The sequence below is a fragment of the Thioclava arctica genome (assembly GCF_040892615.1).
Classification (GTDB): domain Bacteria; phylum Pseudomonadota; class Alphaproteobacteria; order Rhodobacterales; family Rhodobacteraceae; genus Thioclava; species Thioclava arctica.
On sequence record NZ_JBFRYC010000002.1, the window covers coordinates 113,931 to 169,075 of the forward strand.

At 60.7% G+C, this 55,145-nt stretch carries 62 protein-coding genes and 1 pseudogene (2 of these 63 cut by a window edge); 29 read left to right on the forward strand and 34 right to left on the reverse strand.

Going from position 1 to position 55,145, the window contains the following annotated elements:
• Both preA and AB4874_RS03430 read right to left on the reverse strand, forming a co-directional pair.
• On the reverse strand, positions 1–635 hold the 5' portion of the coding sequence (preA, locus tag AB4874_RS03425; RefSeq protein WP_368390942.1) for an NAD-dependent dihydropyrimidine dehydrogenase subunit PreA. It extends 664 nt beyond the left edge of the window; 635 of the gene's 1,299 nt are visible here — the first part of the coding sequence; it begins with the start codon at positions 633–635; the stop codon falls past the left edge of the window.
• A 3-nt stretch (positions 636–638) separates the two neighbouring features.
• The gene (locus AB4874_RS03430; protein ID WP_368390943.1) at positions 639–1,982 is read right to left on the reverse strand and encodes an NAD(P)-dependent oxidoreductase; all 1,344 of its coding nucleotides are present in this window, start codon (positions 1,980–1,982) and stop codon (positions 639–641) included.
• A 291-nt stretch (positions 1,983–2,273) separates the two neighbouring features.
• On the opposite strand from AB4874_RS03430, the gene accB reads away from it, so the two are divergent.
• Both accB and accC read left to right on the forward strand, forming a co-directional pair.
• Positions 2,274–2,756, forward strand: a complete 483-nt coding sequence (accB, locus tag AB4874_RS03435; protein WP_368390944.1) for an acetyl-CoA carboxylase biotin carboxyl carrier protein — start codon at positions 2,274–2,276, stop codon at positions 2,754–2,756.
• A 10-nt stretch (positions 2,757–2,766) separates the two neighbouring features.
• Positions 2,767–4,110, forward strand: coding sequence for an acetyl-CoA carboxylase biotin carboxylase subunit (accC, locus tag AB4874_RS03440; RefSeq protein ID WP_295536123.1), 1,344 nt, complete (start codon positions 2,767–2,769; stop codon positions 4,108–4,110).
• A 46-nt stretch (positions 4,111–4,156) separates the two neighbouring features.
• Here the strand turns inward: accC and AB4874_RS03445 are convergent, their stop codons facing one another.
• Entirely contained in the window at positions 4,157–4,867 is a 711-nt protein-coding gene (locus AB4874_RS03445) for a methyltransferase domain-containing protein (protein WP_368390945.1), read from the reverse strand.
• 70 nt (positions 4,868–4,937) lie between these two features.
• Here AB4874_RS03445 and aat point away from each other — a divergent pair, with 70 nt between their 5' ends.
• Positions 4,938–5,576 (forward strand): leucyl/phenylalanyl-tRNA--protein transferase, encoded by a 639-nt coding sequence (aat, locus tag AB4874_RS03450; protein WP_368390946.1) that lies wholly within the window; start codon positions 4,938–4,940, stop codon positions 5,574–5,576.
• Here the strand turns inward: aat and AB4874_RS03455 are convergent.
• The 7 genes from AB4874_RS03455 to uraH all read right to left on the reverse strand — a co-directional run bounded on the left by AB4874_RS03455 (position 5,540) and on the right by uraH (position 10,940).
• Positions 5,540–5,953, reverse strand: a complete 414-nt coding sequence (locus AB4874_RS03455) for a DUF2155 domain-containing protein (protein ID WP_368390947.1) — start codon at positions 5,951–5,953, stop codon at positions 5,540–5,542. The two genes, aat and AB4874_RS03455, sit on opposite strands and share 37 nt — an antisense overlap.
• Entirely contained in the window at positions 5,950–6,408 is a 459-nt protein-coding gene (gene mlaD / locus AB4874_RS03460; protein WP_295536133.1) for an outer membrane lipid asymmetry maintenance protein MlaD, read from the reverse strand. Before mlaD ends, AB4874_RS03455 begins: the two co-directional genes overlap by 4 nt.
• Before the next feature lie 15 nt (positions 6,409–6,423).
• Positions 6,424–6,798, reverse strand: a complete 375-nt coding sequence (locus AB4874_RS03465; protein WP_295536135.1) for an NADH:ubiquinone oxidoreductase subunit NDUFA12 — start codon at positions 6,796–6,798, stop codon at positions 6,424–6,426.
• Between the two features lie 124 nt (positions 6,799–6,922).
• The gene (gene clpX, locus AB4874_RS03470; RefSeq protein ID WP_295536136.1) at positions 6,923–8,188 is read right to left on the reverse strand and encodes an ATP-dependent Clp protease ATP-binding subunit ClpX; all 1,266 of its coding nucleotides are present in this window, start codon (positions 8,186–8,188) and stop codon (positions 6,923–6,925) included.
• 116 nt (positions 8,189–8,304) lie between these two features.
• Positions 8,305–8,934 (reverse strand): ATP-dependent Clp protease proteolytic subunit, encoded by a 630-nt coding sequence (locus tag AB4874_RS03475; RefSeq protein ID WP_295536139.1) that lies wholly within the window; start codon positions 8,932–8,934, stop codon positions 8,305–8,307.
• Positions 8,935–9,185: 251 nt separating this feature from the next.
• Positions 9,186–10,478 (reverse strand): urate hydroxylase PuuD, encoded by a 1,293-nt coding sequence (locus AB4874_RS03480; RefSeq protein WP_368390948.1) that lies wholly within the window; start codon positions 10,476–10,478, stop codon positions 9,186–9,188.
• A 105-nt stretch (positions 10,479–10,583) separates the two neighbouring features.
• On the reverse strand, positions 10,584–10,940 hold the full coding sequence (uraH, locus tag AB4874_RS03485; protein WP_368390949.1) for a hydroxyisourate hydrolase: 357 nt from the start codon (positions 10,938–10,940) through the stop codon (positions 10,584–10,586).
• A gap of 371 nt (positions 10,941–11,311) precedes the next feature.
• Here uraH and AB4874_RS03490 point away from each other — a divergent pair, with 371 nt between their 5' ends.
• Genes AB4874_RS03490 through AB4874_RS03510 form a run of 5 tightly spaced genes read left to right on the forward strand, consistent with a single transcriptional unit; the run spans position 11,312 to position 16,029 of the window.
• Positions 11,312–12,133: a UDP-2,3-diacylglucosamine diphosphatase gene (locus AB4874_RS03490; protein WP_368390950.1), complete on the forward strand. Its 822-nt coding sequence runs from the start codon at positions 11,312–11,314 to the stop codon at positions 12,131–12,133.
• Entirely contained in the window at positions 12,130–13,254 is a 1,125-nt protein-coding gene (locus AB4874_RS03495; protein ID WP_368390951.1) for a ceramide glucosyltransferase, read from the forward strand. Before AB4874_RS03490 ends, AB4874_RS03495 begins: the two co-directional genes overlap by 4 nt.
• 3 nt (positions 13,255–13,257) lie before the next feature.
• Positions 13,258–13,833 (forward strand): DedA family protein, encoded by a 576-nt coding sequence (locus AB4874_RS03500; RefSeq protein WP_368390952.1) that lies wholly within the window; start codon positions 13,258–13,260, stop codon positions 13,831–13,833.
• A complete protein-coding gene (locus AB4874_RS03505) occupies positions 13,830–14,573 on the forward strand; it encodes a glycosyltransferase family 2 protein (RefSeq protein ID WP_368390953.1) in 744 nt (247 codons plus the stop codon). The genes AB4874_RS03500 and AB4874_RS03505 overlap by 4 nt, the downstream gene beginning before the upstream one ends.
• Positions 14,574–14,610: 37 nt before the next feature.
• Positions 14,611–16,029, forward strand: coding sequence for a dihydrolipoyl dehydrogenase (locus AB4874_RS03510; RefSeq protein ID WP_368390954.1), 1,419 nt, complete (start codon positions 14,611–14,613; stop codon positions 16,027–16,029).
• Here AB4874_RS03510 and AB4874_RS03515 read toward each other — a convergent pair.
• Entirely contained in the window at positions 16,026–16,337 is a 312-nt protein-coding gene (locus AB4874_RS03515; RefSeq protein WP_368390955.1) for a 3-keto-5-aminohexanoate cleavage protein, read from the reverse strand. The genes AB4874_RS03510 and AB4874_RS03515 overlap by 4 nt on opposite strands.
• Positions 16,303–16,753, reverse strand: a pseudogene (locus AB4874_RS03520) (hypothetical protein); the annotation flags it as partial. The pseudogene AB4874_RS03520 and the gene AB4874_RS03515, both read right to left, overlap by 35 nt.
• 303 nt (positions 16,754–17,056) lie before the next feature.
• Between AB4874_RS03520 and AB4874_RS03525 the strand changes: the two are divergent.
• Together AB4874_RS03525 and AB4874_RS03530 are read left to right on the forward strand one after the other, a co-directional pair.
• Positions 17,057–17,812 carry a C40 family peptidase gene (locus AB4874_RS03525; RefSeq protein WP_368390956.1) on the forward strand — a complete coding sequence of 252 codons (756 nt, stop codon included), beginning with the start codon at positions 17,057–17,059 and terminating at the stop codon, positions 17,810–17,812.
• Between the two features lie 64 nt (positions 17,813–17,876).
• Positions 17,877–18,371: a DUF1003 domain-containing protein gene (locus tag AB4874_RS03530; RefSeq protein WP_368390957.1), complete on the forward strand. Its 495-nt coding sequence runs from the start codon at positions 17,877–17,879 to the stop codon at positions 18,369–18,371.
• Between the two features lie 69 nt (positions 18,372–18,440).
• Here AB4874_RS03530 and AB4874_RS03535 read toward each other — a convergent pair whose 3' ends face one another.
• Positions 18,441–18,770, reverse strand: a complete 330-nt coding sequence (locus tag AB4874_RS03535) for a HesB/IscA family protein (protein WP_368390958.1) — start codon at positions 18,768–18,770, stop codon at positions 18,441–18,443.
• A gap of 93 nt (positions 18,771–18,863) precedes the next feature.
• Between AB4874_RS03535 and AB4874_RS03540 the strand changes: the two genes are divergently transcribed.
• From AB4874_RS03540 to AB4874_RS03565, 6 genes are all read left to right on the forward strand, one after another.
• Positions 18,864–20,075: a deoxyguanosinetriphosphate triphosphohydrolase gene (locus tag AB4874_RS03540; RefSeq protein WP_368390959.1), complete on the forward strand. Its 1,212-nt coding sequence runs from the start codon at positions 18,864–18,866 to the stop codon at positions 20,073–20,075.
• Positions 20,076–20,142: 67 nt separating this feature from the next.
• On the forward strand, positions 20,143–20,565 hold the full coding sequence (locus tag AB4874_RS03545) for an OsmC family protein (protein WP_295536193.1): 423 nt from the start codon (positions 20,143–20,145) through the stop codon (positions 20,563–20,565).
• A gap of 150 nt (positions 20,566–20,715) precedes the next feature.
• A complete protein-coding gene (gene xth / locus AB4874_RS03550; RefSeq protein ID WP_368390960.1) occupies positions 20,716–21,522 on the forward strand; it encodes an exodeoxyribonuclease III in 807 nt (268 codons plus the stop codon).
• 53 nt (positions 21,523–21,575) lie between these two features.
• Positions 21,576–22,142 (forward strand): peroxidase-related enzyme, encoded by a 567-nt coding sequence (locus tag AB4874_RS03555; protein WP_295536199.1) that lies wholly within the window; start codon positions 21,576–21,578, stop codon positions 22,140–22,142.
• A 68-nt stretch (positions 22,143–22,210) separates the two neighbouring features.
• The gene (locus AB4874_RS03560; protein ID WP_368390961.1) at positions 22,211–22,957 is read left to right on the forward strand and encodes an alpha/beta hydrolase; all 747 of its coding nucleotides are present in this window, start codon (positions 22,211–22,213) and stop codon (positions 22,955–22,957) included.
• Positions 22,958–23,054: 97 nt separating this feature from the next.
• Positions 23,055–23,765, forward strand: coding sequence for an alpha/beta fold hydrolase (locus AB4874_RS03565; protein WP_368390962.1), 711 nt, complete (start codon positions 23,055–23,057; stop codon positions 23,763–23,765).
• 1 nt (position 23,766) lies between these two features.
• Here the strand turns inward: AB4874_RS03565 and phaZ are convergent, their stop codons facing one another.
• On the reverse strand, positions 23,767–25,101 hold the full coding sequence (gene phaZ, locus AB4874_RS03570; RefSeq protein WP_368390963.1) for a polyhydroxyalkanoate depolymerase: 1,335 nt from the start codon (positions 25,099–25,101) through the stop codon (positions 23,767–23,769).
• Between the two features lie 117 nt (positions 25,102–25,218).
• On the opposite strand from phaZ, the gene phaC reads away from it, so the two are divergent.
• The 5 genes from phaC (at position 25,219) to AB4874_RS03595 (ending at position 30,848) form a co-directional block, all read left to right on the forward strand.
• The gene (gene phaC / locus AB4874_RS03575) at positions 25,219–27,012 is read left to right on the forward strand and encodes a class I poly(R)-hydroxyalkanoic acid synthase (protein WP_368390964.1); all 1,794 of its coding nucleotides are present in this window, start codon (positions 25,219–25,221) and stop codon (positions 27,010–27,012) included.
• A 144-nt stretch (positions 27,013–27,156) separates the two neighbouring features.
• Positions 27,157–27,606, forward strand: coding sequence for a phasin family protein (locus AB4874_RS03580; RefSeq protein WP_295536216.1), 450 nt, complete (start codon positions 27,157–27,159; stop codon positions 27,604–27,606).
• Between the two features lie 147 nt (positions 27,607–27,753).
• Positions 27,754–28,305, forward strand: a complete 552-nt coding sequence (gene phaR, locus AB4874_RS03585; RefSeq protein ID WP_295536218.1) for a polyhydroxyalkanoate synthesis repressor PhaR — start codon at positions 27,754–27,756, stop codon at positions 28,303–28,305.
• A gap of 159 nt (positions 28,306–28,464) precedes the next feature.
• The gene (gene thrS / locus AB4874_RS03590) at positions 28,465–30,414 is read left to right on the forward strand and encodes a threonine--tRNA ligase (RefSeq protein ID WP_368390965.1); all 1,950 of its coding nucleotides are present in this window, start codon (positions 28,465–28,467) and stop codon (positions 30,412–30,414) included.
• Positions 30,415–30,641: 227 nt separating this feature from the next.
• Positions 30,642–30,848 (forward strand): cold-shock protein, encoded by a 207-nt coding sequence (locus tag AB4874_RS03595; RefSeq protein WP_038129589.1) that lies wholly within the window; start codon positions 30,642–30,644, stop codon positions 30,846–30,848.
• Between the two features lie 58 nt (positions 30,849–30,906).
• Here the strand turns inward: AB4874_RS03595 and AB4874_RS03600 are convergent, their stop codons facing one another.
• From AB4874_RS03600 to AB4874_RS20025, 5 genes are all read right to left on the reverse strand, one after another.
• The gene (locus AB4874_RS03600; protein ID WP_368390966.1) at positions 30,907–31,230 is read right to left on the reverse strand and encodes an arsenate reductase family protein; all 324 of its coding nucleotides are present in this window, start codon (positions 31,228–31,230) and stop codon (positions 30,907–30,909) included.
• Positions 31,231–31,911, reverse strand: coding sequence for an ABC transporter ATP-binding protein (locus tag AB4874_RS03605; RefSeq protein ID WP_295534486.1), 681 nt, complete (start codon positions 31,909–31,911; stop codon positions 31,231–31,233).
• Positions 31,904–33,196: a lipoprotein-releasing ABC transporter permease subunit gene (locus AB4874_RS03610; protein WP_368390967.1), complete on the reverse strand. Its 1,293-nt coding sequence runs from the start codon at positions 33,194–33,196 to the stop codon at positions 31,904–31,906. The genes AB4874_RS03605 and AB4874_RS03610 overlap by 8 nt, the downstream gene beginning before the upstream one ends.
• Before the next feature lie 162 nt (positions 33,197–33,358).
• Positions 33,359–33,910, reverse strand: a complete 552-nt coding sequence (locus tag AB4874_RS03615; RefSeq protein ID WP_368390968.1) for a CIA30 family protein — start codon at positions 33,908–33,910, stop codon at positions 33,359–33,361.
• Positions 33,900–34,271, reverse strand: coding sequence for a hypothetical protein (locus AB4874_RS20025; protein ID WP_438273433.1), 372 nt, complete (start codon positions 34,269–34,271; stop codon positions 33,900–33,902). Before AB4874_RS20025 ends, AB4874_RS03615 begins: the two co-directional genes overlap by 11 nt.
• 155 nt (positions 34,272–34,426) lie before the next feature.
• On the opposite strand from AB4874_RS20025, the gene AB4874_RS03625 reads away from it, so the two are divergent.
• Entirely contained in the window at positions 34,427–35,152 is a 726-nt protein-coding gene (locus tag AB4874_RS03625; RefSeq protein WP_368390969.1) for a Crp/Fnr family transcriptional regulator, read from the forward strand.
• A 90-nt stretch (positions 35,153–35,242) separates the two neighbouring features.
• Here AB4874_RS03625 and AB4874_RS03630 read toward each other — a convergent pair whose 3' ends face one another.
• The 11 genes from AB4874_RS03630 to atpD all read right to left on the reverse strand — a co-directional run bounded on the left by AB4874_RS03630 (position 35,243) and on the right by atpD (position 42,754).
• Complete coding sequence (locus AB4874_RS03630; protein ID WP_368390970.1) at positions 35,243–35,590, reverse strand: hypothetical protein; 348 nt, start codon at positions 35,588–35,590, stop codon at positions 35,243–35,245.
• A gap of 55 nt (positions 35,591–35,645) precedes the next feature.
• A complete protein-coding gene (locus AB4874_RS03635; RefSeq protein ID WP_368390971.1) occupies positions 35,646–36,143 on the reverse strand; it encodes a hypothetical protein in 498 nt (165 codons plus the stop codon).
• 105 nt (positions 36,144–36,248) lie between these two features.
• Complete coding sequence (locus AB4874_RS03640; protein WP_368390972.1) at positions 36,249–37,097, reverse strand: F0F1 ATP synthase subunit gamma; 849 nt, start codon at positions 37,095–37,097, stop codon at positions 36,249–36,251.
• Positions 37,094–38,617, reverse strand: coding sequence for a F0F1 ATP synthase subunit alpha (locus AB4874_RS03645; protein ID WP_368390973.1), 1,524 nt, complete (start codon positions 38,615–38,617; stop codon positions 37,094–37,096). The genes AB4874_RS03640 and AB4874_RS03645 overlap by 4 nt, the downstream gene beginning before the upstream one ends.
• Positions 38,607–39,344 carry a F0F1 ATP synthase subunit delta gene (locus AB4874_RS03650; RefSeq protein WP_368390974.1) on the reverse strand — a complete coding sequence of 246 codons (738 nt, stop codon included), beginning with the start codon at positions 39,342–39,344 and terminating at the stop codon, positions 38,607–38,609. Before AB4874_RS03650 ends, AB4874_RS03645 begins: the two co-directional genes overlap by 11 nt.
• 4 nt (positions 39,345–39,348) lie before the next feature.
• Positions 39,349–39,594 (reverse strand): F0F1 ATP synthase subunit C, encoded by a 246-nt coding sequence (locus AB4874_RS03655; RefSeq protein WP_295534515.1) that lies wholly within the window; start codon positions 39,592–39,594, stop codon positions 39,349–39,351.
• Positions 39,594–40,301 (reverse strand): F0F1 ATP synthase subunit A, encoded by a 708-nt coding sequence (locus AB4874_RS03660; protein WP_295534517.1) that lies wholly within the window; start codon positions 40,299–40,301, stop codon positions 39,594–39,596. Before AB4874_RS03660 ends, AB4874_RS03655 begins: the two co-directional genes overlap by 1 nt.
• The gene (locus tag AB4874_RS03665; protein ID WP_368390975.1) at positions 40,298–40,588 is read right to left on the reverse strand and encodes an N-ATPase subunit AtpR; all 291 of its coding nucleotides are present in this window, start codon (positions 40,586–40,588) and stop codon (positions 40,298–40,300) included. Before AB4874_RS03665 ends, AB4874_RS03660 begins: the two co-directional genes overlap by 4 nt.
• A complete protein-coding gene (locus tag AB4874_RS03670) occupies positions 40,585–40,878 on the reverse strand; it encodes an AtpZ/AtpI family protein (protein WP_295534522.1) in 294 nt (97 codons plus the stop codon). The genes AB4874_RS03665 and AB4874_RS03670 overlap by 4 nt, the downstream gene beginning before the upstream one ends.
• A complete protein-coding gene (locus AB4874_RS03675; protein ID WP_368390976.1) occupies positions 40,875–41,285 on the reverse strand; it encodes a F0F1 ATP synthase subunit epsilon in 411 nt (136 codons plus the stop codon). The genes AB4874_RS03670 and AB4874_RS03675 overlap by 4 nt, the downstream gene beginning before the upstream one ends.
• Positions 41,282–42,754 (reverse strand): F0F1 ATP synthase subunit beta, encoded by a 1,473-nt coding sequence (gene atpD, locus AB4874_RS03680; protein WP_368390977.1) that lies wholly within the window; start codon positions 42,752–42,754, stop codon positions 41,282–41,284. Before atpD ends, AB4874_RS03675 begins: the two co-directional genes overlap by 4 nt.
• 283 nt (positions 42,755–43,037) lie before the next feature.
• Here atpD and AB4874_RS03685 point away from each other — a divergent pair, with 283 nt between their 5' ends.
• The 7 genes from AB4874_RS03685 (at position 43,038) to AB4874_RS03715 (ending at position 49,837) form a co-directional block, all read left to right on the forward strand.
• Positions 43,038–44,132, forward strand: coding sequence for an efflux RND transporter periplasmic adaptor subunit (locus tag AB4874_RS03685; protein ID WP_368390978.1), 1,095 nt, complete (start codon positions 43,038–43,040; stop codon positions 44,130–44,132).
• Positions 44,132–45,337 (forward strand): ABC transporter permease, encoded by a 1,206-nt coding sequence (locus tag AB4874_RS03690; RefSeq protein WP_368390979.1) that lies wholly within the window; start codon positions 44,132–44,134, stop codon positions 45,335–45,337. Before AB4874_RS03685 ends, AB4874_RS03690 begins: the two co-directional genes overlap by 1 nt.
• Complete coding sequence (locus tag AB4874_RS03695; protein WP_295534539.1) at positions 45,334–46,011, forward strand: ABC transporter ATP-binding protein; 678 nt, start codon at positions 45,334–45,336, stop codon at positions 46,009–46,011. The genes AB4874_RS03690 and AB4874_RS03695 overlap by 4 nt, the downstream gene beginning before the upstream one ends.
• Positions 46,012–46,138: 127 nt before the next feature.
• Positions 46,139–46,729 (forward strand): TetR/AcrR family transcriptional regulator, encoded by a 591-nt coding sequence (locus tag AB4874_RS03700; protein WP_368390980.1) that lies wholly within the window; start codon positions 46,139–46,141, stop codon positions 46,727–46,729.
• Between the two features lie 215 nt (positions 46,730–46,944).
• Positions 46,945–48,102 carry an iron-containing alcohol dehydrogenase gene (locus tag AB4874_RS03705; protein WP_368390981.1) on the forward strand — a complete coding sequence of 386 codons (1,158 nt, stop codon included), beginning with the start codon at positions 46,945–46,947 and terminating at the stop codon, positions 48,100–48,102.
• 11 nt (positions 48,103–48,113) lie between these two features.
• The gene (gene curA / locus AB4874_RS03710) at positions 48,114–49,148 is read left to right on the forward strand and encodes an NADPH-dependent curcumin/dihydrocurcumin reductase (RefSeq protein ID WP_368390982.1); all 1,035 of its coding nucleotides are present in this window, start codon (positions 48,114–48,116) and stop codon (positions 49,146–49,148) included.
• An 11-nt stretch (positions 49,149–49,159) separates the two neighbouring features.
• On the forward strand, positions 49,160–49,837 hold the full coding sequence (locus AB4874_RS03715) for a type 1 glutamine amidotransferase domain-containing protein (RefSeq protein WP_368390983.1): 678 nt from the start codon (positions 49,160–49,162) through the stop codon (positions 49,835–49,837).
• Between the two features lie 47 nt (positions 49,838–49,884).
• Here AB4874_RS03715 and AB4874_RS03720 read toward each other — a convergent pair whose 3' ends face one another.
• From AB4874_RS03720 to AB4874_RS03735, 4 genes are all read right to left on the reverse strand, one after another.
• Entirely contained in the window at positions 49,885–50,736 is an 852-nt protein-coding gene (locus AB4874_RS03720) for a hypothetical protein (RefSeq protein ID WP_368390984.1), read from the reverse strand.
• A gap of 200 nt (positions 50,737–50,936) precedes the next feature.
• A complete protein-coding gene (locus tag AB4874_RS03725) occupies positions 50,937–51,683 on the reverse strand; it encodes an RNA-binding protein (RefSeq protein ID WP_368390985.1) in 747 nt (248 codons plus the stop codon).
• A 12-nt stretch (positions 51,684–51,695) separates the two neighbouring features.
• On the reverse strand, positions 51,696–53,837 hold the full coding sequence (locus tag AB4874_RS03730) for a sulfatase-like hydrolase/transferase (protein ID WP_368390986.1): 2,142 nt from the start codon (positions 53,835–53,837) through the stop codon (positions 51,696–51,698).
• Positions 53,834–55,145, reverse strand: the 3' portion of a protein-coding gene (locus AB4874_RS03735) for a hypothetical protein (protein WP_368390987.1). 977 nt of this gene lie beyond the right edge of the window; only the last 1,312 of its 2,289 coding nucleotides appear in the window; the start codon falls outside the window, past its right edge; it ends in the stop codon at positions 53,834–53,836. The genes AB4874_RS03730 and AB4874_RS03735 overlap by 4 nt, the downstream gene beginning before the upstream one ends.

Consider the following 55,145-nt stretch of genomic DNA (forward strand, 5'->3'; position numbering starts at 1 on the left):
ACCGAGGTGATCGAGTTGATCGTGTTGATCAGGCTGACCGCATCCGCGCCCCCCGCCTTGGCCGCCCGCGCCGGGCCACGAATGTCGGAAATATTGGGCGTCAGTTTCACGATACAGGGCATGCGCGAATGCTGTTTCACCCAACGCGTGACCATCTCGATATATTCGGGCACCTGCCCGACAGCCGAGCCCATTCCGCGTTCAGCCATCCCGTGCGGGCAACCGAAATTGAGCTCAACCCCATCGGCCTCGGTCTCCTCGACGCGCGCAAGGATCGCCTTCCAGCTATCCTCATCGCAGGGCACCATCAGCGACACGATCAGCGCGCGATCAGGATAGTCGCGCTTGACAGATTTGATCTCGCGCAGGTTCACCTCAAGCGGGCGGTCGGTAATCAACTCGATATTGTTGAGCCCCAGTAGCCGCCGATCTGCGCCGTAAATCGCGCCGTAGCGCGGGCCGTTCACGTTGACCACGGGCGGCCCTTCGGAGCCGAGCGTCTTCCACACGACGCCACCCCAGCCCGCCTCAAAAGCGCGCCGGACGTTGTATTCCTTATCCGTGGGCGGGGCCGAGGCCAGCCAGAACGGGTTGGGGGATTTGATACCGATAAATTCGGAACGTAGATCGGCCATCTCTTAGCCCTCCATCAAAACGTGGTGGATGTCTTGCGCGGCGTCGCGCCCTTGCGCCACGGCCGTGACGGTCAGATCCTCGCCCGCATGGGTGCAATCGCCCCCTGCCCAGACGCGCGCAACCGAGGTGCGCCCGGCCCCGTCGACCTTGATCTTGCCACCCGCGACCTCGACATTGGCGGGCGTGTCGCCCAACGTCTGGCCAATCGCCTTAAACACCTGATCGGCGGGCAAACGGAAGGTGGCGTCCGTCATCTCAAGCCCATCCGGCCCCTTGCGGGTATAGGCAAACTCGATCTCTCGCACCGCGCCGTTGCCATGAATGGCGATCGGGGCGGCGTTCTCGATGATGGTCACGCCATGGGTCAGCGCATGTTCCTGTTCGTGCAGGCTGGCGGGCATTTCCCCGCGCGAGCGACGATACACAAGGCTGACATTCAGCGCGCCCAGCAGTTTCGATTGCACTGCCGCATCGACCGCCGTCATACCGCCGCCAATTACCACCACATCGCGCCCAATCGGCAAGCTGGCAAGATCCGAAGCCTGACGCAATTCGGCGATAAAATCCGTCGCAGGGCGGATGCCGTCTTTGTCCTCGCCCTCAAGGCGCAGCGCATTCACGCCTGACAGCCCCATGCCAAGGAAAACCGCATCGTGATCGGCCAAAAGATCGGCCAGATCGCCATCGCCCTTGCGGCCCAGCTGCCAGTTCTCGACCGCGGTGATGCCGCCAATCTGCACCAGCCATGCCACTTCGGCCTGCGCGAACCCGCCCGGAGCCTTGTAGCTGGCGATCCCGTATTCGTTCAGCCCACCGGGCTTGTCATGGGCATCATAAAGCGTGACCTCATGGCCCAGCATCGCCAAACGATGCGCGGCCGCCAGACCCGCAGGCCCCGCGCCCACCACCGCAACCGATTTGCCCGTGCGGGGCGCGCGCGAAAACGGGTGGTCTTGCTTGGCCATCAAAGTGTCGGTGGCAAAGCGCTGCAACGCGCCGATCTCCACCGGCTCGCCCTCAGAATCCATACGCACGCAGGCACCTTCGCACAGCGTCTCGGTCGGGCAAACGCGTGCGCACATCCCCCCCAGAATATTTTGTTCAAAGATCGTGCGCGCGGCGGCCTCGGGCGTGCCGGTCGAGATCTGTCGGATGAAGAGCGGCACATCAATCGAGGTCGGACAGGCCTCCATGCAGGGCGCGTCATGACAGAAATAGCACCGATCAGCCGCGATACGCGCCTCTTGCGCACCGAGCGGAGGCGCGACATCGGCGAAATTTGTACAGTAACGTTCAGGATCAAGCCGGCCTGGCACGATCCCTTCGGTGAGCTGGCTATGTGACACTTGCGGGCTCCCTTGTCATTTTCCCTGTACCTACGCTGCCACAGCCAAGAATTTTATCAAGTGGTAAAATATGCCGCGCCGCGGCAGCGGGTGGTTTTGACCGCTGAGCCCGGAAATTGGGCAGGATATATTTGCCCTGCCCATTTTCCGGGCATTCAAGTTTTCGCGACTGCTTCCCCCCGCGCAACCCGTTGCGGCTTTTCACCGCGCCACACCTCGCGTATAACCGCCTACGACAAGCTAAGGCCCCGACAGAACGGGCCATTCGTGAAAGCACCCCTTGAGGATCGCATGACCAAAGACACCCGAGATAATGACGTCGCCTTCATTCAGGCCCTGGCCGAACTTTTGAACGCAAACAAACTGACTGAATTGTCGGTGACACGCGATTACGGCCCCGATGACAGCCTTAAGGTGCGCGTGGCCAAGCAGGTGAATGTGGTTCAGCAAGCGCCCGCCCAAATGGCCGCCCCCGCCGCTGTGCCCGCAGCCCCCGCGCCAAGCGACGCGGCCCCGGTGACCAACGATCCCGCCGATCATCCCGGTGCAGTGGCCTCGCCGATGGTTGGCACGGCCTATATGTCGCCCGAACCCGGCACCGCCGCCTTCGTCAAACCCGGCGATCAGGTCAAAGAGGGTCAGACCCTGATGATCGTCGAGGCGATGAAAACGATGAACCATATTCCGGCCCCGAGATCGGGCACGGTGAAACGCATCCTCGTGGATGATGGCCAACCGGTGGAATTCGGCACGACCCTGATGATCATCGAGTGAGGGCGCGGATATGTTCGACAAGATCCTGATCGCCAATCGCGGCGAGATCGCGCTGCGCGTCATCCGCGCCTGCCGCGAAATGGGGATCGCCTCTGTCGCGGTCCATTCCACAGCCGATTCGGACGCGATGCATGTGCGCATGGCCGATGAATCCGTATGCATCGGCCCGCCGCCCTCGGCGCAAAGCTATCTTTCGGTGCCCGCAATCGTTGCCGCCTGTGAAATCACCGGCGCGCAAGCGATTCATCCGGGCTACGGGTTCTTGTCGGAAAATGCCGCCTTCGTGCAGGTTCTGGAAGATCACGGCATTACCTTCATCGGCCCCTCCGCCGCCCATATCCGCATCATGGGCGACAAGATCACCGCCAAAGAGACCGCCAAAGCCCTTGGCATTCCAGTGGTTCCGGGCTCTGCTGGCGGCGTTCCCGATGTCGAGTCGGCGAAGAAAGAAGCCGCCGCGATGGGCTATCCGGTGATCATCAAGGCAACGGCTGGCGGTGGCGGGCGCGGCATGAAGGTCGCCCAGGACGAAGCCGCATTGGAAAGCGCGTTTCGCACCGCGCGCGCCGAGGCGAAATCGGCCTTTGGCAATGACGAAGTCTATATGGAGAAATATCTCCAACGTCCGCGCCATATCGAGGTGCAGGTGTTTGGCGATGGCAAGGATCGCGGCGTCCATCTGGGTGAGCGCGATTGCTCGCTGCAACGGCGCCACCAGAAAGTGTTCGAAGAGGCCCCCGGCCCCTCCATCACCCCCGAAGAGCGCGCCCGAATCGGTGGCATTTGTGCCGATGCGATTGGCAAAATGGGCTATTCCGGTGCAGGCACGATCGAGTTTCTGTATGAAGACGGCGAGTTCTATTTCATCGAAATGAACACGCGCTTGCAGGTCGAACACCCTGTCACCGAGGCAATCTTTGGCGTCGATCTGGTGCGCCAGCAGATCAAGGTTGCTGCCGGTGAACCAATGGAATTCGAGCAAGACAAGCTCTCGATTCGCGGCCACGCCATTGAGGTGCGCATCAACGCCGAAAAGCTGCCGAATTTCTCGCCCTGCCCCGGCAAGATCACCCATTATCATGCACCCGGTGGCCTTGGCGTACGGATGGATAGCGCGCTCTATGACGGCTACACGATCCCGCCCTATTACGACAGCCTGATCGGCAAATTGATCGTGCATGGGCGCGACCGCCACGAGGCGCTTCAACGTCTCAACCGCGCGCTGGGAGAGTTGATCGTGGATGGTGTGGACACGACCGTGCCGCTGTTCAACGCGCTGCTGGCCGAGCCCGATATCCAAGCCGGGAATTACTCGATCCACTGGCTCGAAAAATGGCTTGAGAAGAACCTCTGAGCTTCGCTAGTTAACTTGAAAGCGCCCCCGATCCGGGGGCGTTTTTCTATTTCGGAATCAACAAGCAAGTGCCGCGTCGTTTGGCCTGATCGGCAGCGCGATAATAGTCGCCGATAAATTTGCGCTTGCCCGGCCCGATCTCGTTCCAGTCAATCCAGTGGCAATCGTAATCCAGCACATCCGCCATCGCCTCCATCGCCGGAAAGGACGGAATGCCGATGAGCGCCTTTTCCTGCCCTTCGATCTGGGGGATGGAGTTCAACTCGTTATCCGTGCGCTCGCGCACCAGCATGATCACCTGACCGGGGCGCTGCGCAAATTCGCTATCCACGATCACCAGTTCCGGGCCCAGTTTGCGCACCAGTTGGAACAGTCGAAAATGATCCATGACGTGATAGAGGATGCCCAAAACCCCAACGACATCAAAGCGTTCCCCAGCGTCGATCAGCTTTTGCATACCGTCGTAAATATCATCGCAAATCAGCCGCACCTTCTCGCGCAGATGCGCACGGGGGAATTCCTCAAAACGGTCGATCAGTTCCTGACGCCCCTCGATTCCCACCACCTCACGCGCACCAGCCGCCGCAAACGCATAGGCCCAACGCCCGTCATGCGCCGCTAGATCCAGCACCCGTTTGCCCGCAATTTGATCCTCCAGCGGCTTGATGATCATCTTGTGGCGCAGGTTCATCCGGTCCACCGTGCCCGGATCATCCGCATACCGCCCGATCTCGGGCAGGAAATCATAGAAACCCATATTTGCGCTCGGCCTCGCTCTGGTTCATCTTGGGGGGACCCTAGGCGTAACGGGAAAACCGGGCAAGAAAATGACGGACAGATTGAGCGCGCAAATTTTGCTGTCAGGCTACGCGCAGGGCATCTTTCCAATGGCCGAAAGCCGCGACTCCACGCAGCTTCATTGGTTCGATCCCGCGCTGAGAGGAATCATTCCCTTGGAGAATTTCCACATTTCGCACTCGCTAGCGAAAGAAATTCGGCGCGCAGATTTCACTATTTCAACAAACCACGCGTTTCGGGCCGTGGTCGAGGGCTGTGCGGATCGCAGCGAGACGTGGATCAATGGGCCGCTTTTCGCGCTCTATGACGAGCTGCATGCGGCAGGCTTTGCCCATTCGCTTGAGGTCTGGAGTGGCGCCACTCTGGTCGGTGGTATTTTCGGTATCACGCTTGGCGGGGCATTTTTTGGCGAAAGCATGTTTTCGGCGCGTCGTAGCGGGTCGAAAATCGCAATCGCCTTTCTGGTGGATCGGCTGCGCGAGGCGGGGTTCTCGCTATTTGACACGCAATATATAACACCGCATCTGGCCAGCCTGGGCGGCATCGAGGTGCCCCGCGAGGACTATCGCACGCGACTTGCCAAGGCACTATATCAAAGCGCCGATTTCAACGCGCCGGAAACGCCGACGCCTCAGTTGCTTGTGCAGCGCACCACCCAGACGTCATAGCGCGGATGATCCAGTGCCGAGAGCGCCGGGCTTGAGGCGATCATCCAGCCCGAAAAGTCTGGTTTGGGCTTGGCCGGTTCGGTGATCGTCAAAAACGCATAGGCATCCGAGGACGGGTCATCAATCGGATAGCGGCATTCCCGCAAGGTAATGGAAATAAACCCGAATTTTACCGTCTGCCCGGTCTTCATCTCGATATTCGATGTGGTGCCCGCCACTTTATCAAGCCCGCGCAGCATCGCGCCGGTGCCATCGCCCAAGCCACGCGCCGGTTCAGCCTGCGGAATCTGGTCATCGGGAGTCGCGTTAGGCAGCAATTCTTGCGCCCTCGCCAGGCTGGGCAGCAACATCAATGCTATGATCATCGCGCGCATCATTGCGCCCCCTCCGGCGCAGTGCCGCCCGCGAATTTCAGCATCAGATTGAGCACCGAGACGGCACTTTGCGTATCCAAAATCTCATCACCCGGCTTGAGGTCATCCATCGCGCCGCCGGGGATCAACTCGATGTAATTGCTCCCCATCAGCCCGTCTTGCGTCACCGCAATCACCGTATCCTCGGGCAGTTTTACAGTGTCTTTCAGTGCAATCGTGGTGTCGGCGAAAAAGGTCTTGGGGTTCAGCGCCACATTGGTCACCGTGCCCACTTTGACCCCCGCGAGCCGCACATCGGTGCCCGCAATCACGCCCCCGATCGAGCGGAAAGAGGCATGCAGCGGATAGCTACCGCCCTCGGGGCCAAGCCCGATTCCTCGGCCGGCCCAGACCAGAAAGCCCAGCGCCACGACCAGCACAGCGGCCCCGGTCACGATCTCGGTGCGGTTCTCAGCCATTGCTGCCCCTTGCGATTATTTGGGTTGCCACGCCTCGTAGTCGCGCCGCTCCACCGGTTGCGCCAACCGGATCGAGCCGGGGGGTACATAGGCGGCAGAGGTTCCCGTGTGGTTTTCCTGATGCGGCTTTTCCCACGGCTTATGGGCAAAAGGCTGCACGGTTGGCGGTTCATCATAGGTGAAATGCATCCAGCCATGCCAATCCGGCGGGATACGGCTCGCCTCGATCACACCGTTATAAATCACCCAGCGTTTCTTATCATCGCGCGAGTGATAATAGATGTTGCCCTGCTCATCCTCGCCGACCTTCACGCCTTTGCGCGCCGTGAACAACTGCGTGCCAAACGTCTGACCGTTCCACCAGGTGAGAAGTCGAAGCAGGAAATTCATAGGACACCCTCCGTGATCCGTCCTGACCGTTATATCCTTTGGCGCGCCAAGGTCCAGTAGCGCCGGGCGCAAAAACCAAAGGCGAGCCGAAGCCCGCCCTTGCAAATTCTATCCTTTGACGGTGTCAGCTGGCTGACTTACCCTCTTTTTTGCTTTCAGCGTAGATCAGCAACGGCTTGGCATCGGCTTGGGTGACCGCCTCTTCGTTGACCACCACCTCTTCGACATCATCGAGGCCGGGCAGTTCGAACATCGTATCAAGCAAGATATCTTCCATGATCGAACGCAGACCACGCGCCCCGGTTTTCCGCTCGATCGCGCGTTTGGAAATCGCGACCAACGAATCATCGGTGAAGGTCAGCTTCACACCTTCAATGTCGAACAGGCGTTGATATTGCTTGACCAAAGCGTTCTTCGGCTCGGTCAAAATCGTCACCAGCGCCTCGGCATCCAGATCGGTCAGCGTTGCAATCACAGGCAAACGGCCAACGAATTCCGGGATCAGGCCGAATTTCAGCAGATCTTCGGGTTCGAGATCCATAAAGATCTCGCCCACACCGCGGCTGTCTTTTTCCTTCACATCCGCGCCAAAGCCCATTGCCGAGCCCTTGCCGCGCTGTGCGATGATCCGGTCGAGACCGGCAAACGCGCCACCGCAGATGAACAGGATATTGGTCGTGTCCACTTGCAGGAATTCCTGCTGGGGATGCTTGCGCCCGCCTTGCGGAGGCACCGAGGCGACCGTGCCTTCCATGATCTTGAGCAAGGCCTGCTGCACCCCTTCGCCCGAAACGTCGCGGGTGATGGAGGGGTTGTCGGACTTGCGCGTGATCTTGTCGACCTCGTCGATATAGACGATGCCGCGCTGCGCCCGCTCGACGTTATATTCGCTCGATTGCAGCAGCTTGAGGATGATGTTTTCCACATCTTCCCCGACATAGCCCGCCTCTGTCAGCGTCGTCGCATCGGCCATCGTGAAGGGCACATCCAGAATGCGCGCCAGCGTTTGGGCCAACAGCGTCTTACCGCACCCTGTCGGGCCGATCAGCAAGATGTTGGATTTCGCCAGCTCAATATCGGTTTTTGTGCCGTGATTGAGTCGTTTGTAATGGTTATGCACCGCAACCGAGAGCACGCGCTTGGCGTGCATCTGCCCGATCACATAATCATCCAGAACCTTGCAGATATCGCGCGGCGTGGGTACGCCATCGGTGGATTTCAGCCCCGCCGATTTCGTTTCCTCGCGTATGATATCCATGCACAGCTCGACGCATTCATCGCAGATGAACACCGTCGGGCCCGCGATCAGCTTGCGGACCTCATGCTGGCTCTTGCCACAAAACGAGCAATAGAGCGTGTTCTTGCTGTCTGATCCGTTCGAGTTCGCCATCTATAACCTCTACGCTGCCCGGCCGATCCGGGCTGTTTCGGGGGGCTGTCCTACCAGACTAGGACAGCCCACCCGCCACCTCAATGTCAAATTCGCGGATCAGTTAAGCCCCGCAATCACTTTTCACCTTCGCTCGTGACGCGATTTTCCAGAATCTGGTCAATCAGACCCCAGGATTTGGCGTCTTCGGCCGACATGAAATTATCCCGTTCCAACGCGGCTTCGACAGTTTCGTAATCATTGCCCGTATGTTTGACATAGATTTCGTTCAACCGCCGCTTGAGCTTTTCGGTCTCTCGCGCGTGAATCATGATGTCGGTCGCCTGACCCTGATACCCGCCCGAGGGCTGGTGGACCATCACGCGGCTGTTGGGCAGCGAGAACCGCATGCCCTTTTCGCCCGCCGTCAGCAGAAGCGAACCCATCGAGGCCGCCTGCCCGATCACCAGCGTCGAAATCTTGGGTTTGATATATTGCATCGTGTCATAGATCGACAGGCCCGAGGTGACGACGCCACCGGGGCTGTTGATATACATAGCAATTTCCTTGTTCGGGTTTTCCGCCTCAAGGAACAGAAGCTGGGCGCAGATCAGCGTCGACATGCCGTCATGCACCGGGCCCGAAAGAAAAATGATGCGCTCTTTGAGGAGGCGCGAGAAGATGTCATAGGCACGTTCACCGCGCGACGTCTGCTCGACCACCATAGGCACCAGCGTATTCATGTAGAAATCTTGGGGGTCTTTCATCGAGATGCCCTTCCTGCGTGTCTTTGGAAAATCCATAGCGTCAGTTCTTTACAGAAGTCTTAGTGACGCGGACAAAGCGCTGCAAGGGCGCGCAAAGATTCCTTTTTTGTCCAGCGCAGTTAATCTGAAGCAAAGACCTGCCCCGCAAACACATCCTTACCGTCAAATTCTTGGCTTACATCATCGCGCGCAACGCGTCCGCGCAGGCCTTTGGGCAATCGCGCCCGCGCCAAAACGCGCCGCAGCCGCCATTACGAATCGCTTGGGGTGGATTTTGGCGCAGTCCCGCCATCCGCCTGCGCCGCCTGCACATACCCTTCGCCGGCGCGATACCATTTGCGGATCGCGGCGCGTTCCTGGGGTTCCATGAAACTCAGATTGCCAGGGGGCATCGCATCGCTTAGCCCGGCTTGCAGGTAGATCTCACGCGCGGCGGCGGCCACTTCGCGCGGGGTCTCAAGATGAATGCCTTTGGGCGCGCGCCCGATGCCGTCGAAACCCGGATCGGTAGCGTGACACATCGAACAGCGCCCCATCACGATATCGCTGACATCTTCAAAGCCGGGTGCGGCGGCAAAGCGCGCCTCGGCCGGGGTTAGCATCGCCATGCCATCATCGTCACTGCCCGCATCCGGCTTGGGGATCGAGGACAGCCAGATGATCAGCCCAAAGATCACCGCCGTCACGCCCCACGTCCACCACGGACTGCCCTTATGGGCGTGATGCGTGTTGAAGAAATGACGGATCGTCACCCCCATCAAAAAGATCAGAGAAGCGATCAACCAGTTGTATTGGCTCGCAAATGCCAGTGGGTAGTGGTTCGACAGCATCAGGAAAATTACCGGCAAGGTGAGGTAGTTGTTATGGGTCGAGCGCTGCTTGGCGATCTTGCCATATTTCGGGTCGGGTGCCCGCCCCGCCTTAAGATCGGCCACCACGATGCGTTGGTTCGGCATAATGATCAAAAACACATTTGCAGTCATGATCGTGGCGGTGAACGCGCCGAGATGCAGCAAGGCCGCGCGGCCCGAAAACACCTGCGTATAGCCCCAAGCCATCGCCACCAAAATCACATACAGCCCCAGCATCAGGCGGGTGTTATCCTCGCCAAAGCGCGACTTGCAGATCAGGTCATAAGCGATCCAGCCAAACAGCAACGAGCCCGCCGAAATCGCCACCGCCTGCCAAACGCTCAGGTCCATCACGCGCGGGTCAATCAGGAAAAACTGCGCCTGCATCCAATACAGCAGGATCAACATCGCAAATCCCGACAACCACGTGCCGTAGCTCTCCCATTTGAACCATGTCAGGCGGCTTGGCATCTGTTCCGGTGCGACCATGTATTTCTGGATGTGGTAAAACCCGCCGCCATGCACCTGCCATGCGGCCCCGGTCACGCCTTTGGGCGCACCGGGTTCCGGCGTCAGCCCAAGATCAAGCGCGATGAAATAAAACGACGAGCCGATCCACGCGATCGCGGTGATCACATGCAGCCAGCGCACCGCAAATTGCACCCATTCCATCCAAAACGTGTAATCCATCATGCGTCCCTCATTTGCGCCAGAGTTTCCCCAAGCCCGCCCAAAGCGCAAGCCAACCCGCCGCGTCAACGCGCGAAAATTGCGCCTTTGCCCACAAACAGGGCGCGTTTAGCTGCCGCGATAGGTCGAATAGCCATAGGGCGACAGCAGCAGGGGCACATGGTAATGCGCCTGCGGATCGGCCATGCCAAAGCGGATCGGCACCTGATCGAGAAACAGCGGCTCTGCGCCCGCCTGCCCGCTTGCGCGCAGATAGTCCCCGGCGTGAAAGACCAACTCATAGCTGCCGGGCTCAAAGTCTTCAGCGGGAAAGATCGGACTGTCGGTGCGGCCATCGGCATTGGTGGTCATCTCGGTGATCTGGGCGCGCGCATCGCCAGAAAGGCGAAACAGAACAATGCGCAACCCCACGGCCGGACAGCCACGCGCCGTATCAAGAACATGTGTCGTCAGATATCCCGCCATGATCACCTGCAATCCTTTTTCAAAGCCACATTCACTATGTCCCGCACGCCCCGCCAATGACAAGTTACAGAATGCTCACCGGAAGTTGCGCCCTTGCGAACACGCTTTTGCTTGATCGCAGGGGCGTGAACCCCACCTGTCATAACAGTTGAATAAATCTGTCATCCCGCCGTTACGCTTTGCCGTCATCCGGGGTGTGTCAATGTAATTGCGAGTGCCATGCCCAGTTCGACCGCCATTTTTGCGCCCCCATGCCTGCCCCACCCCGGCAGGGTGAACACGGGTCTCAGATCACGGATATGCGCCTTCGTCATCTCGGCGGGCGAACGGGTCAGTTTTTCAAGCCCCTGTTGCCAACTCGGAGCCGCAAGATGACCGTCCCCAGCGTCCCAGCCAAACCCAGTCGCCACCTTACACAGTATCGCACGCTGTTCTTGTCGGATTTCCACCTTGGCTCACGGGGCTGTCGACCTGGTCCGATCCTTGACTTCCTGCGCGCAACCGACGCCGAGACGATCTATCTGGTGGGGGACATTCTTGATCTGTGGCACGGCGGTACAGTGCAATGGACAGGGGCGCAGACCGAAATCATGCACGAGCTGGAACTGCGCGCGGCACGCGGCACGCGGGTGGTGTATCTGCCGGGCAATCACGACGCCTCGATGCGCGGCCCCGGCATGAGTTTTCTCAATTTCGAACTGGCCGAACGGATCGTGCATCACGGCGCAGACGGGCAGCGCTATTTGGTCATTCATGGCGATCAATGCGATGTACGGTTCCTGCGCTGGCATGCGATGACGCGCTTTGGCAGTCGCATGGATGCGCTGTTTCGCGGGCTTGATGCGTGGTTGCGCCGCCGGATGGGACGTTCGGAGACAGAGCATAGCGTAATCGAACTGGCGATTGCGGGCGTCAACCGCCTGTTGAGGCGCGGCGAGCGCTACGAGCGCCGCCTCACCACGCTTGCCCAGCGCGCCGATACCCATGGCATCATTTGCGGCCATTCGCATAAACCCGCGCTGCGCGATCTGGGCGGGCTGACCTATGCCAATTGCGGCGATTGGGTCGACAGCCTGACCGCGTTGTGCGAAGATCACTCCGGCGCGCTGCAACTGCTGGAATGGCGCGCCGAACGCCATGCCCAGCCCATTCTGAACGCCGAGAAACCGGCCTTGGCGAAGGTACGTGTATGAGTATTCTTGGCCTCATCCTAATCGGTTTTGTGGCGCTTACCGTCGCGATCCATCTCATCACCTCTGCGATGGCAGCTTTGCGCAGCCTGCGTCCGGCCCGCCCGACCCCGACCCAACTGCCCAAGATCGCGCTGCTGCGCCCGGTTTGCGGTGTCGATCCCTTTGATCGCGAAACGCTGGGCTCGTCCTTCAATCTCGATTACCCCGATTACGAGGTGATCTTCTGTGCCCCCTCCAAAGCCGATCCGGCCTGCGATCTGGTGGCCGAGTTGATAGCGCAAAACCCCCATGTCAAAGCGCAGCTTCTGACGGGTCTTGATGCGGTATCGGGCAATCCCAAGCTGAACAACCTGCACAAAGGCTTGGCCGCGACCGATGCGCAATGGCTGGCGATGACCGATAGCAACCTATTGCTTCCGCAAGATTATCTGCAACGCCTACTGGCAGAGTGGCGCCCGGGCACCGGGCTGGTATCCGCGCCCCCCGTGGGCATTCGCGCCAGCAATCTTTGGGGCGCCATCGAGGCTGCATTTCTCAACACCAATCAAGCGCGCTGGCAATTGGCTGCCGATATGCTGGGCTTTGGCTTTGCGCAGGGCAAGACCTTGTTCTGGAACCGCGACATCTTGATGAAAGGTGGCGGGTTTGGCGCTTTGGGGCGCAACATGGCCGAGGATGTCGCCGCAACCAAACTGGTGCGCGATCAAGGACTGCAGGTGCGCCTGGCCCGCCATCTGTTTGCGCAACCGATCGGGACGCGCGCCCCCCGCGCGGTGTGGGAGCGTCAACTGCGTTGGTCGAAAGTGCGCCGCGACGGGTTCGTCTTCATCTTCGCAGCCGAAATCGCGCAAGGTCCGGTTCTGCCCTTTGCTGCCGTCATCGCGCTGGTTGCAACCGGGACATGGCCCGCGCTGACATTGCCCGGCCTGTTTTTCCTGTGGTATGGCGTGGAATGGGCGCTGTCGCGGGCTGCCGGCTGGTCGGCAAGCTGGCGCGATCTGGCGGCGTGGATGATCCGCGATGCGATGTTGCCCGCGCTCTGGCTCGCCACCTGGAAAGACCGCCGCTTCACGTGGCGGGGCAATGAGATGTCACATCACGAAACCTCCACGGGCGCATAAATCATGATCGGACTGGAGACGCTGACCGTTTTGATGGCCAAGCACGGGCTGGCGGTGATCGCCCCGGTTGCGGTGCTCGAAGGGCCGATCGTGACGGTGATCGCAGCTTGGCTGGCCAGTCAGCATTTGTTCTCGGTCTGGAGTGTGTCGGCCGTCGTCATTCTGGCCGATCTGGTGGGCGATATGGGGCTGTATGCACTGGGGCGATGGGGCCTGCACCGCCTGCCCGCCCGCTGGCGCGACAAACTGGGGCTCAATTCCGAGCGGCTGGAACGCAACGGGCAGCACTTTCGCGACAAAGGCGTGCGCACCTTGCTGTTTGGCAAATGGACCCACTCTGCGGGCGGGCCGGTGCTGGTGGCCGCAGGCGTCGGGCGGATGAATATCTGGGTTTTCGCGGCCACGAACCTGATCGCGACAATCCCGAAATCGCTGTTATTCGTGGCTTTGGGATACCAACTTGGTGCCTATTACGGCAGCATCGACAGCTGGATCACGCGCGCATCCCTGATCGCGCTCGGGGCGATCCTTCTTGGTGTAACCATCTGGTATTTCAGGAGAAAGAAGCCCCACACATGATCCAGATCAGCTGTATCATCCCTGCCTATAACGAGGCCCCCCGGATCGGTGCCGTTCTAAAGACCGTGCTGGGGCATCCCCAGATCGCGCAGGTGATCGTGGTGGATGATGGGTCAAGCGATGACACCGCGCGCATCGCACAAGACCACCAAGGCGCGCATCCTCATTTGCAGGTGATCCGCCAGCCGCAAAACGGCGGTAAGACGGCAGCCGTGGCCGCCGGGATCGCAGCCAGTTCGGGCAGCCATTTACTATTGCTTGACAGCGACCTGTTGGGGCTATCGCCTGCCGATCTGGGGGCGCTGATCGCCCCTGTGGCGCGTGGGGAGGCGGACGTCTCGATCAGCCTGCGCCGCAATGCACCGCGCATCTGGCGGCTGATCGGGCTCGATTACATCTCGGGCGAGCGGGTGCTGGAGCGCGCCGCTTTGGCCAGTCAACTTGATCAACTGAATGCGCTGCCGCGGTTCGGGCTGGAAGTGTTCATGAACCGGCTTTGGATCGCGCGATCTACGCGCATCGCCGTGGTCGCCTGGCCCGGCGTCGACAGTCCGATGAAACACACGAAACTGGGCAATTGGCGCCAAGGTCTTACGGCGGATGCCAAGATGATGCGCGACATTTTCCGCACCATCCCACCCCAACATGCCCTGCGCCAGATCCTTGCCATGCGGCGGTTGCGCGTCGCCGATCCGCCCCAACCCGAACCACAGCCGCAGACGGAACGAAACCCGCGCTAGGGGGTTAGGTCTGGCAATCACCCAATCCGGAGGCATCATGGCCCAGCACAACCGCGTCATCATTATCGGCTCAGGTTCGGCGGGGCTGTCGGCTCTGCGCGAGGTGCGCCGCGAGACCGACGATTTCCTGATCGTCAACGCGGGCGACTGGGGCACGACCTGCGCGGCGCGCGGCTGCATGCCCTCCAAGGCGCTGATCGAGGCCGCCAACGCATTTCATCGGCGCAACGATTTCTCCGAATTCGGCATCAGCGGAGCAGAAGCGCTGCGCGCCGACATTCCCACGATTCTAGCCCGGGTGCGCAGACTGCGCGATGACTTTGTCGCCTCGCCCCGGTCCGTGCCCAAAGATTTGGGAGAACGGGCAATCTCTGCCCGGGCGGAAATCATGGCCCCAAACCGCGTCATGATCGAGGGCTTGGGCGAACGCACCGCAGACGCGATCATCCTTGCCACTGGCTCCTCGCCCGTTTTGCCCAAACCTTGGGAGACATTTGGCAACCGCATTCTGACCACCGACACGTTGTTCGAACTGCCCGATCTGCCCCGGCGCATCGCGGTAATCGGCATGGGCGCGATCGGGGTCGAACTGGCGCAGGCCATGGCGCGGTTGGGCGTCGAGGTGGCAGGCTTTGATGCGCTTGAAACGCTCGCTGGCGTCAGCGACCCCGAGGTCGCCGCTGCCCTGCACGCTCAGGTTTCACGCGATCTGCACCTGTATCTGGGCGCGCCCGCCGACATCGAAGACCAAGGCGCCACGCTGCGCGTCACTGGCGCAGGCGGCACATTTGAGGCCGATGCAATCCTCGCTGCGATGGGACGCAAACCCAATATCGCCGGGCTCGGCCTTGAGAGCTTGGGCGTCGCGCTGAACGATCGCGGGATGCCGCAGGTCGATGCCAACACGCTGCAAATCGGCGATCTGCCGGTGTTTCTGGCGGGCGATGCCAATGGCGCGCGGGCGCTGCTGCACGAGGCCGCTGATGAGGGCTTTATCGCGGGGCGCAATGCCTTGGCCGCGACTCCGCATGCCTATTGCCGTCGCGTGCCGCTTGCGGTGACGTTTTCCAGCCCCAATGCCGCGCGCATCGGGAAGGGCTTTGGCGATTTGACGCCCGGCGCGTATCTTATTGGCGCGCAGGATTTCCGCCGGCACCCCCGCGCCCGGATGGCCGAAAAGGCGCATGGGATGATCCGCGTCTATGCCGCCAAGGACAGCGGCAAGCTGTTGGGGGCAGAACTGGCCCTGCCCGAGGGCGAACATATCGCCCATTTACTGGCGCTGGCGCTGCATAAGGAGATGGATGTGCACGACCTGTTGGGCATGCCGTTCTATCATCCGGTGTTCGAAGAGGGGCTGCGCAGTGCGTTGCGCCAGATCATGCGCGATCTGCCCGATCAAGGGCGCTCTGATCTGGCCGATTGTCCGGCTTGCGGGCATGCAGCGCTGGATTAAAGCGCCGCGATCTGGGCCACGCGGGCGCTATTGTCGGGGGCAAGGCTGCCATCCGCCATCAGCAGCGAATTTTCGAACCCCACGCGCGCCTTGCCACCCGCTTGCAATGACACTTGCAAACAGGCCGTTTCGCCCGCCCCAAAAGCACAGAGCGCCCAGTCGGGCCTAAACCGCACGCTCGCCATCCATTCTCGAAAAGGCAGCAGCGTGTCAGGCTGCGAGACCTGCCCCTCGACATAGCGGCCCAGCACGAAGATCAACTGCAGATCAGGGTTATGCAGCAGCCGCTCTGGCAGGAGCTGCGCCATGGCCGCACCATCCTCGCGGCTGTAAAAATATCTTGCACCGCATCATCGCCCGGATCGCCACGCTCAGCTTGTCGATCAACTCGCCAATCTGGTCCGCACTGAGGCTAACGGGCGGGGCGAACAGGACGTGATCGCCTTGCTGGCCATCAATCGTGCCCCCATCGGCTAGCAGATTAGCCCCGCCTCGAACGCCGCCTTGATCTGCTTATGCACGCCGCGCGCCGGGTCAAAGGGCGCTTTGGTGGTGCAATCAGCGACGATCTCAAGCCCGCGACTATCGCCGACATGAGGGTGGTGCAAAGTGTCCCCAATCGGCTGACAGCCCGCCCCCAGCCCATGACGATGGTCACTGTATCGGGCGCGATCCCGTCTTGCTCATAGGCAAACAGCGTGCCGGTGCGCCCTCTTCCAGCCATTCCTCGGGCAGCACTTCGGGCCGCTCCATGAACAGCGGAAAACAGCGCGTTGATCATCGCAGTGACGCGGAAAGACATGGGGGCATGGCAGCCCCTCCGGGACATGCTGGCGGAATACGCACTCAGCCTGATCCACAAACGGGCGTGCTTGCGAATATGCGATGCGGGGCGCGCGCGATCACCCCTGCGAGAGTTCCCCCCTGCCCGCACGCATCAACTTTTCCGGCGCAGAGCCGCGCGGCGCTGGTGCAACGCCCACCACAGCCTACCTCATTATAAGACGCGGCGTAGGAGGACGCCAAAATGAACACTCTCAACGACATCATAGGGCGCAAAATCGCCCGGTTTTTGCAGGGGCGCACGCGGTTTTATCAAACCTTCGCCGCCGTGCCCACGCCCACGTTGCGCGAAAGCCTGCGTCCCTGCGATGTGCTGCTGGTTGAAGGCGACCGGCGGATTTCAGCGGCGATCAAATATCTTACCCATTCGACCTGGTCACATGCCGCGTTTTACACTGGCGGCCCTGCGGGCGGAGAGCTGATCGAGGCCGATCTGGAACATGGCGTGCAAATCACGGGCCTGTCCGAATACGCCCATCTCAACACCCGGATTTGTCGCCCCGTCGGGCTGCCCCATGACCAGATGGAAGCGGTGATCGATTACATGCAGCGCGCGGTGGGGCGGCGCTATGACCTCAAAAACGTGGTGGATCTGGCGCGTTACCTGATGCCCCACCCGCCTGTGCCGCATCGGTTTCGCCGCCGCTTGCTTGCGCTGGGATCGGGCGATCCGACCCGTGCGATTTGCTCGACCCTGATCGCAGAGGCCTTTCATTCAGTGCATTATCCAATCCTGCCCGATATCGAAATGGTGGGCGATGCGACGGCCGTGCGCGAGATTCTACATATCCGGCATTATTCGCTGTTCACCCCACGCGAATTCGACCTGTCTCCCTATTTCCGGGTGGTCAAACCGACACTCGAGCAGGGGTTTGATTACCGCAGCTTGACTTGGGATGAAACCGCGCGCCCCGCTAACGCGCGCTCAGAACAGACTTGACCGCCAAGGCTGTGCAAGGCTTTTGATGACGTAGCAGCGCGCAAGCATGCGGCTGGGGGGAAGAATGAAAAGACACAGCAACCTACTGTCGCGCGCGTTGCTCGGGCGCAAATATTCCGAACTGCAACCCGCCGAACAGCGCGTCATCGAGCAGATTTCGCTGACGCGCATGACCATGCCAAGCGGGCAAGGCGCAGGGGATGCAACCTTCGGCCAAAGGCTGGCGGATCGGGTCGCGCAGTTTGGCGGGTCCTGGACCTTTATCCTGATCTTCGGGGCGGTTCTGGGGGTCTGGGTCTTGCTCAACGGGTTTTTGTTGATGCGGCCCGTGCGCTTTGACCCCTATCCGTTCGTGTTTCTCAATCTCATCTTGTCGATGCTGGCCGCAATTCAGGCCCCCATCATCATGATGTCGCAAAACCGCCAATCCGAAAAAGACCGTATCGCCGCGATCAGCGATTATCAGGTCAACCTCAAGGCCGAGATTGAAATTCTCGAATTACATCAGAAGATAGATCGCCTGACCGAGATGCTGAGTCACCCCGCCAAACCCCGCTGAGCGGGCAAGATAGGCCAGACGCCTCCGGCGGGAGTATTTAGGGCTAGATGAAAGGGCGCGGCGCGCGGCTCACATCGAGAAGGATATTCCGCAGCCGCAGGAACTGCTGGCATTGGGATTTTCCACCACGAAACGCGCGCCGATCAGTTCTTCGGTGAAATCAATCACGGCGTTTTCCAGAAACGGCAGCGAAACCGGGTCGATCAGCACCTTTTGTCCCGCCCCTTCCAGCACGATATCATCGGCGGCCGCAGCGGGTTCAAGCTTGATGTCATACTGAAATCCCGAGCATCCGCCGCCCTCGACCGCCACGCGCAGGGCTTGGGGCGCCGCGTGGCTTGCATTGATTTCGGCCAGCCGGGCAAAGGCGCGCGGGGTGACTTTGGGGGGCAGTTGCATCGGATAACCTCCGCTTGGCCCGCGAGGGGCCTGTATTTTGCTGTCATTCAAGATATAGGAGGACAAACGCCACGCGACAAGACGAGGATCGCTGTGCTTAAACCCTATGCCTGCCAGCCCGAGGATTCCCGTGGGCGACTGCACGATGAACGTATCTCGACTTTTCGCTCGCCATTTCAGCGCGACCGCGACCGGATCATCCATTCCTCGGCCTTTCGCCGCCTCAAGCACAAGACACAGGTCTTTGTCGAACATGAGGGCGATTACTACCGCACCCGTCTGACCCACACGATCGAGGTGGCGCAGGTGGCGCGCACCATTGCCGGGGTACTGGGGCTTAACACCGATCTGGCCGAGGCCGTGGCGCTGGCGCATGATCTGGGTCATCCGCCGTTCGGCCATACGGGCGAGGATGCGCTGGCAGAATTGATGGCCCCCTATGGCGGGTTTGACCATAACGCGCAGGCATTGCGCATCGTGACCAAGCTGGAAAAACATTACGCCGATTTCGACGGGCTGAACCTGACATGGGAGACGCTTGAGGGCATCGCCAAGCATAACGGTCCGGCGATCTCGGATAAGGGCAGCTCGCATTCTTACCCCTCGCGCGCCGATCTGCCCTATGCTTTGGCCGAGGTGGATGCGCAATGGGATCTGGAGCTGGAAACCAATGCCAGCGCAGAGGCGCAGGTGGCGGCCGTGGCCGATGACGTGGCCTATAATCATCACGATTTGCATGACGGGCTGCGCGCCGGACTATTTGACGAAGATGATCTGTGCACCTTGCCCGTGATTGGCGAGTGTTTTGCGCAGGTCGACGCGCTTTACCCTGATCTTGATCGCACGCGTCGCCAGCACGAGGCGCTGCGCCGGGTCTTTGGCGTGATGGTCGAGGACGTAATCGCGGTGGCGCAAAACCGGCTGACCTCGCTGGGGCCGGAAAGTGCCGATGACATCCGCCACATGGACGGGCCGATCATTCGCTTTTCCAAGCCGCTTTATCAAAATCTTAAGGCGATCAAGGGCTTCTTGTTCGAGCGCATGTATCGCGCGCCCACCGTGGTGGTCGAACGCAGGCGCGTCACTGCGATGATAAACGCGCTGTTTCCGCTGTTCATGGAGCAGCCCGAATTGCTACCCGAGGAATGGCTGGAAGAGGTCGCGCTGGCACGCCAAGAGGGCGGAGATCGCACCCGTCCCGAGGCGAAACAGGCGTTGGCGCGGGTGGTGCTCGACTATGTGGCGGGCATGACCGACCGCTTTGCGATTCAGGAATATGAGCGGTTGATCGGGCGCGCGCTCTGATTAAAGGGAACCTCTTGGCCCCCGATCCGTTGAGCCGGGAATACGGACCAAACCAGGAGGGAACATCATGATCCGCAAACACGCATCCGCCCATTGGGAAGGCCCGATCAAAGAGGGCAAGGGCACGATTTCGACTCAGAGCGGCGCGCTTGACGCCCAGCCCTACGGATTTAATACCCGGTTTGAGGACAAGCCCGGCTCCAACCCCGAAGAGCTGATCGGCGCCGCCCATGCGGCATGCTTTTCGATGGCGCTCTCGCTGGGGCTGGAACAAGCAGGCGTCACTGATGTGGTGATCGACACCAAGGCGGTCGTCTCGATGGACAAGGAAGGCGACGGGTTTGCCATCAAATCCTCGGCGCTGAGTACCACGATCAAGGGCAAGGGCGATGAGGCTGCGATCCGCAAGGCCGCCGCTGACGCCAAGGCCGGTTGCCCGATCTCGAAGGTGCTGAACTGCGAGATCACGCTGGACGTGACGGTCAACTAAGCGACGTTCATGCCATATGCCAAGGCGTCCCTGCAGGGGCGCCTTTTTTGTTGCGGATCGGGGCCGCTCACCCAGACGTGCGCCACGGCGGCGCTTGTGCCGCCCCCCCGCCTAGCGCTACACCTGCGCCCGAGCAGTCCGGAGGCCCCCATGAAAATCGCCACCTTCAACATCAACGGCATCAAGGCGCGACATCCCGCGCTGATCGACTGGCTGCGCGAGGCGCAACCCGATGTGGCCTTGCTGCAAGAGATCAAATCGGTCGATGAGGCCTTTCCGCGCGAGCTGTTCGAGGATTTGGGCTATCAAGTCGAAACCCATGGTCAGAAAAGCTTCAACGGAGTCGCGATCTTGTCCAAGCTGCCGCTTGAGGACGTCACGCGCGGCCTGCCCGGCGACGACGCGGACGAACAGGCGCGCTGGATCGAGGCAACCGTGGTGGGCAGCCGGGCGGTGCGACTGTGTGGGCTCTATCTGCCCAATGGCAATCCGGTGGAATTTGACGACACTGGCGCGCCGATCCGAGAGGGCAAGTACGGCTACAAGCTGGACTGGATGGAACGGATGCAGACCCGTGCGGCCGAGTTGCTCGCGCTGGAAGAACCGTTCCTGATGGCGGGCGATTACAATATCATCCCGCAAGATGAGGATGCCGCCAAGCCCGAAACTTGGCAGAAAGACGCGCTGGCGCTGCCCCAAAGCCGCGCCGCGTTTCGCAGGCTTTTGAACATGGGCTTCACCGAGGCGTTTCGCGCCCGCGACGCCGAACCCGGCCAATATTCGTTCTGGGACTATCAGGCGGGCGCTTGGCCGCGCAATAATGGCATCCGCATCGACCATTTGCTGCTGTCGCCCCAAGCCGCCGATCTGATGCGCGCGGTGGGCATCGACAAAGAAATCCGTGGCCGCGACAAGCCCTCTGATCACGTGCCGGTCTGGGTCGAACTGGCGGCCTGATCGCTTGCACATCCCCGGTTTCGCCTGCACGATCCCGCGCAAGGAGGACCACCATGCAACATCAGATCAGCCGCCACCCGATCCCTGCGCTTTCAGAGATGCCCGACGACATCCGTACCCGCCTTGAGGCGGTGCAGGAAAAAGCCGGGTTCATCCCCAATATCTTCCTTGCGCTGGCCCATCGCCCCGACGAATTCCGCGCCTTTTTCGCCTATCACGACGCGCTGATGGAGCGCCCCGGCAACCTGACCATCGCCGAGCGCGAGATGATCGTGGTGGCGACTTCGGCGACCAACGAATGCCAATATTGCGTGATTGCCCATGGCGCAATTTTGCGGATTCGCGCCAAAGATCCGCTGATTGCCGATCAGGTCGCGGTGAATTATCGCAAGGCCCCGATCACGCCACGCCAGCGCGCGATGCTCGATTTCGCGATGAAAGTGTCGCAGCGCGCGCAAGAGGTCGAAGGCGATGATTACGCCGCGCTGCACGCCCACGGGTTCACTGATGACGACATCTGGGATATCGGCGCGATTGCCAGTTTCTTCGCGCTGTCCAATCGGCTTGTGAACATGGCAGCGATTCCACCCAACCGGGAATTCTACGCGATGGCGCGCTAAGTGCTGCTGCTTGGTTGAGCCCTGTGCGCCGCGCGGTTAGGCTTGGCGCGAAGCTGAAAGGACGCTCCATGACTGACTATCTCGATACCCCAGAAGCCCGCCGCATCGCCTACAACTTCACGCCCGGCACAGGCCCCGGCCTGGTGTTTCTGGGCGGGTTCAAATCGGACATGGAGGGCACCAAAGCACTGGCGCTAGAGGCTTGGGCGCGCGCGCAGGGCCGGGCCTTTTTGCGCTTTGACTATTCCGGCCATGGCGTGTCGGGCGGTGCGTTTGACGAGGGCGCGATTGGCGACTGGTATGAGGATGCGCGCGATGCAATCCTGGCGCTGACCGAGGGGCCGCAGGTTCTTGTCGGCTCTTCGATGGGCGGCTGGATTTCGCTTTTGATGGCGCGCGAGCATCCCGAGAAAGTCGCGGGCCTCGTGACCATCGCCGCCGCGCCTGATTTCACCGAAGACGGCTATTGGGCGAGTTTTGACAAGGAAACCCGCCACAAGCTGGAATCTGAGGGCTCCGTCGAAGTGCCCTCAGAGTATGGCGATCCCTATGTCATCACCCGCCGCCTGATCAATGAGGGGCGCACCCGGTTGGTGCTGCGCAGCCCGCTTGCGCTGCCCTTCCCCACGCGGTTCCTGCAAGGCACGGCAGATACCAGCGTTACCAGCGAAACGGCGCTGCGCCTGCTGGATCACGCACAGGGCGAGGATATGCGCCTGACGCTGCTCAAGGGGGCCGATCACCGCTTTTCCACGCCCGAATGTCTGGGCCTGATCGAGGCCGCGTTGACCGAGGTGCTCGGCGCGCTGCAATAGGAAAGATCACGCCCTTTCGGTTTGCCACGCCCCGCAGCTTGCGGCACACTGAATTTTGTAAGAGCGCGATCAAGCGCCGACACATGAGGTTTGAGCGATGCAAGACGATCCGTTGATCTTCCTGCCTGGATTTATGTGCGATGCGCGGCTGTTCTGGCACCCGGTGCAAGAGCTGTCGGCAGATCGCAGCGTCACTGTGGCGCGCCTGCGGGGGACGACGATCGAAGAGATGGCCGCGCGGGTCTTGGCCGAAGCGCCGCCGCGCTTTGCGCTGGTCGGGCATTGGCTGGGCGGGGTCGTGGCGATGGACGTGCTGCGGCGCGCCCCCGAACGGGTCAGCCAGATCGCCCTGATCGATATCTCATCGCTGCCCGAAACGCCGCAAATGGCGGGCAAGCGCGAGCCGCGCATTGTGCGTGCGCGCACCGGACGCCTTGACGAGGTGATGCTGGAAGAAATCCCCGCCGAGGCGCTGGCTCCGGGGGAAACCCGCCCGCATGTGCAGGCTTTGTTGCTGGAAATGGCTGCGGCCCTTGGACCCGACACATTTATCGAGCAATCGCGCGCCCTGATGCGACGTCCCGATTTTCAGCGCACGTTGCGCTCGACCCGGACGCGGGCGATGCTGATGTGTGGCGAATATGACCAGATTTGCCCGCCGCGTCGGCATGAGTTTCTGGCCGAATTGATGCCCCATGCCACATATCGGCTGATTTTGGGCGCAGGGCATCTAAGCCCGCTGGAGCAACCTGAAAAGATTACGCAGGGGCTGCGCGATTGGCTCGACGCGCCCCTGCTTTTGGCGTGATTTAAACCTGCGGCGCAGCCTTGGCTGCACCGGGTGCAACGCGCGGTTTCTTGCGGATCGGCGTGACGGTTGCGGCTTTCGGCTTGGGGCTCGTTTGCTCCGCGCCATCGGCATATTCGTCGATAAAATCCAACACCAGAGGGCGGATATTATTGCGCCAATGCGAGCCCGCGAAGATGCCGTAATGGCCCGCGTCCGGTTCAAGGTGGTTGTTTTTCATTGAACCCGGCACCCCGGTGCACAGATCAAGCGCGGCAACACATTGACCGGGTGCCGAGATATCGTCTTTCTCGCCCTCCACGGTCTTGATCGCAACCGAGGTGATCTTGCCGATATCCACAAGCTTGCCGTTGATCTCAAAGCGGTTTTGCGCGATCTCGAGCCCTTTGAAGATACGGTCCACGGTCGAGAGATAGAACTCTGCCGTCATATCCATCACCGCAAGATATTCGTCATAGAACCGGTAATGCTTGTCCAGCACCGTGGCTTCGCCCGAGGCCTCAGACCAGATTTTTTCCTGAAACGCCTGCGTGTGCTTGTCCATGTTCATCGAGATGAACGAGGCAAGCTGCATCAACCCCGGATAGACCAGACGCCCCGCGCCTTTGAATTTAAACCCAACGCGCTGAATCACCATTTGCTCAAGCTGACCCATCGTGACACGACGACCGAAATCAGTGACCTCGGTGGCGGCGGCATCCGGGTCAATCGGGCCACCGATCAGCGTCAGGGTGCGCGGCTGTGCGGCGGGGTCTTGCTCGGCCAGATAGGCGGTGGCGACCAAGGCCAGCGGCGCGGGCTGACAGACGGCGATCACGTTGGTATCGGGGCCGAGTTCTTTCATGAAATCGACAAGATAGAGCGTGTAATCTTCGATATCGAACTTGCCTGCACTGACGGGAATGTCGCGCGCATTGTGCCAATCGGTGATCCAGACATCGGCATCGGGCAGCAGCGAGGTCACAGTCGAGCGCAACAGCGTTGCGTAATGGCCCGACATCGGCGCAACCAACAGAACGCGGCGTGCCATCGGCTCACGGCCCTGCACGTTGAAATGGATCAACGAGCCAAACGGCTTGTCCATCACCGTCTCGACTTCGACGAGGTGATCGCGCCCATCATCAGCGGCAATCGACACGATGCCCCAATCGGGTTTGATTACCATCCGGGCGAACGAGCGTTCCGTCACGCGCCCCCAGGCCGACATGATCTTGAACATAGGATGCGGCGTAAGCCCCCAGACGGGATAGGATGCCATGGCGCGGGCCGAAGCCCCCATCCATTCATTGGTATTCCTGACGGTTTCCATCAGGTCATAGCTCATGATCGACTTCATGTTGGCTCCTTGGCCGGGGCATGCAGGTATCAACTGCACGTTGAGACTCAAACGCCGCTTTACCCCAAGACTACGGCAAGATTATGCTATCCTATAGGATAGGGAGGAATTGGCGCTATGACAACTGAGGACGAGCACAAAAATGCTGCATCGCAGAAAATGCAGGAAAATATCGCCCGGATCGAGGCGCTGACAGAGCGGATGGTCGGCGCTTTGGCGCACAAGAGAGCCCCAAATGTCGCACTTGAGGGCCCCGGCCCCGATTTACATCTCTCCGCGACGACAGCGTTGATGAAAGAGTGGATGGAGAAGCCCTCGAAGATCTTTGAGGCGCAGGCAAATTACTGGTCGCAAGCGATGAAGCAATATGTCGAGGCAAACGAGTCGCTAGCCCAAGGCACGTTCAGCCCGCCCGAAAATCCCGGCCCTACCGATCCGCGCTTCAAGAACCCGCTTTGGGACAGCCACCCCTATTTCAACTTCATCAAACAACAATATTTGATTGCCTCCAAAGGGATTCAGGATGCGGTTGATCAACTGGAAGACATTGACGAGGTCGACCGCAAACGACTGACCTATTTCTCACGCCAGATCGTTGATCTGATGGCGCCGACCAATTTTCTAGCCACCAACCCGGACGCGCTGGAAAAGGCGGTGCAGACCGAAGGCGAGAGCCTTGTGAAAGGGCTCGAAAACCTTGTGCGCGACCTTGAGGCAAACAATGGCAATCTGCTGGTCACGCTGGCCGACAAGGACGCGTTCGTGGTGGGCGAAAATATCGGCACCGCCGAGGGCTCGGTTGTGTATCGCAACCGCCTGTTTGAGCTGATCCAATACAAACCGACCACCGAGCAGGTCCATAAAACGCCGCTGATCATCTTTCCGCCCTGGATCAACCGCTTTTACATCATGGACCTGAAGCCGCAGAATTCCTTGATCCGCTGGATCGTCGATCAAGGTTTCACGCTGTTCATCGTCAGTTGGAAAAATCCCGATAAATCCTATGCCGATGTCGGCCTGGATGACTATGTCCAAGAGGGCTATCTGGAGGCGATCAATCAGGTCAAAACGATCACCAACGAGCCCAAGGTCAATGCCGTTGGCTATTGCATCGCGGGCACGACGCTTAGCCTTACACTGGGGCTGCTCGACAAGCGCAAGGACCGCTCGATCAACTCCGCCACCTTCTTTACAACGCTCACGGATTTCTCCGATCAGGGGGAATTCACGGTGTTCTTGCAAGACGATTTCGTGGACGGTCTCGAAAAGCAATGTCAGACCGATGGCGTGCTGTCATCCTACTTCATGTCGCGCACGTTTTCCTTCTTGCGGTCACGCGATCTGATCTATCAGCCCGCAATTCGTAGCTACATGATGGGCGAAGCCCCGCCCGCCTTTGACTTGCTGTTCTGGAACGGGGATTCCACCAACCTGCCCGGCAAGATGGCAATCGAGTATCTGCGCGGGCTGTGCCAGCAAGACCGTTTTGCGGGCAAAGGCTTTGAGGTGTTGGGCGAAACCGTCAGCGTGCGCGATGTGAAAGTGCCGCTGATGTCGGTCGCATGCGAAAGCGATCATATCGCGCCTTGGGTTGCCGCCTTTGCCGGGGTCGCCCAGATGGGGTCGAAGGACAAACAGTTCATCTTGTCAGAATCGGGCCATATCGCGGGCATCGTAAACCCGCCCAGCAAAAAGAAATATGGCCATTACACCTCGGCGGAGCCCATCGCGAATGCCAATGAATGGAAGGCGAAGGCCGAATTCCACGAGGGGTCATGGTGGCCGCATTGGGGCGAATGGCTGGCGAAAAAATCGGGCAAGATGGTGCCCGCGCGCGAACCCGGTGGACCCGATCACAAGATTCTCTGCGCCGCTCCGGGCACTTACGTCAAAGAGATCGTGAAAGTGTAACAGCTCGCTCTCTGATTGTGAATTTTCTGCGACGCAGCATTTTTCTCTTGAAATGCTGCGTTGCAGCATGTATATCGGATGCAGAACGAAAATGGGTCTAGCTGATATAGATATCCCCCGGACCCCAACTCATGGAGACATCTTATGAACAAGACCCAAGACTACACCAAAGTGATGCAAGACATGATGGCGTCCTTCCCGGTTGATACCTCGAAATTCCAAGGCGCATTCAAGTCGCAAGCCGCTCTGGGCGAGAAAATGTCGAAAGTGGCACTGGAAGCCGCTGAGAAATCGGCTGAGCTGTCGACCAAGTGGACCAAAGACACCATCGCAAAAGTTGGCGATCTGACCACGACCAAAGAAGAGCCCGCTGATTACGCAAAAGCTGTCAGCGATTTCGCTTCGGCTGCTGCTGAAATGGCCTCCGAGAACATGGCTGCTTTCGCTGAAATCGCGAAAAAAGTGCAGATGGAAACTGTTGAGCTGATGATGGCTGCGGGCAAAGACATGTCCGAAGAAGCCTCGGCTACGGTGAAAAAAGCAACCGCTGACATCGGCGCTGCTGCCAAAAAAGCGACCGCTGCTGCGAAGTAAGTTATTCCGACGACCCGGCCTCCTCCTCCCTGCCGGGTCACGGACGTAAAGGCGAGCCTTCGGGCTCGCCTTTTTTCTTTGGTTGCTTTTGCGCCTGCAGCGTCACACTATCGCTGCAACGCAATAAGTTTTCTACCGGAGGACTACATGGCCGACGATGCCAAGCCCCTGCTGATCAAGCGCTATGCAAGCCGCCGTCTCTATAACACCGAGACGAGTGATTACGTGACGCTCGAAGACATCGCGAAATTCATTCGCGAAGGGCGCGAAGTGCAAATCATCGACCTGAAATCGGGTGACGATTTGACCCGGCAATACCTGCTGCAAATCGTGGCCGAACATGAGAGCCGCGGCGAGTCCGTGCTGCCCGTCGATGTTCTGACCGATCTGGTGCGCTCTTATACCGGGGCGGCGCAGTCGGTGGTGCCGCAATTCCTGGCCGCCAGCTTTGAAATGCTGCGCGACGGGCACTCCCAACTGCTGGAAAACATGACCAAGATCCCAAGCCCGATGACTTCGATGCCCGGGTTCGAGGCACTGCAAGCCCAGCAACAAGCGTTTTTGAAAAACATGATGGCGGGCTGGGGCACGGCCGGGTCTTCGGGCCCCGCATTTGAGGATGCTGGCGATGAACGCGGCGAATTGGACGCGATCAAAAAGCAACTGGCCGAATTGCAAAGCAAACTCAGCAAGATGTAGCCCGCCACACGATTGGTCGAATTGACGCAGCGCGCCCGTTTCGGGCGCGTTTTGCATATGCGGCGCTTGACACCCCTGCCCCGGGCGCGCAAAACAGCCGCGAAATATAGTCCCGCAACCGGGCGCTCCGTGGGCGCCAAACCGACGAGGAGGACAGATATGTCCCAAATCTCCCTCACCTTTCCCGATGGCTCGCAACGTTCCTATGACAGCGGTGTCACGCCTGCTGAAGTGGCAGCATCCATCGCGCCTTCGCTGGCCAAAAAGGCAATCTCGGCGCAGGTGAATGGCGCGCATTGGGATCTGCAATGGCCTATCGCCGAAGACGCGAAAATCGCGATCAACACGCTGGCCGATGACGGCCCCGCGCTGGAACTGATCCGTCACGACCTCGCCCATATCATGGCGCGCGCTGTGCAAGAGCTATATCCCGGCGTAAAAGTCACGATTGGCCCGGTGCGCGATTACGGCTGGTTTTATGACTTCGACCGAGACGAGCCCTTCACCCCCGAAGACCTTGGCGCGATCGAAAAAAAGATGCGCGATATCATCAATTCCCGCGAACCGGTCAAGACCGAGACCTGGAGCCGCAAGCACGCGATTGACCATTATCTCGCCACCGACGAACCCTATAAGGTCGAGCTGATCAACCGCATCCCTGCGGGCGAAGACATTCGGATGTATTGGCATGGCCATTGGCAAGATCTGTGCCGTGGCCCGCACCTGCAACATACCGGCCAAGTGCCCGCGGATGCGTTCAAGCTGACCCATGTGGCAGGTGCCTATTGGCTGGGCGACAACACCCGCCCGATGCTGCAACGCATCTACGGCGTGGCGTTCAAATCCAAGAAAGACCTCGCCGCGCATATGACCATGCTGGAAGAGGCCGCCAAGCGCGACCACCGCAAGCTGGGCCGCGAGATGAACCTGTTCCACATGCAGGAAGAGGCACCGGGGCAGATCTTCTGGCACCCCAATGGCTGGTCGATCTACACCAGCCTGCAGGACTACATGCGCCGCAAACAGCGCGCCGATGGCTATGTCGAGGTGAACACGCCCCAAGTGGTAAACCGCAAGCTCTGGGAAGCCTCGGGGCATTGGGAAAACTATCAGGAAAACATGTTCATCGTCGAAGTGGACGAGGAACACGCGCGCGAAAAAACCGTCAACGCGCTGAAACCGATGAACTGCCCCTGCCATGTGCAGATCTTCAACGTCGGCACCAAAAGCTACCGCGATCTGCCACTGCGCATGGCCGAGTTCGGCTCGTGTAACCGCTACGAACCCTCGGGCGCGCTGCATGGCATCATGCGGGTGCGCGGCTTTACGCAAGATGATGCGCATATCTTCTGCACCGCAGAGCAGATCGAACCCGAAACCAAGAAATTCATTGAGTTTCTCGCCGGGATCTATGCCGATCTGGGCTTTGACAACTGGAAGGTCAAACTCTCGACCCGCCCCGAAAAGCGCATCGGGTCCGAGGAAAGCTGGGACTACGCCGAGGAAAGCCTTGGCAATGCTTGCCGCAAAGCGGGCTATGAGTTCGAAATTCAGGAAGGCGAAGGCGCGTTCTACGGGCCCAAGCTGGAATTCGTCCTCACCGATGCTATCGGTCGCGACTGGCAATGCGGCACGCTTCAGGTCGATCCGAACCTGCCCGAGCGGCTTGATGCCGATTATGTCGGCTCGGATGGCGAGCGTCACCGCCCGATCATGCTGCACCGCGCTGTTTTGGGCTCTTTCGAGCGCTTCATCGGCATCTTGATCGAATCCCATGCCGGCAAGCTGCCGCTGTGGCTTGCGCCGCGTCAGGTCGTGGTGGCCGCGATTGTCTCGGATGCGGATGACTATGTGCGCGAAGTGACCGAGAAACTCATCGCCGCCGGCATTCGCGCCGAGGCCGATACCCGCAACGAGAAAATCAACTATAAGGTGCGCGAACACAGCCTCGGCAAGGTGCCCTATATCTTCGCCATCGGCATGAAAGAGGTCGAGGAGCGCACGGTTTCGGTGCGTCAACTTGGCGACACGCGCACCCGCATGGCCGCATTGGACGACATCGTGGCCGAGTTGAAATCCGAATCGACACCGCCCGACCTGCGCGGATAATTGCCGTAAAATCAGTCGCTAGCGGGATTTTCACAGACCTGTGAGGGGGTTAGCCCCCTCACGAATTGTCATTGCATTTTCGCATATCTGATCCAAAATTAGCCCTGCGTGTTTCGCAGACTTTCTACCGCTCTCTTCTCGATAAGGCAGCTGGAGACCCGAAAGACACTGGCTGCACGGTCCCGATGCAATTCCGCATCCGGGAAAGATTGAAGGAGAGTACGGTAATGGCCACTGGCACCGTGAAATGGTTTAATTCCACCAAAGGCTACGGCTTCATCGCGCCCGATAACGGCGGCAAAGATGTGTTCGTGCATATCTCGGCGGTCGAACGTGCGGGGCTTCAGGGCCTCGACGACAACCAAAAAGTCGAGTTCGAACTGCAGTCGGGTCGTGATGGCCGCGACTCGGCCTCCGATCTGAAACTGCTCTGAACATCAGAGCGTTCTGATCAACGGCCCGTGCTTGATGCGCGGGCCGTTTTCATTTGCGCTACAGCCACTGCGCCTGCACTGCGGGCGTCCAGCCCAGCGTCAGCTTCTCTCCCTCGCGGATCACCGGACGCTTCATCAGCGCGGGATGCGCGCCCAGAAGATCGGTCACCGGGGCGGCACGTTCAGCCTCGGACAGCCCACGCCAAGTGGTCGAGGCACGGTTGACGATCTTGTCGCCGAAGGCCGCCTCAAACTCTGCGATTTCCGAGGCGTTCAAAGGCGCTGCACGCACTTCGCGAAACTCGGGCGCATGGCCTGCCGCCTCCAACGCTTTGCGAGCTTTGCGCACCGTGTCGCAGGTCGAAATTCCGTAAATAATCATCTACCCCTCCGTCAGTGCGCCGCCATCCAGCCGCAAAACCCGGTCCATTTTCGCCGCCAGCGCCATGTTATGCGTCGCGATCAGTGCCGATAGCCCAGTCTCGCGCACCAGATCCATCAACACATCAAACACCGTGTCCGAGGTCGCCGGATCGAGATTGCCTGTGGGCTCATCGGCCAGCAACAGGCTTGGCCCATTGGCGAGCGCGCGACAAAACGCAACCCGCTGCTGCTCGCCGCCCGACAGTTCAGAGGGGCGGTGATCGGCGCGCGAGGTCAGGCCAACCCGTCCGAGTAAATCAGCCGCGCGTGCTTGCGCCTCCGCACGCGCAACGCCATTGGCGAGCTGCGGCAGAACGATGTTTTCCGTCGCCGAGAATTCCGGCAGCAGATGGTGGAACTGATAAACAAAGCCCAGTTTCTCGCGCCGCGCCGCCGTGCGTTTGGCGTCGCGCGCTTGGCTGAGATCCTCGCCCTCCAGCACAACGCGCCCGCTATCAGGCGTATCGAGCAACCCGGCAATGTGCAGAAGCGTCGATTTCCCCGCCCCCGAGGGCGCGACCAGCGCCGTCACTTGACCCTTGGGGATTGCCAAATTGACACCTTTGAGCACCGTAATCTCGTTCGGCTTGCCCCGATTATAGCACTTTTCCAACTTTTCCAGAACCAGCACATCACTCATAGCGTAGCGCCTCCACCGGGTTCATGCGCGCGGCCCTGCGCGCGGGGAAAATCGTCACGACGAAGGATAGCGACAGCGACAGCGCCACCGCCTTGACCACATCCCAAGGCTGCAATTTCGCGGGCAGATGATAGATCCCGCGGATCGAAGGGTCCCAAGCATCGCCGCCATTGAGCCAGTTCACGAAGCTCATCACATGGTCAATATTATCCGCAAACAGCACCCCGATGGTCAGCCCTGCCAGCGTGCCAATCACCCCAATAAACGCGCCGCAGATAAAGAACACCCGCAGGATCGAACCCTGCGACAGCCCCATCGTGCGCAGGATGCCAATGTCACGGCCCTTGTTCTTGACCAGCATGATCAGCCCCGACGTGATGTTCATTGAGGCAATCAGCACGAGGATCGACAGGATGATGAACATCACGTTGTCCTCGATGCCCAACGCGCGCAGGAAGCTGCCCGAAGCATCTTTCCACGTCCACAGCAATGTGCCCCGCCCGCTGGCATCACTGATCGCGGTGGCCCATTCATCGACGCGCTCGGGATCGGTGACATCGACGTCGATCTCATCGGCCCCGCCTTCGCGATTGAAAAAGCTCTGCGCCTCGGCAAAGGGCATATAAAGCCGTGTCTGATCAATGTCATAGCGCCCGGCTGAGAAGATATATTCGATCTTATAGGCATTCACCCGCGGGCTGGTACCAAAGGGCGTTTTTGCGCCGTTGGGCGAGATCAGCTTGACCGTATCGCCCACCGTCACGCCCAGATCGCGGGCCATGCCGATGCCCATCGCGATGCCCTGCTCGAAATCGTCGATATTGCCCTGCGCCTCATCGGAATGGGCGATACGCGGGATGTTCTTGAGATCCGACAGCGCCAGCCCATAGACATCGGCCACGTTCGAGCGATCGGCAAAGCTCACCATCGCCTGACCGCGCACTGCCGGGGCGGCAGTGACCACGCCGGGGATCGCCTTGATGCGCGTCGTGCGCTCGGCGTAATCGCGGATCAGCTTGGAATACACGCCCGATCCCTCAACCACTTCCATCGGCGCGGAATAGACGGTGATTTGCGGGTTTGATCCGACAATCGTGCTGACGAATTCGGCGCGAAATCCGGCGCGCACGGCGAGCGTGGCGATCAGGGCCGCAACCCCCAAGGTGATGCCGATCAGGCTGATCCATGTCATTACCGACACGCCGCCCTCGGCGCGCCGCGCGCGCAAGTAGCGCCACGCGATCATGAATTCGAAACGGGAAAACGGTGCAGTGCGTGCGGCCATAGGCTCCATCCACTCAAATTCGGCGCAAGCTGGCCTGAGAGGGGGCAAAGGTCAAGGGTAGCCCAAACCTTACCCCGTTGCGCGCGATCAATTCTTGCCGGGTTGACTGTGCGCAAGACGGACAGCGTCCAAAACCAGCCGCTCCCGAAACGCCCGCAGCTTTCAGTAAAACCCAACCTCTTTCACATCGATCGCCGCCTCATAATCGCGCCCAAAGGCGACGATCGCGACCGATTTCAGGTATTGGGGGCGTGGCGTCGTGCGCAGTATTTTCCCCGATGCTTTGAACTGCGTGAAAGGCAGGCGAATTTCGCGCCACTCCGCAGTGACATGAAACGGCCCTTGGTAATATTGCCAAGGCAGCACCGTGCCGCGGGTGCGCAGATGCACGAAATAATCCTGATCATTGCCGCGCACGATCAGACGCACGCCCACGGCATCGCTCGGGACCGCTTCGTCCAACTGATGGCGAATCTGAATGAAACCGCCGTTGTTTTGGGTGCTGACCGTGCCGCTGAGATGCGCATAGGCCTGCCCGCCGTCGGTTTTGAACACGACCTGCCCGCTTGAAACACCCCCCATCACGGTATCGGCAAAGAAGCGCCAGCGTGTCTGGGGCTGATTATCAAAGGTTTCCAACATGCTGTCGCCTGCTTGTGCCGCTACAGGCGCGCCAATCAAAGCAAGTATCAGCGCCACGATCTTATACGACACAGGCAATCTCCAAGTGATTTCCTCCTTTGATATGGGGAGGCGACGCTGGAAAGAAAGCGCCAAACCTTGCGCCCAAAATGCGTGCCACCCCACCGGTTACAGCGATGCAGCCGGAGGGCGCAGAGCGCCGCGACGCATAGAATTGCCCCCCCGAAATGATGCGATTGATCAACAGCGCTGCCGCGATGTGCATATCGCGGTCGCACTCGGGGCCAAAGGCATTCTCATGGGTTTGCGCCGCATCGCTCAGAATGCCGATGATTTCAGTTTCGGGCAGGATTTTCGCGTCGTTGAGCGCAAGCAACAACGCCTCGCAAATCGAAAGTGCCGCTTGTCCGGCATAGATATCTTGGTCTTGCATCGCGCGGGGCCTTTCCTGGCTATCGCGTCGGCACAGGGCTTTGCGCGGCGCATGGCGCAGAGTCTCAACAAACCTGCTACACTGTGCTGATTGAGATCAGTCATCGGCAAAATTGCCGTGCTAGACGTTCGGCTGACTCTGAGAGGGATGCCCCATTGACCGACTCACCTCTGAGCCGAAAACTTGCTACATTTGTTGCGCTATCGGACACCGAGCTGGCGGTCTTGGACAGTTTGCACAAACGCCGCCGCATCTTTGTCGCTGGGCGCGATCTGGTGCTGCAGGGGCAGACCGAACAGGCGGCCTATATCCTGTGCTCGGGCTGGGCCTGCTCGAATAAGCTGCTTCAGGATGGGCAAAGACAGATCGTCGATTTCCAGATTCCGGGCGATTTTCTGGGCCTGCGCAGCGTGCTGCTGCACATCTCTGACCACAGCATTGAACCCGTCACCGACATCGAGGTGACCGAAATTCTGGCCTCTGATCTGCTGGATGCGTTTGCGCACACGCCGCGTCTGGCCACGGCCGTGTTATGGGCCGCCTCGCGCGATGAGGCGATGGTGGTCGAGCATCTGGTGGATGTCGGGCGGCGCAACGCAGCCGAACGCATGGCACATTTCTTGCTGGAACTCGGGGCCCGGCTGTCGCTTGTGGGGATGGGCGAAAAGGCCTCGTTCGCCTGTCCATTGACGCAATATCATCTGGCCGATGCGCTGGGGCTGAGTGCGGTGCATATCAACCGCGTGCTGCGACAATTGCGCGAAGCAGGCATGGTTACGTTTCGCGACGGGCGTGTCACCTTCGACAATTACGAAAAGGCCTGCGCCTTTACCCAGTTTGACCCGACCTATCTTGATCAACACGGACCGCTGCTCAAATAGTGTAGCAAGGTCAAGCGGTTGCAATCGCCCATTCAGGAAGGGTTCGAAAGCACGCGTCGTTACTGCGCCGCCAGCCTCAGCCCGCCAGACTCAACTGGCTGGGGTTTGCTGATGGCTCAAGCGCAGCCACGACCCGTCATCGCGCAGATAGGTCGAACTGCACAGCGCCTCATAGATCGGCTCATCGCGGCGTTCGCCAGACACCCGATAGGCAAGCACGGCAATGTCATCTTTGCTGGAAAAGACCCGCTCGCTCATCTCGATGCTGCGCCAACGCTGCGCCACCTCACCCTCACGCCAAAGCGCATCGCCTTGCAGGATTCCCGCAGGATAGGGAAAGACAAAAATGGCGTTCTTAGCGGTCATCTGACGCGCACCATCTGCGCCTTGAGTCCAAAACCGCTCTTCCATCTCCCAAAGGGTATCTTCGTCGCTCATCGCTTCGTCCTTACTATAAATGATGCCATGCCGGGCGGAATGGGCTGGCCCAATATCACGCCCCGAAGGCGCGGAATGCAACATAGCAAAGCACCATGAGTGCAGCGAATATCCAATAGGATTGTTGGCGCCCAATAACGGGTAGCGAGCGCCCCGCAGGCATCGCGACCGATGCAATCCCAGCCGCCCCTTTGGGCAACAACGACACAAGCCGCGCGACCGTATCGCCGCGCTCCGCCGCAGGAGAGGGCACGTCGGTAAAGCGCGACACAAGGGTGCCAAGACGCTGTCGCGCCGCAGCATTTGCCATCGCGCTAAGTTGTGAGGCTTCAAGCCAAGGATCGAGATCAAGGCGCGACAGCATCGACAAGACGGTCACCGCTTTGCCCTTGGCATCTGTGCCAATTGTAGCCCCCAGAAACGTATCAAAAGCGGGGTCTTGGCCAAGAGAAACATGGGACTGTGCCATCGTGAAATCCTCGCTGCGCTTGCCGAGCGCGTTCAAATAGCCGCAAAAGCGCGCGTCTTGGGCCGCGACAGATGCGCGTTCCAAGTTTCGGTCACGACCAGTTTAACGCCAAATCATCGCGGCCATGCTGACACAGATCAGCACCGCTCGGCCGCTATCCGGACTCTGGCCGGTCTCTGGCCGGGCCAATCAATCCGCCTCGCGCGAGATCGTGGCACCGGTGCCAAGTTCGATGATCTCGGCGGTGATCGCCTCTTGGCGGACCCGGCGCAACGTCGCCTGAAACGTCTCGAGTTCGCGTGCGATCTGGCTGGCTGCTGAGGTCATCGCCTCCATCCGCGCCTCGTTTTCGGCGGCAAATGCGTGCAGTGCTGCCTTGCAGACCTGCGCATGCACATAATCCGCGCCGAAACTGGCCAGCAGCGCCTCGGGCGGCAATTGCGTCAGGGGGCGGGGGCCGGCGGGGGCGTGCAGGTCTGACAGATCAATCGGAAACAAGCTGCGCCGGGCGATCTCGGTGCGCCCCGCCTTCCAACGCGCGTGGATCACGTCAAGATGCTCAAAATGCGCCCCGTCAAGCGCACGATAGATCGCCTGCGTAATCGCATCGGCCAGCTTTGGGATACCGGGCGAATGCGAGGGCATCGGCGCGCTCCAATAGGGATCAAGATCGCGCGACGCGGCAATCGAGAGACCGCGCGTTCCCACGACAAGCAACACAGAGCTCCCCAATTCGGCACTTATGCTATCAAGCACGCGCTCGCTGAACGCCCCGGCAAAGCCCTGTTCGGCCAAAAACACCAACAGCCCGGTGCGGCTGGTATCGGTTGGCGCGCGTGAAACCGGAGCGCCCCCATCAGCCGGCACAAGACGCGCCATCGCGGCGGAAATCGTGGCCGCGTAGCTATCCACCGCCCCGAGTTGCGCACGCGCGCTGCGGGCCCGCGCTGCGGCAATGCCCTTCATCGCGTTCACCACCGCCCCGAGTTGACGCACCCCGTCAATGCGCGCGCTGACATCGGCGAGGCGTTCGGTCATGGCGTGGGCTCATCTGCGCTGAGCTTGTCAATCAGGCGGGTCATCGCGCCCAGCAAAGCGGCCTTGGTGCTATCATCCAGACTGCCTTGACCGGCAATCGCATCCACCGCCGATGCGGCGTCGCGATCGAGCGCAGCGGGCAGGCCTGCACGAAACCCCGCCACGAGGGGCTCATCCAGATCATCAAGCAACCCCGTCTGCACCGCCAGCATCAAGGCGACCTCATCGACAAGGCGGATGGGCTGGTGCTGCGGTTGGCGCAGCGCCTCGCGGATGCGCGCCCCACGCGTGAGTTGCTGGCGCACCCGACCATCGGGCATACCGCCAAAGCGGGTAAAGACTTCGAGTTCCAGAAACTGCGCGTAATCAAGGCGCAGCGTGCCTGCCGCAGCGCGCAGCACGGGCGCTTGCGTCTTGCCGCCAACCCGGCTGACGCTAAGGCCGACATCCACGGCGGGTTTCTGACCCTGATGGAACAGCGTCTGATCCAGCACGATCTGGCCGTCGGTGATCGAGATCAGGTTGGTCGGGATATAGGCCGACAGATTGCCCTGATCGGTTTCCGCAATCGGCAGCGCCGTCAGCGATCCGCCGCCCCGTTCCGGCGAGAGTTTCGCGGCGCGTTCCAGCAGTCGCGCGTGGATGTAGAACACATCGCCCGGATAGGCCTCGCGCCCCGGAGATTGGCGCGTCAGCAGCGCGATCTCGCGATGGGTGGCGGCATGTTTGGACAGATCGTCGATCACGATGATCGCATGCTGGCCCTTATCGCGGAAATATTCCGCCATCGTCATGCCCGCATAGGGAGCGATCCATTGCAGTCCCGGCGCACTTGCCGAGCCCGCCACCAGCACGATACAGCGCTCGAAATTTCCCTGCGCCTGCAACGCATCAATGGCGCGGCGCACGCTAGAGGTTTTCTGCCCCACGGCAACGTAGATGCAGATCATATCGCTGTCGCGCTGCGCAATCAGCGCATCCACCGCCAGCGTGGTTTTACCCGTCGAATGATCACCCACGATCAACTCGCGCTGGCCGCGCCCCAGCGCAAACAGCGTATCCACCACCACGATTCCCGTCTGCACCGGTTCGGTGACCAGATCGCGCTCGATGATCGAAGGCGCGGGGCGCTCAATCGGCCAACGGGCCTCTGGCGCAATCGCGCCCTTGCCATCGAGCGGGCGGCCCAGCGGATCAATGACGCGCCCAAGCAACGCCTCGCCCACGGGCACGTTGACCACCTCACCCGTGCCAAAAACCACATCCCCCGCCTCGACATCGGTTGTGCTATCAAGCATCACGCAGCCGATCCGGTCGGGGTCCAACACCCGCGCGAACCCGACCTGTCCGCCTGCAAAATGCAACACCTCGTCAAGGCGCACATCGCTGAGCCCCGAGATCAGCGCCACGCCATCGCCGATTTCCTCGACCCGGCCGCGGTGTTCGACGCGTGGGCCAAGCGTGGCGCGATCCAGCGTCTCGCGCGCGGCGCTCAGCCAATCGGGCCCATCAGGCGACATGCTGCAACTCCTTGAGAATCGCGGCCAAATCCGCCTGCCAGCTGTTGCGCAAAACGAAATGGGCGCTGCGCAATTCAAACCCGGCGATCAGGTCGGGGTCGGTGACGAAATTCAGCTCGGGCGCGGCCCCCAAAGCCTGCTGCACGGCTTTGGTAATCTTGGCCTTGGCGCTGGCGCTCAGATCAGCGGGGCTGAGCAGATCAAGTCCACCTTTGGTTTTGGCAAGTGCTGCGCGATCGGACGCAGGCAAGGCCGCAATCGCCTCAACAAGTAGATCAAGAAAGCGCACCTGAATGGCCTCATCCGGCAGACGGCCCAGCAGCTTTTGCGCGATCTCGACGGCCAGCGCGCCCGATTGCGCCACACGTTTTGCACGCACCGCATCGGTTTCATGCGCGATGGTGGCGCGCGCGCTGGTCATCAGGGCCGCTGCCTGCGTTTTCGCCTCGGCCAAGGCGGCGGCCTTGGCGGCCTCGGCGCTTGCCGTGGCTTGCGCCAGAACGCGCATCCGTTCACTCGCGATCCCGTCGCGGGCCTCGCTCAGCTCTGCCAGCGCGGCCTCCGCCTTGGTCTTGGTGGCGGCCGCATCCCCCAAGATGGCCTGCGCCGCCTCATGACGCTTGGCGATCGCTGCCGCAACCGGGCGCCAGAACACCCGCGTGAGCAGCCAGACCAGGATGACGACATTGATCGCCTGCAGCCCAAGTCCCCAGAAGTCAATTGTCATACGATCACGCCAGCAACGGGTTGGCAAAGAGCAGCAGCAACGAGATCACAAGACAGTAAATCGCTGTCGTTTCAATCATCGCAAGCCCGACAAAAAGCGTGCGCGAGATCGTGTTGGCCGCCTCGGGCTGACGCGCAATCGCATCCATCGCGGCTGCCACGGCGCGGCCCTCGGCCAATGCCGGACCAATGGCGCCAAACGACACGGCAAACGCGGCGCAGACGATACTGGTAATAGAAATATAATCCATCAGCTATCCTTTTTCTTAGCGGAGGTTTCCAGGTCGGCGGGGGTGTGCGCGCCATCCTCGACCGTGGAGCTGATGAAAACCATCGCCAGCACGGCAAAGATATAGGCCTGCACCAGCCCGGTCAGCAGATCGAGCGCCATCAGCGGGATCGGCACCAACAGCCCCGCCAGCGAGGCGACGATGGCGATCACGAACACCCCGCTCATGACGTTGCCAAACAGGCGCACGAACATCGAAAACACCCGCGTCACGCTTGCCAGCATATTGAGCGGGATCATCACCGGATTGGGTGCGGCAAAGGATTTCAGATAGCCCCCCACCCCATTGCCGCGCACGCCAAACCAGATCACCGAGATAAAAACGAGCACCGCCAGCGCGGCATCGGTTTCCAGCTTTGCCGTGGGCGGCTCGACCCCCGGTATCAACGAACTCCAGTTCGCTGCGAGGATGAACACAAACAGCGTGCCGATAAAGCCGCGATAGGGCGCGGGCTGCGCCCCGCTCGTTTCGCGAATTTGCGTATCAAGCGTGTCTACCAACAACTCCAGCGCGACCTGTCGCTTGCTTGGGCGCAGCGAAAGCCGCCGTGTCAGCAGATACGCCCCAACGACCAGCACCGCCATTATCACCCAAGTCGTCACTATCGCTTGGGTGATTGGAACGGGGCCAATCTGAAACAGGGCAGCGGATTCAAGCGGCGAGTTCATGGCGCGGCCCTCCGAGCTTGGCGCACCATCAGGGTCTTGGCCACCAGCACGCCGCCCAGCGCCGCCAGCAAGGCCAGACCACCCGCGAGAACCGCCAGATAAAACCCCGCCCCCAGCAACGCCAAACGCCCTACCGTCAGCGCCAGCGCCAGCCACGCACTGGCACCGCGCACGATCATATCCGCCGTGACGCGCAACGCGCGGAAATAGCCATAGCCCAACGCCAAACCGGCGAGGAAACTCAGGCTTAGCAGGATCGGCATGGGCAGGGCTGACAACTCATTCATTTCGCATTCATCCATTTCCAAGCGGTCCAGAACCCGATGCAGAGCCCGACCACCATGCAAGGCGCGCTCCAGAAAATGCCCGTTCCAAAATGCGCATCCAGCCAGCGCCCAAGAAACAGCCCCGCCAATGTCGGCACCACGAATATCCATCCCAGCACCCCGATCTGTGCAAGACGTCGCCCCACCGACAGATCGCCCTCGCGCAGCCAGCGGTCGCGGCGGTCACGACGGCGACGGCTCTCGATGACGAGCGGGTCGTCTTCGGGGTCTTTCTGATCGGGCGGGGTCATCGGAATTCTCCGCCATCGGGGCGCGGCTGCAAGCGGCTGATCATGTGGCGCAGCGCGTTGAGTTGCAGCCGCATCCCTTCGACATGTTCGGTACGCTCAACGTCGATATCGGCGCGAAAGCGGGCCAGAACCTCGCGGTCCAGCGTGGCCAGATCGGTGCCGATAACCGCCTCGCGGGTGGCGATGGCGATGCTGTCCCCGCCCGAGACGGTCAGCACCCCGCCGCGCAAGGCACAGAACCCCTCGGTCTCGCCCTTGCGCCAACTGACAATCGAGATCGCCAGTGCGCTCAGGAACGGCGCATGGCCGGGAAGAATGCCGAAGCTGCCGCTGGCATCCTCAGCGCGCAGGCTGTCGATGTCCTGATCGACGACGACTGAAAGCGGGGTGACGATGCGCACCCTCATGGCGTCGCCTCGGCTTGCGCGGGCCTTGCGGGTTGCGTCGCCTGTGCCCCGGCCTCTTTGCGCCGCGCATCCTCAATCGTGCCCACCATGTATAGCGAGCCTTCCGACCAATCGTCGGTTTCCCCGTCCAGAATGGCGCGGCAACCCGCCAGCGTGTCAGCCAGCGCGACGCTCGCGCCCGGCGTGCCGGTGAAGGCCTCGGTCACCATGAAGGGCTGGGTTAGGAAACGCTGCAAGCGGCGCGCGCGCTTCACGATCTGGCGGTCAGCGGCACCCAGTTCCTCGACGCCCAGAAGCGAGATGATATCGCTCAACTCGCGAAACCGCGCCAAGGTCCGGCGCACGGCCTCGGCGATCTCGTAATGCGCCTGCCCCACCACCAACGGATCCAGCAACATCGAGGACGACCCAAGCGGGTCAATCGCCGGATAGAACCCCTCGGCGGCCTGCGCACGCGACAGCACGATCACGCAATCCATATGACTGGAAATCGTCGTCACGGCCGGGTCAGTGAAGTCGTCCGCAGGTACATAAACTGCTTGAATCGCCGTCACAGCCGAGCCCGCCACCGAGGCGATGCGTTCTTGCAGCCCCGCCACCTCGCTGGCCAAAGTCGGCTGATAGCCCACCCGCGACGGCAGACGGCCCAGCAGGCTGGACACTTCCGCACCCGCCTGCACAAAGCGAAACACATTATCCATCAAAAGCAACACGTTGCGATGCTTGTGGTCGCGGAAATATTCCGACACGGCCAGCGCGGTCAAAGGCGCCCGCCAGCGCGCCCCGGGGGGTTCGTTCATCTGGCCATAGACCAGCACCGTGCGCTCCAAGACGCCCGAGTCACGCATCTCGGTCAGCAATTCATGGCCCTCGCGCGAACGCTCACCGATGCCCGCAAAAACCGAGATCCCCTCGTATTTCTCGACCATGGCGCGGATCAGCTCCATCACCAGAACGGTCTTGCCAACCCCTGCCCCGCCAAACATCGCAGCCTTGCCGCCCTGCGCCATCGGCGTCAGCAGGTCGATCACCTTGATACCGGTCTCAAACACATCGGTGCTGCCGGTCTGGGATTTCAACAGCGGCGGGCGCGCATGAATGGACCGACGCGGCGTGTCCGCAGGCAAAGCGGGGCCGTTATCCTGCGGCTGGCCCACCACATCAATAAGCCGCCCAAGGATCGCCTGCCCCACGGGCACCTTAACAGGCCCGCCCGTCGCGCGCACAGCCACACCGCGCGCAAGCCCGGCAGTGGATTGAAACGCCACCGCGCGCAGGCTGTGCAGATCAAGATGACTGTGAACTTCTAGAATCAGCGGCGTGTCGCGATCCCACTCGACTATCAGCGCCGCGTTGATCGCGGGCAGTTCGTCCGTGTCAAAGACCACATCCACGACAGCACCGCGCACCGCATGAACACGCCCCTCGGGCAAGGTGTTTGCGTTGGGATGGTCGCATTTTTCAACCATGCCTGCGACGCCTTTCTGGAACGATTCGTGTCTGCGCTCGCCCGAGACTACTCCAGCAATCCAAGCGCGCACTTGATTTGCATCAGTATGATAGCGCCCATCCTGATCCACATCAACGCGCCGAATGTGGCATGATCTATTCTGGTATCGGACGGTGTGGGCCCTTTGCCCTGCCTGTTACGATGTTTCGCAGATCAGGAGTGCCGCCAAAGTGGTCGAAAATGCAGATCGCTCTCGCTTAAAAGCAGACACCGCCCCGCATGGTGCCCCCCCGGATGCGGCCGTGCCAGCCTTGCGCCCTCTCAGCGTGCGCCCCAACCCCAGACGCAGTCGGCGCTGGCTTTGGGCGGGGCTCGCGCTTGTCAGCCTCGTGATCGCTGGGGCGGCCTATCTGCAGCCTTGGGGCGCCCGCGTGCCCGTCGTCAGTGTAGAGCCAATCACGCGCGCGCCGGTGACGCGTGTGCTGGCCGTCAATGGCCGTATCGCCCCGGTGCATTCTGTCGATATCCGCCCGATCGTGGGCGGCACGCTGGAAACGCTGCTGGTGCAAGAGGGCGATAGCGTCACCGCCGGGCAGGTCTTGGCGCGCATTGACAGCAAGACCCAAAACGCCGTGATCCGCCAAGCGATGGCGGGGCTCGATGCTGCCCTTGTCGCGCAAGAGCAGGCGCGCGTGTCCTATGAACGCTCGCAGGCCCTTGGCGCCAATGTCGCGCGCAGCGTGCTGGAAAACGAGGCCCGCGCCCTGCAATCCGCCGAGCAGGAGGTTGCGCGCATGACCGCACTGCTCGATCAGGCCCAGATCGTCTTGCAAAACCACACGATCCGCGCGCCAATCGCGGGCAGCGTTGTGACTTTGAATGTCGATCCAGGCCAAATCGTTGATCCGACAACCCTTTTGCTCAGTCTTGCGGATCTGCGTGATCTTGTCGTTGAGACCGATATCGACGAGGCCTATGCCCGCCAAATCACGCGCGACCAGCCTGCCGTGCTGCAACTGGTCGGCGAGACCGCAACCCGAACGGGCCATGTCAGCTACGTCTCGACGCGGGTGAATGTCGCCACGGGGGGCTTGGGCGTCAAGATCGCCTTTGACACGCCCGTCACCGCACCGGTCGGTCTGACCGTTGCCACCAATATCATCGTGGATCAGCGCGACGCCGCCCTCACCGTGCCGCGCAGCGCCCTTGTCACGAACGGGGCGGAGACTTCGGTATTTGTGGTCGTCGATGGCAGCGCGCATCTGCGCCCGATCCAGATCGTGGACTGGCCCGCCGCCCGCTTGATCGTGACGCAGGGGCTGTCTGAGGGCGATTTGATCATCACCGACGCGCAGGGCGTGACGGATGGCCAAGTCGTGAAAACAGAGCAACCCTGATGCTATATGCCCTCAAAATCGCGGCGCGCTACCTGACGGCGAACTTGGCGCAAACGGCATTGCTGGTCACAGGCGTTGCGGTGGGCGTGTTCATCTTCATCTTTATGTCGGCGTTGATCGGCGGGCTCGCCGAATTCATCTTGGCGCGCACCGTGGGCGACATGGCCCATATTACGATCGAGGCCGAAACCGCCGATCCCGCCCTGCTGATCTCTCCAAAAGGACAGGTACTATTTGTCGCCGAACCGGGACGCATTCGCACCGCCACGCTGGCCGAGGCAGCCACTTGGCTGCCCCTGATCGCTGCCGTGCCCGGCGTCAAGGCGGTCTCGCCCCAGATCACTGGCGCGGGCTTTCTGACGCGGGGCGCACAGGTCAGCCAAGTCAGTATCACCGGGGTCGAGCCGGGGCGTGAATCCGCGATCCTCGATCTGGATGGGTATATGGTCGAGGGCTCGGCGCGGCTAGGGTCCGGGCTGATCGTGCTGGGGCGCGAGCTGGCGGATGATCTGGCGCTGTCATTGGGCCAAAGCGTGCGAGTGCAAAGCACCACCGGAAGCACAATGGTGCTAACGCTGAGCGGCATTTATCAGACCGGAAGTCGCGGCATGGATCAGGCGCGCGCATTCGTCAGCCTCTCTAGCGCGCGCACCCTGTTTGCGATGCCCCAAGGCGTGACGCGGATCGAGATCAAACTTGATGATCTCAACGCGGCCGATGCCACCGCGCTGCGAATCCGGGCGCTGACCGGGCTGGATGCCGTGTCTTGGACCGAGGGGGCCGCGCAATTGATGGAGGCGCTGAACGCGCAAGCCCAGACCGGATATTTCCTCAAGGGCTTTGCGCTGCTGACCATCGTGATCGGGGTGGCCTCGGCGCTGCTGCTGTCAACCTATCGCCGCCGCCCCGAGATCGGGATCATGCGTGCGATGGGCGCCGGGCGTGGCTTTGTCGTCTTTGTTTTCGTCACCCAAGGCGCGCTCGTGGGACTGTTGGGCGGGGTCACGGGGGCGGTCCTTGGTTATCTCGCGCTGCTCCCCTTCCCTTCTCGCGAGGCGTTTCGCCCGGGCACCTTGCCGCTTGATATCACGCAGGGCTCTTATGGGCTGGCGATTACGCTGACCGTGATCGGCGCGATCCTCGCCTCGATCTTGCCCGCACGCTCGGCCGCACGGGTCGATCCAGTTACGGCGATCGGGCAATGAGCGCGCTTCTTGAAACCAGCGAGCTGGTCAAGACATTTGGGGCGGGCGACACCGCAACGCGGGTGCTGCGCGGCCTGAATCTGAGGCTGAGCACCGGAGAAATGGCGGCGCTGCTTGGCCCCTCAGGGTCTGGCAAAAGCACCTTGCTCACGATCCTTGGCACTTTGATGAAGCCGACATCGGGGCGCTATCAGATGCTGGGCCATGACCTGATCGCCGCAGATGACCGTGAACTGACGGTCTTTCGCAACCGCCATATCGGCTTTGTGTTTCAGTTCCACAATCTGCTGCCCGATTTCACGGCGCTGGAAAATGTCATTTTCCCCACCGCCGTGCGCGAGGGGCGCGAAACAGCGACTGCACGCGCACGCGGGCGCGACCTGCTGGTGCGCATGGGGCTGGCTGATCGCATTGATTTCCCGACCGCCAACCTGTCGGGCGGACAGAAACAGCGCGTGGCGGTGGCGCGTGCGCTGATGAACAGCCCTGAACTGGTGTTGGCGGATGAGCCCACGGGAAATCTGGATCGTGCCTCGGCGTTGCAGGTGATGGAGTTGATTGGACAGATCAACCGCGACGAAGGCACGACCTTTCTGATCTCGACCCATGACGAAAAGATCGCCGCCGCCTGTCAGCGCCAGATTGTGGTCGCGGATGGGCTGGTCACGGGCTAGCGGATGGCCCTGCCCGGTGGGCTGGCGACAGACGCTATTCAGCGTGATCGAGGACCATCATTGCGACGCTTTGAAAAAATATCGACCCCACCCTAGACGACTGGTCTATTCAGACTATCTCGGATGTATGAGAGAGAATAGACAAGATACACGCAGCCACATCCTTAGCGTTGGCCGGGGTCTCACCGCACGGTGGGGCTATAGCGGCGTCGGGCTGTCAGAGCTGCTCAAGGAAGCGGGCGTCCCCAAAGGCTCGTTTTATCACTATTTCCCCTCGAAAGAGGCCTATGGCTGCGCCCTGCTGACCGAGTTCGTCACAGAGTATCGCGACAAACTGAGTGCGACTTTGGCGCATCCGACCTTGGATGCCCGCAGCCGGTTCCTTGCCTATTTTGCCGAATGGCATCGCAAACAAATCAGCGCCGTGCCTGAAGATCGCTGCCTTGTTGTAAGGCTTTCCGCAGAGGTTGCGGACCTTTCGGCCGATATGAGCACGATCTTGCAAAGCGGCGTAAATGAGATCATCGCCGCCTTGGCGGATACCCTGCGCCAAGGCATAGCCGAAGGGTCGATCGCCGCGCTGGACAACCCCGAGGCGATGGCGGAGTTGATCTATCACCAATGGCTCGGCGCCAGCCTTGTGGCGAGCATCTCGCATGAAGATGCGCCGTTCAAAGCCGCGATGCGCGCCACGCAGGCGCTGATCCCACCGCCTTGAAACGCAAGCGCTGACCCGCGCCACTCACCCCGAAGCCATTGACTAGCCGACCGGTCTATTCACGAAAGGGTTATCTGTGGACCTTTGCCGGTCTTGCGGTGTTGTCCCTCGCAACTGAGCCCGCTCAAAGCGCAGGAAGAGACCCGCTGTCATCCCGTATTTCAGGCAAATACCCCGATTTGCCTATGCCCATCAAACTTGAAGGAAACTGCGACATGAACAACTTTGATTTCCACAACCCGACCCATATCCTGTTTGGCAAAGGCCGGATTGCCGATCTGGCCAATCAAGTCCCGAGCGGCGCGAAAGTCATGATTTTATATGGCGGCGGCAGCGCCGAACGCACCGGGGTCTTGGGCCAAGTGCGTAATGCGCTGTCAGGTCACGAACTGGTAGAATTTGGCGGGATCGAACCCAATCCGCGGTTCGCAACCGCAATCAAGGCTGTCGAACTGATCGAAAAGAATGACGTAACCTTCTTGCTGGCAGTCGGCGGTGGCTCGGTCATTGATGCCACGAAATTCATTGCGGCGGCTGCAAAATATGACGGCGACGCTTGGGATATCCTGACCTCTGGTGGCGCGGTCATCAAAGCCGCTTTGCCCTTTGGCACCGTGCTGACGCTGCCCGCGACGGCCTCCGAGATGAACTCTGGCTCGGTGATTACCCATGCCGAAAAGGGCGCGAAATTGCCGTTCCGCAGCCCCCATTGCTACCCGGTCTTCTCAATCCTTGACCCCGAGCTCACCTACACGCTTCCCTCGCGCCAGATCGCCAACGGCGTCGCGGATGCCTACGTGCACATCATCGAGCAATATCTGACCTATCCGGCCGACGCGTGCGTACAGGACGGGTTTGCCGAAACCCTGCTGCGCACGCTGATTGACCTCGGCCCCAAGGCCCTGAAAACGCCCGAGGATTACGACATTCGCGCCAATCTGATGTGGACCGCGACGCTGGCGCTGAACGGTTTGATCGGCGCGGGAGTGCCCCAAGACTGGTCGAGCCACATGATCGGCCACGAAATCACCGCGCTCAACGATACCGACCACGCGCGCACGCTGGCCGTGGTTCTGCCCGCGCTGATGCATGACCAGCGCGGCCCGAAACGCGAGAAACTGCTGCAATACGGCGCCAATGTCTGGGACATCCGCGAGGGCGATGAGGATGCGCGGATCGACGCGGCCATCAAGGCGACGCGCGACTTCTTTGAGTCGATGGGCATCAAAACCCGGCTCGGCGATTACAACCTCGCCAGCCCCGAAATCGATCACATCGTCGCGGCGCTCAAGGATCACGGCATGACCGCGCTTGGCGAACACAGCGCCATCACCCCCGAGGATGCCCGCCGCATCCTGCAAGCCGCTGCATGAAGGAAACTGAGATGACACAAAGCAATAAAATCAACCGCCAGCATGTTCTGGCCGAGCGCCCCAAAGGCGAACCCACCGCAGACACGCTGCACCTTGTTGAGGGGGAGATCCCCACCCCCGGCAAGGGCCAGATGCTGCTGCGCACCGAATATCTCTCGCTCGACCCCTATATGCGGGGCCGGATGAGCGATGCGCCCTCTTACGCCGCCCCGGTTGAGATTGGTGGCGTCATGGTGGGCGGCACGGTGGCGCAGGTCGTGTCCTCGGATGTCAAAGGCTTTGAGGCCGGGGATTTCGTGCTCAGCTTCAATGGCTGGCAGGATTACGCGCTCTCGGATGGCAATGGCGTGACCAACTTGGGCAAATCGCCCGCCCATCCCTCTTGGGCGCTTGGCATTATGGGCATGCCCGGCTTTACCGCCTGGGCGGGGCTGACCCGGATCGGCGAACCCAAAGCGGGCGAGACGATTGCCGTGGCCGCCGCAACAGGCCCGGTCGGGGCAACGGTGGGCCAGATCGGCAAGATCCTTGGTTGTCGCGTGGTCGGCATCGCGGGGGGCGCAGAAAAATGTGCCTATGCGGTCAATGAACTGGGCTTTGACGCCTGCATCGATCACAAGGCCGCCGATTTTGCAGACCAGCTTGCCAAGGCCAGCCCCGATGGCATCGATGTTTATTTCGAGAATGTCGGCGGCAAGGTTCTGGATGCGGTGATCCCGCTGCTGAACCCCAATGCGCGCATGCCGGTTTGCGGCCTTGTCTCGCAATATAACGCGACCGCGCTGCCCGAGGGCCCGGATCGGATGAACTGGCTGATGGGGCAAATCCTGCGCAAGAAGATCAAGGTGCAAGGCTTTATCATCTTTGACGATTTCGGACATCTCTACCCGGAATTCGCCGCCGAGATGGGCGCTTGGGTCGAAGCCGGCAAGATCAAATATCGCGAAGAGATCATCGACGGTCTCGAGAACGCGCCCAAGGCCTTTATCGGCCTGCTCAAGGGCGAAAACTTTGGCAAGCGCGTGATCCGCGTCGGCCAGAACTGAAAGGACACACTATGAAAATCCTGATGGTACTCACATCACACGACCAGTTGGGCGACACCGGCAAGAAAACCGGGTTCTGGCTGGAAGAATTCGCAGCCCCCTATTACGTTTTCAAGGATGCCGGGGCCGAGATCACGCTGGCCTCGCCCAAGGGTGGGCAGCCGCCGCTTGATCCGTCAAGCGATGCGGAGGACGCACAGACAGACGACACGCGCCGCTTCAAGGCCGATCCCGAGGCGCAAAAACATCTCGCCAACACGCTCAAGCTGGCGGATGTGACGGCAGAAGGGTTCGACGCGATCTTCTATCCCGGCGGACATGGCCCGTTGTGGGATCTGTCCGAGAACGGCGACAGCAAGCGCCTGATCGAGGCCTTCGCCGCCGCAGATCAGCCCATCGGTGCCGTCTGCCACGCGCCTGCGGTGTTCCACCATACGCTTGGGCACGATGGCAAGCCACTGGTTTCGGGCAAGCGCGTCACGGGCTTTACCAATACCGAAGAAGAAGCCGTGGGCCTGACGAAGATTGTGCCGTTCCTCGTGGAAGACATGCTCAAATCCAATGGCGGCACCTACGAAAAGGGCGCGGATTGGACAAGTTTCGTTCTGCGCGATGGCAAGTTGGTGACGGGGCAAAACCCGGCCTCCTCCGCTGCCGCCGCCAAGCAAATTCTTGAATTGCTCGGCTGATATCGACAGGTCGGGCTGGGGCTCAACCCTCAGCCCGGCCACTTCTCTCAGGGGGCGGTGTCTGCGGGTTTGTGTTTGGGCGGGATCGGCGCCTCAGCCGGGTCAATCCCGTGCTTGATCAAGGCCTTGTGCATATAGCTGCCCCGGCGCGGACGGTTATTCTCGGCCTCTTGCAGACGCGGCTTCATCCGGCGCGCCCACATATGCACCGCATAGGTGTCGTCGGTCAGAAAATCTGCCTCAACATCAAAGCGCGACATGATCATCTTGTTGCGGTCTTTGAACGAGATCGGATAAAACGCCTGTTGCGGCAATGCCTGCGACCATTCCCCGGTTTCCTTCAGGAAATAGGTCAGCGCCGCCGGTCCGGTCAGCCCCCATTCCTGCTCGGAAAAATGCACCGGCTCGCCGCGATCGCGCGCGGCGCGCAACTCGTCTTGTTGCTCGGATTTCAGCCACGGACCAATCGCGTAAGGATCGGCCACGAAATCCAGTAACCCCTTAAGCGTCTCTGACTCGGTGGGCAGACGCATCACCGCATTGCACACCAGATGCGGCTTTTCGAGACCAAACACCGAGGGCTGCGCGAAATCGAAGGCGCGCACACATAAAACATCCGCATCCACCCAGATGAAATCTGTCTTTTGCATCAAATGCATGCGCCACAGATCGGCATGAATGGCCGGGCTGCCGGTGCGCTTGTGGCGGATGATGTCATCGCCGGGGAAGATGTCGCGCGCATCGCGCAGCGTCACGCCCGCAGGCGCATTCGGGATCAGATTATAGCAATACAGCAGCGTCTCATGCCCGGCATCGACAAAGGATTTAAGACTAAGCTGTTCAAGCCAAGACAGGCGATCCCCGATCCACAAGCTGGCGATAGTGGGCAATTTGGACATGGGTGCCTCAATGATTTTGGGTCTTGATTATGGTTCAATTTCTGCGCGGCGCAGGGCTGAAAAAGGTCAACCCCGCGCGCGCCGCCCCGAGCATAGCCGGAATGTCAGACCAGTCCAGCACTGCCGCGCGGAACACTGTAAGCGTGCTTCTTTTTCAACATCTTCGCAACCGCCCCCTAACGCGCGTCAGCCGCAAAGACTCAGGCCGCATCATCGAGCGCATAGCGATATCCAATCAGGCGCTCATTCTCCATATTGAGCCGATCCAGCACGAATTGGCGGTCCTCTGGCATAAGCTCGGCATAGCCGCGCAGCCGCCCCTTGCCCTCGACATCGCCGGGCAGTGAGAAATTCGACACATCTTTGTCGACGGGGCGGAACATACGCGCTTTTCTGCGCCGAAAATGCTTGGCGATCTGATCGACGATGGCCTCGGGATTGGCGCGCGCCTCCTCAAAGCGTACGAACATCCAGTTGCGATACAGGTTGCGCACCTTCAACTGGCTGGCCAGCTTCAGATTGCGCAGCTCGACCACATTCTCGATCGGGGCCCCGGTTACGGGATGACGCTCATACATCAGCTCTTGAAAGCGCACTGGCAGATTTTGCTGGTTGGGGAGCAATGCGCCATTGATAACGCCCGACCATTGATGGCGCAAAAAACCCGAGAAATCGACATCGCGATACCAATAGCCAACCTGGTGGGGGCTGCGATGCAGGCTTTTGAGCCAGTCAAACACATCGCGCACCACGACCACCGCCAAGGTGCCATCCAGCGCGTAGGGCGGGTTCACAAAGTTATGCTTTTCCCAATTATAGCGCCGCCCCCGCCTGAATTTCGGAAAATTCGAGGTGATCAGGGTCTCAACAAAATTAGTACCAGAACAGCGCTCACCATAAATCTTAAAGGTGGTCAGCGGTGCGTCTGGCGGATCCGAGAACAGCATCCTTTCCTCCTTTCACAGCGCTTGGCCAAGCGCGTGTCGCAACACAGCCTCATCCGTCTGAACAAAGCGCACGCGCTCGGTTCCACACATGATCAACGCGTCTTCGCCTTGCGTGATCAGGCGGGTTTCGCCCAAAACCAGCCAATCCGAAATATCGACCGCCCCGCCGGTGAAACCGATCACCTCTTGGGGCAAACCGGTGCGCAAAAGCCGCAGCGACACCGTGCCATCGGAGTCAATCTCGATGCGGTTGCAGCCGCCGTTGACGATGATCTCGGCTGTGCCTTTGCCGCCGAAAATCTGGTTGGTGCCATCGCCCGTGTGCACCGTGTCGCGCCCCGTGCCACAGCGGATCAGCGCATCGCCCGTGCCGCCATAAACGTCGTTTTCGGCGCGCTGACAGTCGATGATATCATAGCCCGAACCACCATAGATCGTGGTGTCGCTAAAGCCTGCATCAATGACGTTATCGCCCGCCTGAAGAAAGACCGTCATGGTTTCCTGCGCGGTCTCGATACGGTCATCGCCGCGCCCGCCATAAACGGTCAGGTGGAACCGCTTATGCCCGCCCATAAAGTCCAGATGCGTGCCCAGATCGTTGCAATGCACGTGCAGGCTGTCGGCCCCGTCACCGATATCGCCTGCATAAAACAGCTCACGATAGGCATTGGGCATCTTGACCGTCATGTTCTGACGCGGCCGCAGGAAATAGCGCCGATAGCCGGGAAAATCGGGCATGTCGGGATCGGGCGGCTCAAAGGCGATCTGACCCAAAGTCGGCGGCGAGGCAGGCTGCGCGCCCCCTTCGGTGATCGACACATACAGCGAGGGGCCGGGGCGGCAGTTCTCACCGTCACACAGGCTCATGCCATATTCCGCCGCACTCGCGGCAAGGGCGCGGCGCAGATTGGCGCGCTCGGGGTGATTGGGCGCGACATCGCGCAACTGCCACGGGTCGGATTTCAAATCGAAAAGCTGCTCGCTGCCATCTTGATAGGCGATGTAGCGATAATCGCCCTGTCGGATCGCAGCCGACCCGAACCAGAAGGTGGGAATGGCTCGCTCGGGCGCGGATACCCCCTCAACCTGCGCCCGCAGAGAGCGCCCCGGACTGCACTGCATCGCCTCCAGCCCGACATAATCCAGCACCGTCTGACCGACATCCAGCAGCGCCACCGGATCCTCAACGACACGACCCTCATCTTGGGAAGGATCATAAATGATCAGCGGCACGCCAGCCGCTTCTTCCCACAGGGTATATTTGCGAAATCGCCCCTTATCGCCCATGTGATAGCCATGATCGGCAGTAATGATGACGATCGTGTTCTTGGCATGCTTTGAGGCCTGCAACGCGTCCCAGACCCGCCCGACATGCCAATCGGCATGGCTATAGCCCGAGAAGTAATTGCGCACCGTCTTGCGCCAAAACTTGTCGTTGGACAGATCCAGATTGGCCGGAAACGCCTGATCGGCAAAAGCATCAGGGTCTTTGCCATCACGCCATTCGGGCGGCATGACAAAGTCTTCCTCGGCATACATTTCCTTGAAACGCGCGGGTGTCTTGAAGGGCGGATGGGGGTTGTGAAACCCGACCTCGCGATAAAAGGGCGCCTCCCCGTCATAGCTGGACAAGAATCTCAGCGCATCTTCGGACGAGAAGTGATCGTAATATTTGCGGTCATCCTTGGGGTCGGTGGTGCCCAGCCCAACCAGCGCGCCACCAAAATTCTGCGCAGGCGCCCCTGATTTCGGGCCGAAATAGCATTTGCGGCTTTCATGGGAATACAGCGCGTCGTGAATCTCGGGCGGGCGCGGACGATAGCCGTGATGCACCTTGCCCGCCGTCGAGCAGTAATACCCCGCCTCTTTCAGCCGGTAAGACCACATCTGATCGGGGCGCAGCATCTCGAAAATTTCGCTGTAATTGTCAAAGATGCCGGTCTGATGCGGAGCCAGCCCCGACAGAAAGCTGGATCGTGACGGGCCACAGACCGGCACCTGACAATAGGCGGCGTGAAAGGCAGTTGCGCGGGCGCAGATCCGGTCAAGATTGGGGGTTTGCAACTGCACCCCAAAGGCGCTGCGAAAGCGCCAGAACGCGAAAGCATCATCCATGCTGATCAGCAAGATATTGGGGCGCTCGAGTTGAGTCACGCGGCGGCCTCCGACAGATCGCTGGGCATGATCGGCAGCCGTCCAGACAGCGCATAGCGATGCAGGCTGCGCCCGGGCTGCAACAAGCTGTCGCGGTGCCAGCGCTCGCGCAGTGCACCGTGATTTGCTGGCGCTTCGTCTTGCGCGTTGCGGCGCGTGGCCCCCCAAGCATAGCTCAGCGTCGGCGCGCCCCCTTCGGGCAGGCCGTCAAGCGTCAAGATCACCCGCTGGCTTCCGGGACGTGGCACGTCCAGACGCAGCCCGGTGATCTGCACCGCATTTTCACAGCCGTGCAAAGTAAAACCGTGACGCCCCGCAGGCATGCTTGAGTCAAATTCCAGCGGCCCCATCGTTGCAAACTCCGCAACCAGTTCAGAGCCTTGCATAAAGACCTGCCGCAGCGACGGGCAGAACCACGCCTGCCCGTTCAGCGCCGCATCCACCGCCAGCGCCTCCATTTCATCGACCCAAAGGCGGTCTTGCGGGGCCAGCGTCGCGGCGGTCTCGGGCATGAAACGCAGCATGTAGGTCGGCGTGGCGACCCGCAGGCCCAGAGCGGGCTCGTGAATATCCAGCCGCCCCTCGGCCAAGATCACCTCTGAGCGCCCATCCCAGCGCCCGCCCGGCTTTTGCGAGATCACCGCGATGGGCAGGCTGTCTTGACCCGCCGCCAGCGCAACTTCGCGTTTGAGCGCGGTAATCGCCGCAAGATAGTGGCGCGCGGCCTCCAGTTCCGACAGATCGGGACTGCCCGTCAGCAGATCAAGCGAGATGCGATCGACAAACAGGATCTTGCCCCAATCCAACAGCGTATCGCGCGCGGTCGTGATGCGATCCATCAGCCCATGGATCAAATCTGACCCCGGCGCGGATTCCGCAGCCACGATGCCCGGTTGGCCATGCGAAAACGCAATCACGCTGCGCAAGGCATGGCGCATATTGCGCGCCATGCTCAGCGTACAAACGCCCTGTGCCTCGGCCCCGAACGGCGCGATATCCTGACCCAGCAACTCATCACGCAGGTGATAGTCAAAGCGTTCGGGCAAGGGGCGCGGGATCGCGGTTGCGCCCCCGAACGACACCATGCCCAGCGCCACTTGCGGGGTTTGCGCCAGCGTGACGCCCGCGCGTTCCTCAAACCCCATGACCCGATCGCCATATTGATCTGATAGGTAGCGCAGGCTCTCGCCATACTGTTCCAACTGCCAGACATTGCCCAGCGTGCACGGCTTGCGCCCCGACCCGAGGGAGGCCGACGCGATGGGCGCTGCGCGTCGTTGCGCGTCACTCAGGCGCAAGGGGGTGCTC

Bases quoted from the DNA above. Each gene is read 5' to 3' on its own strand.
- accB (WP_368390944.1), top strand. From the start codon at position 2,274: ATGACCAAAGACACCCGAGATAATGACGTCGCCTTCATTCAGGCCCTG.
- accC (WP_295536123.1), top strand. From the start codon at position 2,767: ATGTTCGACAAGATCCTGATCGCCAATCGCGGCGAGATCGCGCTGCGC.
- AB4874_RS03445 (WP_368390945.1), bottom strand. From the start codon at position 4,867: ATGGGTTTCTATGATTTCCTGCCCGAGATCGGGCGGTATGCGGATGAT.
- aat (WP_368390946.1), top strand. From the start codon at position 4,938: ATGACGGACAGATTGAGCGCGCAAATTTTGCTGTCAGGCTACGCGCAG.
- AB4874_RS03455 (WP_368390947.1), bottom strand. From the start codon at position 5,953: ATGATGCGCGCGATGATCATAGCATTGATGTTGCTGCCCAGCCTGGCG.
- mlaD (WP_295536133.1), bottom strand. From the start codon at position 6,408: ATGGCTGAGAACCGCACCGAGATCGTGACCGGGGCCGCTGTGCTGGTC.
- AB4874_RS03465 (WP_295536135.1), bottom strand. From the start codon at position 6,798: ATGAATTTCCTGCTTCGACTTCTCACCTGGTGGAACGGTCAGACGTTT.
- clpX (WP_295536136.1), bottom strand. From the start codon at position 8,188: ATGGCGAACTCGAACGGATCAGACAGCAAGAACACGCTCTATTGCTCG.
- AB4874_RS03475 (WP_295536139.1), bottom strand. From the start codon at position 8,934: ATGAAAGACCCCCAAGATTTCTACATGAATACGCTGGTGCCTATGGTG.
- AB4874_RS03480 (WP_368390948.1), bottom strand. From the start codon at position 10,478: ATGATGGATTACACGTTTTGGATGGAATGGGTGCAATTTGCGGTGCGC.
- uraH (WP_368390949.1), bottom strand. From the start codon at position 10,940: ATGGCGGGATATCTGACGACACATGTTCTTGATACGGCGCGTGGCTGT.
- AB4874_RS03490 (WP_368390950.1), top strand. From the start codon at position 11,312: ATGACCGTCCCCAGCGTCCCAGCCAAACCCAGTCGCCACCTTACACAG.
- AB4874_RS03495 (WP_368390951.1), top strand. From the start codon at position 12,130: ATGAGTATTCTTGGCCTCATCCTAATCGGTTTTGTGGCGCTTACCGTC.
- AB4874_RS03500 (WP_368390952.1), top strand. From the start codon at position 13,258: ATGATCGGACTGGAGACGCTGACCGTTTTGATGGCCAAGCACGGGCTG.
- AB4874_RS03505 (WP_368390953.1), top strand. From the start codon at position 13,830: ATGATCCAGATCAGCTGTATCATCCCTGCCTATAACGAGGCCCCCCGG.
- AB4874_RS03510 (WP_368390954.1), top strand. From the start codon at position 14,611: ATGGCCCAGCACAACCGCGTCATCATTATCGGCTCAGGTTCGGCGGGG.
- AB4874_RS03515 (WP_368390955.1), bottom strand. From the start codon at position 16,337: ATGGCGCAGCTCCTGCCAGAGCGGCTGCTGCATAACCCTGATCTGCAG.
- AB4874_RS03525 (WP_368390956.1), top strand. From the start codon at position 17,057: ATGAACACTCTCAACGACATCATAGGGCGCAAAATCGCCCGGTTTTTG.
- AB4874_RS03530 (WP_368390957.1), top strand. From the start codon at position 17,877: ATGAAAAGACACAGCAACCTACTGTCGCGCGCGTTGCTCGGGCGCAAA.
- AB4874_RS03535 (WP_368390958.1), bottom strand. From the start codon at position 18,770: ATGCAACTGCCCCCCAAAGTCACCCCGCGCGCCTTTGCCCGGCTGGCC.
- AB4874_RS03545 (WP_295536193.1), top strand. From the start codon at position 20,143: ATGATCCGCAAACACGCATCCGCCCATTGGGAAGGCCCGATCAAAGAG.
- xth (WP_368390960.1), top strand. From the start codon at position 20,716: ATGAAAATCGCCACCTTCAACATCAACGGCATCAAGGCGCGACATCCC.
- AB4874_RS03555 (WP_295536199.1), top strand. From the start codon at position 21,576: ATGCAACATCAGATCAGCCGCCACCCGATCCCTGCGCTTTCAGAGATG.
- AB4874_RS03560 (WP_368390961.1), top strand. From the start codon at position 22,211: ATGACTGACTATCTCGATACCCCAGAAGCCCGCCGCATCGCCTACAAC.
- AB4874_RS03565 (WP_368390962.1), top strand. From the start codon at position 23,055: ATGCAAGACGATCCGTTGATCTTCCTGCCTGGATTTATGTGCGATGCG.
- phaZ (WP_368390963.1), bottom strand. From the start codon at position 25,101: ATGAAGTCGATCATGAGCTATGACCTGATGGAAACCGTCAGGAATACC.
- phaC (WP_368390964.1), top strand. From the start codon at position 25,219: ATGACAACTGAGGACGAGCACAAAAATGCTGCATCGCAGAAAATGCAG.
- AB4874_RS03580 (WP_295536216.1), top strand. From the start codon at position 27,157: ATGAACAAGACCCAAGACTACACCAAAGTGATGCAAGACATGATGGCG.
- phaR (WP_295536218.1), top strand. From the start codon at position 27,754: ATGGCCGACGATGCCAAGCCCCTGCTGATCAAGCGCTATGCAAGCCGC.
- thrS (WP_368390965.1), top strand. From the start codon at position 28,465: ATGTCCCAAATCTCCCTCACCTTTCCCGATGGCTCGCAACGTTCCTAT.
- AB4874_RS03595 (WP_038129589.1), top strand. From the start codon at position 30,642: ATGGCCACTGGCACCGTGAAATGGTTTAATTCCACCAAAGGCTACGGC.
- AB4874_RS03600 (WP_368390966.1), bottom strand. From the start codon at position 31,230: ATGATTATTTACGGAATTTCGACCTGCGACACGGTGCGCAAAGCTCGC.
- AB4874_RS03605 (WP_295534486.1), bottom strand. From the start codon at position 31,911: ATGAGTGATGTGCTGGTTCTGGAAAAGTTGGAAAAGTGCTATAATCGG.
- AB4874_RS03610 (WP_368390967.1), bottom strand. From the start codon at position 33,196: ATGGCCGCACGCACTGCACCGTTTTCCCGTTTCGAATTCATGATCGCG.
- AB4874_RS20025 (WP_438273433.1), bottom strand. From the start codon at position 34,271: ATGCAAGACCAAGATATCTATGCCGGACAAGCGGCACTTTCGATTTGC.
- AB4874_RS03630 (WP_368390970.1), bottom strand. From the start codon at position 35,590: ATGAGCGACGAAGATACCCTTTGGGAGATGGAAGAGCGGTTTTGGACT.
- AB4874_RS03640 (WP_368390972.1), bottom strand. From the start codon at position 37,097: ATGACCGAACGCCTCGCCGATGTCAGCGCGCGCATTGACGGGGTGCGT.
- AB4874_RS03645 (WP_368390973.1), bottom strand. From the start codon at position 38,617: ATGTCGCCTGATGGGCCCGATTGGCTGAGCGCCGCGCGCGAGACGCTG.
- AB4874_RS03650 (WP_368390974.1), bottom strand. From the start codon at position 39,344: ATGACAATTGACTTCTGGGGACTTGGGCTGCAGGCGATCAATGTCGTC.
- AB4874_RS03655 (WP_295534515.1), bottom strand. From the start codon at position 39,594: ATGGATTATATTTCTATTACCAGTATCGTCTGCGCCGCGTTTGCCGTG.
- AB4874_RS03660 (WP_295534517.1), bottom strand. From the start codon at position 40,301: ATGAACTCGCCGCTTGAATCCGCTGCCCTGTTTCAGATTGGCCCCGTT.
- AB4874_RS03665 (WP_368390975.1), bottom strand. From the start codon at position 40,588: ATGAATGAGTTGTCAGCCCTGCCCATGCCGATCCTGCTAAGCCTGAGT.
- AB4874_RS03670 (WP_295534522.1), bottom strand. From the start codon at position 40,878: ATGACCCCGCCCGATCAGAAAGACCCCGAAGACGACCCGCTCGTCATC.
- AB4874_RS03675 (WP_368390976.1), bottom strand. From the start codon at position 41,285: ATGAGGGTGCGCATCGTCACCCCGCTTTCAGTCGTCGTCGATCAGGAC.
- atpD (WP_368390977.1), bottom strand. From the start codon at position 42,754: ATGGTTGAAAAATGCGACCATCCCAACGCAAACACCTTGCCCGAGGGG.
- AB4874_RS03690 (WP_368390979.1), top strand. From the start codon at position 44,132: ATGCTATATGCCCTCAAAATCGCGGCGCGCTACCTGACGGCGAACTTG.
- AB4874_RS03695 (WP_295534539.1), top strand. From the start codon at position 45,334: ATGAGCGCGCTTCTTGAAACCAGCGAGCTGGTCAAGACATTTGGGGCG.
- AB4874_RS03700 (WP_368390980.1), top strand. From the start codon at position 46,139: ATGAGAGAGAATAGACAAGATACACGCAGCCACATCCTTAGCGTTGGC.
- AB4874_RS03705 (WP_368390981.1), top strand. From the start codon at position 46,945: ATGAACAACTTTGATTTCCACAACCCGACCCATATCCTGTTTGGCAAA.
- curA (WP_368390982.1), top strand. From the start codon at position 48,114: ATGACACAAAGCAATAAAATCAACCGCCAGCATGTTCTGGCCGAGCGC.
- AB4874_RS03715 (WP_368390983.1), top strand. From the start codon at position 49,160: ATGAAAATCCTGATGGTACTCACATCACACGACCAGTTGGGCGACACC.
- AB4874_RS03720 (WP_368390984.1), bottom strand. From the start codon at position 50,736: ATGTCCAAATTGCCCACTATCGCCAGCTTGTGGATCGGGGATCGCCTG.
- AB4874_RS03725 (WP_368390985.1), bottom strand. From the start codon at position 51,683: ATGCTGTTCTCGGATCCGCCAGACGCACCGCTGACCACCTTTAAGATT.